This is a genomic window from uncultured Mobiluncus sp., assembly GCF_902488535.1.
GTDB lineage: Bacteria > Actinomycetota > Actinomycetes > Actinomycetales > Actinomycetaceae > Mobiluncus.
The window spans coordinates 1-57,671 of the sequence record NZ_CABTWO010000012.1; the positions used below are offsets into that span (position 1 = coordinate 1).

52 protein-coding genes, 1 tRNA gene and 1 pseudogene (1 of these 54 running past the window's edge) are annotated in these 57,671 nt (G+C 58.5%); 23 read left to right on the forward strand and 31 right to left on the reverse strand.

The genetic code is table 11. From position 1 onward, the window contains the following. The first annotated feature begins 496 nt into the window (after positions 1-496). The 4 genes from RDL66_RS05435 to RDL66_RS05450 are packed head-to-tail and all read left to right on the forward strand — an operon-like array spanning position 497 to position 4,606. On the forward strand, positions 497-1,993 hold the full coding sequence (locus RDL66_RS05435) for a DUF1538 domain-containing protein (RefSeq protein WP_308535765.1): 1,497 nt from the start codon (positions 497-499) through the stop codon (positions 1,991-1,993). Then, positions 1,986-2,663, forward strand: coding sequence for a P-II family nitrogen regulator (locus RDL66_RS05440; RefSeq protein ID WP_308535766.1), 678 nt, complete (start codon positions 1,986-1,988; stop codon positions 2,661-2,663). The genes RDL66_RS05435 and RDL66_RS05440 overlap by 8 nt, the downstream gene beginning before the upstream one ends. Then, positions 2,664-4,298: a DUF1538 domain-containing protein gene (locus tag RDL66_RS05445; protein WP_308535767.1), complete on the forward strand. Its 1,635-nt coding sequence runs from the start codon at positions 2,664-2,666 to the stop codon at positions 4,296-4,298. Beyond that, a complete protein-coding gene (locus tag RDL66_RS05450; protein WP_279105576.1) occupies positions 4,295-4,606 on the forward strand; it encodes a P-II family nitrogen regulator in 312 nt (103 codons plus the stop codon). Before RDL66_RS05445 ends, RDL66_RS05450 begins: the two co-directional genes overlap by 4 nt. Positions 4,607-4,697: 91 nt before the next feature. On the opposite strand, the gene RDL66_RS05455 is transcribed toward RDL66_RS05450, so the two are convergent. Further along, on the reverse strand, positions 4,698-5,180 hold the full coding sequence (locus RDL66_RS05455; protein WP_169756031.1) for a CarD family transcriptional regulator: 483 nt from the start codon (positions 5,178-5,180) through the stop codon (positions 4,698-4,700). Between the two features lie 140 nt (positions 5,181-5,320). Between RDL66_RS05455 and RDL66_RS05460 the strand changes: the two genes are divergently transcribed. Next, positions 5,321-5,554, forward strand: a complete 234-nt coding sequence (locus RDL66_RS05460; protein WP_297723278.1) for a hypothetical protein — start codon at positions 5,321-5,323, stop codon at positions 5,552-5,554. A 244-nt stretch (positions 5,555-5,798) separates the two neighbouring features. Here RDL66_RS05460 and RDL66_RS05465 read toward each other — a convergent pair whose 3' ends face one another. The 14 genes and pseudogenes from RDL66_RS05465 to RDL66_RS05530 all read right to left on the reverse strand — a co-directional run bounded on the left by RDL66_RS05465 (position 5,799) and on the right by RDL66_RS05530 (position 21,193). Then, positions 5,799-6,533, reverse strand: coding sequence for a phosphoglyceromutase (locus RDL66_RS05465; protein ID WP_297723276.1), 735 nt, complete (start codon positions 6,531-6,533; stop codon positions 5,799-5,801). A gap of 81 nt (positions 6,534-6,614) precedes the next feature. Beyond that, positions 6,615-6,938, reverse strand: coding sequence for an AzlD domain-containing protein (locus tag RDL66_RS05470; RefSeq protein WP_308535772.1), 324 nt, complete (start codon positions 6,936-6,938; stop codon positions 6,615-6,617). Beyond that, positions 6,935-7,693: an AzlC family ABC transporter permease gene (locus RDL66_RS05475; RefSeq protein ID WP_308535773.1), complete on the reverse strand. Its 759-nt coding sequence runs from the start codon at positions 7,691-7,693 to the stop codon at positions 6,935-6,937. The genes RDL66_RS05470 and RDL66_RS05475 overlap by 4 nt, the downstream gene beginning before the upstream one ends. A gap of 22 nt (positions 7,694-7,715) precedes the next feature. Beyond that, the gene (gene cysS / locus RDL66_RS05480) at positions 7,716-9,236 is read right to left on the reverse strand and encodes a cysteine--tRNA ligase (RefSeq protein ID WP_308535775.1); all 1,521 of its coding nucleotides are present in this window, start codon (positions 9,234-9,236) and stop codon (positions 7,716-7,718) included. 209 nt (positions 9,237-9,445) lie between these two features. Beyond that, on the reverse strand, positions 9,446-10,423 hold the full coding sequence (gene rlmB / locus RDL66_RS05485) for a 23S rRNA (guanosine(2251)-2'-O)-methyltransferase RlmB (RefSeq protein WP_308535823.1): 978 nt from the start codon (positions 10,421-10,423) through the stop codon (positions 9,446-9,448). Between the two features lie 54 nt (positions 10,424-10,477). After that, complete coding sequence (locus RDL66_RS05490) at positions 10,478-11,032, reverse strand: DUF1003 domain-containing protein (protein WP_308535776.1); 555 nt, start codon at positions 11,030-11,032, stop codon at positions 10,478-10,480. 205 nt (positions 11,033-11,237) lie between these two features. Further along, positions 11,238-12,518 (reverse strand): annotated as a pseudogene (locus RDL66_RS05495) (magnesium transporter MgtE N-terminal domain-containing protein); the annotation flags it as partial. A 41-nt stretch (positions 12,519-12,559) separates the two neighbouring features. Beyond that, a complete protein-coding gene (locus RDL66_RS05500) occupies positions 12,560-13,480 on the reverse strand; it encodes a cytochrome c biogenesis CcdA family protein (protein WP_308535778.1) in 921 nt (306 codons plus the stop codon). Positions 13,481-13,549: 69 nt separating this feature from the next. Beyond that, complete coding sequence (locus RDL66_RS05505; protein WP_308535779.1) at positions 13,550-14,392, reverse strand: thioredoxin domain-containing protein; 843 nt, start codon at positions 14,390-14,392, stop codon at positions 13,550-13,552. 66 nt (positions 14,393-14,458) lie between these two features. Continuing rightward, positions 14,459-16,288 (reverse strand): N-acetylmuramoyl-L-alanine amidase, encoded by a 1,830-nt coding sequence (locus tag RDL66_RS05510; RefSeq protein WP_308535780.1) that lies wholly within the window; start codon positions 16,286-16,288, stop codon positions 14,459-14,461. 20 nt (positions 16,289-16,308) lie between these two features. Next, on the reverse strand, positions 16,309-17,544 hold the full coding sequence (locus RDL66_RS05515) for a hypothetical protein (protein WP_308535781.1): 1,236 nt from the start codon (positions 17,542-17,544) through the stop codon (positions 16,309-16,311). Positions 17,545-17,608: 64 nt separating this feature from the next. After that, positions 17,609-18,415, reverse strand: coding sequence for an anaerobic ribonucleoside-triphosphate reductase activating protein (locus RDL66_RS05520; RefSeq protein WP_308535782.1), 807 nt, complete (start codon positions 18,413-18,415; stop codon positions 17,609-17,611). A 70-nt stretch (positions 18,416-18,485) separates the two neighbouring features. Beyond that, a complete protein-coding gene (locus RDL66_RS05525; RefSeq protein ID WP_282922586.1) occupies positions 18,486-19,103 on the reverse strand; it encodes a hypothetical protein in 618 nt (205 codons plus the stop codon). 194 nt (positions 19,104-19,297) lie between these two features. Continuing rightward, the gene (locus tag RDL66_RS05530; protein WP_308535783.1) at positions 19,298-21,193 is read right to left on the reverse strand and encodes a ribonucleoside triphosphate reductase; all 1,896 of its coding nucleotides are present in this window, start codon (positions 21,191-21,193) and stop codon (positions 19,298-19,300) included. Between the two features lie 182 nt (positions 21,194-21,375). Here RDL66_RS05530 and RDL66_RS05535 point away from each other — a divergent pair, with 182 nt between their 5' ends. After that, the gene (locus tag RDL66_RS05535; protein ID WP_308535784.1) at positions 21,376-22,524 is read left to right on the forward strand and encodes a pyridoxal phosphate-dependent aminotransferase; all 1,149 of its coding nucleotides are present in this window, start codon (positions 21,376-21,378) and stop codon (positions 22,522-22,524) included. A gap of 30 nt (positions 22,525-22,554) precedes the next feature. Here the strand turns inward: RDL66_RS05535 and RDL66_RS05540 are convergent, their stop codons facing one another. From RDL66_RS05540 to RDL66_RS05570, 7 genes are all read right to left on the reverse strand, one after another. Beyond that, entirely contained in the window at positions 22,555-23,991 is a 1,437-nt protein-coding gene (locus RDL66_RS05540; protein ID WP_308535785.1) for an ATP-binding protein, read from the reverse strand. Next, positions 23,984-26,545, reverse strand: coding sequence for a hypothetical protein (locus RDL66_RS05545; RefSeq protein WP_308535786.1), 2,562 nt, complete (start codon positions 26,543-26,545; stop codon positions 23,984-23,986). The genes RDL66_RS05540 and RDL66_RS05545 overlap by 8 nt, the downstream gene beginning before the upstream one ends. Before the next feature lie 11 nt (positions 26,546-26,556). Further along, on the reverse strand, positions 26,557-27,186 hold the full coding sequence (locus tag RDL66_RS05550) for a response regulator transcription factor (protein WP_308535787.1): 630 nt from the start codon (positions 27,184-27,186) through the stop codon (positions 26,557-26,559). A gap of 169 nt (positions 27,187-27,355) precedes the next feature. Beyond that, positions 27,356-28,819 carry a cell wall-binding repeat-containing protein gene (locus tag RDL66_RS05555; protein ID WP_308535788.1) on the reverse strand — a complete coding sequence of 488 codons (1,464 nt, stop codon included), beginning with the start codon at positions 28,817-28,819 and terminating at the stop codon, positions 27,356-27,358. 90 nt (positions 28,820-28,909) lie between these two features. Beyond that, positions 28,910-29,767, reverse strand: coding sequence for a phosphatase PAP2 family protein (locus tag RDL66_RS05560; RefSeq protein ID WP_308535789.1), 858 nt, complete (start codon positions 29,765-29,767; stop codon positions 28,910-28,912). A gap of 165 nt (positions 29,768-29,932) precedes the next feature. Beyond that, positions 29,933-30,976: a TPM domain-containing protein gene (locus RDL66_RS05565; RefSeq protein ID WP_308535790.1), complete on the reverse strand. Its 1,044-nt coding sequence runs from the start codon at positions 30,974-30,976 to the stop codon at positions 29,933-29,935. Positions 30,977-30,986: 10 nt separating this feature from the next. Next, positions 30,987-32,195 carry an ATP-binding protein gene (locus RDL66_RS05570; protein WP_308535791.1) on the reverse strand — a complete coding sequence of 403 codons (1,209 nt, stop codon included), beginning with the start codon at positions 32,193-32,195 and terminating at the stop codon, positions 30,987-30,989. Between the two features lie 36 nt (positions 32,196-32,231). Here RDL66_RS05570 and ispF point away from each other — a divergent pair, with 36 nt between their 5' ends. Beyond that, a complete protein-coding gene (gene ispF, locus RDL66_RS05575; protein ID WP_308535792.1) occupies positions 32,232-32,819 on the forward strand; it encodes a 2-C-methyl-D-erythritol 2,4-cyclodiphosphate synthase in 588 nt (195 codons plus the stop codon). 67 nt (positions 32,820-32,886) lie between these two features. Here ispF and RDL66_RS05580 read toward each other — a convergent pair whose 3' ends face one another. The 5 genes from RDL66_RS05580 to tmk all read right to left on the reverse strand — a co-directional run bounded on the left by RDL66_RS05580 (position 32,887) and on the right by tmk (position 37,761). After that, positions 32,887-33,225 (reverse strand): Lsr2 family protein, encoded by a 339-nt coding sequence (locus RDL66_RS05580; protein ID WP_308535793.1) that lies wholly within the window; start codon positions 33,223-33,225, stop codon positions 32,887-32,889. A gap of 718 nt (positions 33,226-33,943) precedes the next feature. Continuing rightward, positions 33,944-34,019: transfer RNA gene (locus tag RDL66_RS05585), tRNA-Thr, on the reverse strand. A gap of 101 nt (positions 34,020-34,120) precedes the next feature. Further along, positions 34,121-35,689: an alpha/beta hydrolase gene (locus RDL66_RS05590; protein WP_308535794.1), complete on the reverse strand. Its 1,569-nt coding sequence runs from the start codon at positions 35,687-35,689 to the stop codon at positions 34,121-34,123. Between the two features lie 3 nt (positions 35,690-35,692). Continuing rightward, complete coding sequence (locus RDL66_RS05595) at positions 35,693-37,045, reverse strand: DNA polymerase III subunit delta' (protein WP_299294662.1); 1,353 nt, start codon at positions 37,043-37,045, stop codon at positions 35,693-35,695. Continuing rightward, positions 37,042-37,761, reverse strand: coding sequence for a dTMP kinase (gene tmk, locus RDL66_RS05600; protein ID WP_299294664.1), 720 nt, complete (start codon positions 37,759-37,761; stop codon positions 37,042-37,044). Before tmk ends, RDL66_RS05595 begins: the two co-directional genes overlap by 4 nt. Before the next feature lie 81 nt (positions 37,762-37,842). Here tmk and purD point away from each other — a divergent pair, with 81 nt between their 5' ends. Continuing rightward, positions 37,843-39,105 carry a phosphoribosylamine--glycine ligase gene (gene purD / locus RDL66_RS05605; protein ID WP_308535795.1) on the forward strand — a complete coding sequence of 421 codons (1,263 nt, stop codon included), beginning with the start codon at positions 37,843-37,845 and terminating at the stop codon, positions 39,103-39,105. A gap of 68 nt (positions 39,106-39,173) precedes the next feature. On the opposite strand, the gene fliW is transcribed toward purD, so the two are convergent. The 4 genes from fliW to RDL66_RS05625 form a co-directional block, all read right to left on the reverse strand. Next, positions 39,174-39,626 carry a flagellar assembly protein FliW gene (gene fliW / locus RDL66_RS05610; RefSeq protein WP_297723213.1) on the reverse strand — a complete coding sequence of 151 codons (453 nt, stop codon included), beginning with the start codon at positions 39,624-39,626 and terminating at the stop codon, positions 39,174-39,176. Then, positions 39,623-40,606 carry a flagellin gene (locus RDL66_RS05615; protein WP_308535796.1) on the reverse strand — a complete coding sequence of 328 codons (984 nt, stop codon included), beginning with the start codon at positions 40,604-40,606 and terminating at the stop codon, positions 39,623-39,625. Before RDL66_RS05615 ends, fliW begins: the two co-directional genes overlap by 4 nt. Before the next feature lie 5 nt (positions 40,607-40,611). Further along, a complete protein-coding gene (locus RDL66_RS05620; RefSeq protein ID WP_308535797.1) occupies positions 40,612-42,573 on the reverse strand; it encodes a flagellar basal body rod C-terminal domain-containing protein in 1,962 nt (653 codons plus the stop codon). A 127-nt stretch (positions 42,574-42,700) separates the two neighbouring features. Next, a complete protein-coding gene (locus RDL66_RS05625) occupies positions 42,701-43,186 on the reverse strand; it encodes a flagellar protein FlgN (RefSeq protein ID WP_308535798.1) in 486 nt (161 codons plus the stop codon). 179 nt (positions 43,187-43,365) lie between these two features. Between RDL66_RS05625 and RDL66_RS05630 the strand changes: the two genes are divergently transcribed. The 15 genes from RDL66_RS05630 to RDL66_RS05700 form a co-directional block, all read left to right on the forward strand. Further along, on the forward strand, positions 43,366-44,667 hold the full coding sequence (locus RDL66_RS05630) for a sigma-70 family RNA polymerase sigma factor (protein WP_308535799.1): 1,302 nt from the start codon (positions 43,366-43,368) through the stop codon (positions 44,665-44,667). 133 nt (positions 44,668-44,800) lie between these two features. Then, entirely contained in the window at positions 44,801-46,366 is a 1,566-nt protein-coding gene (gene fliD, locus RDL66_RS05635) for a flagellar filament capping protein FliD (RefSeq protein ID WP_308535800.1), read from the forward strand. A gap of 118 nt (positions 46,367-46,484) precedes the next feature. Continuing rightward, entirely contained in the window at positions 46,485-46,934 is a 450-nt protein-coding gene (gene fliS / locus RDL66_RS05640) for a flagellar export chaperone FliS (protein WP_308535801.1), read from the forward strand. Beyond that, complete coding sequence (locus RDL66_RS05645; protein WP_308535802.1) at positions 46,924-47,232, forward strand: hypothetical protein; 309 nt, start codon at positions 46,924-46,926, stop codon at positions 47,230-47,232. The genes fliS and RDL66_RS05645 overlap by 11 nt, the downstream gene beginning before the upstream one ends. A gap of 777 nt (positions 47,233-48,009) precedes the next feature. Beyond that, on the forward strand, positions 48,010-48,357 hold the full coding sequence (gene flgB / locus RDL66_RS05650; RefSeq protein ID WP_297723197.1) for a flagellar basal body rod protein FlgB: 348 nt from the start codon (positions 48,010-48,012) through the stop codon (positions 48,355-48,357). Next, positions 48,354-48,752 (forward strand): flagellar basal body rod protein FlgC, encoded by a 399-nt coding sequence (flgC, locus tag RDL66_RS05655; RefSeq protein WP_308535803.1) that lies wholly within the window; start codon positions 48,354-48,356, stop codon positions 48,750-48,752. Before flgB ends, flgC begins: the two co-directional genes overlap by 4 nt. A gap of 7 nt (positions 48,753-48,759) precedes the next feature. Further along, the gene (locus RDL66_RS05660; protein ID WP_308535804.1) at positions 48,760-49,191 is read left to right on the forward strand and encodes a flagellar hook-basal body complex protein FliE; all 432 of its coding nucleotides are present in this window, start codon (positions 48,760-48,762) and stop codon (positions 49,189-49,191) included. Then, on the forward strand, positions 49,191-50,801 hold the full coding sequence (gene fliF / locus RDL66_RS05665) for a flagellar basal-body MS-ring/collar protein FliF (RefSeq protein WP_308535805.1): 1,611 nt from the start codon (positions 49,191-49,193) through the stop codon (positions 50,799-50,801). Before RDL66_RS05660 ends, fliF begins: the two co-directional genes overlap by 1 nt. Before the next feature lie 2 nt (positions 50,802-50,803). Further along, positions 50,804-51,829: a flagellar motor switch protein FliG gene (gene fliG / locus RDL66_RS05670; RefSeq protein WP_308535806.1), complete on the forward strand. Its 1,026-nt coding sequence runs from the start codon at positions 50,804-50,806 to the stop codon at positions 51,827-51,829. Beyond that, positions 51,819-52,523: a FliH/SctL family protein gene (locus RDL66_RS05675; protein WP_299294690.1), complete on the forward strand. Its 705-nt coding sequence runs from the start codon at positions 51,819-51,821 to the stop codon at positions 52,521-52,523. The genes fliG and RDL66_RS05675 overlap by 11 nt, the downstream gene beginning before the upstream one ends. Beyond that, positions 52,520-53,854, forward strand: coding sequence for a FliI/YscN family ATPase (locus tag RDL66_RS05680; protein WP_308535807.1), 1,335 nt, complete (start codon positions 52,520-52,522; stop codon positions 53,852-53,854). Before RDL66_RS05675 ends, RDL66_RS05680 begins: the two co-directional genes overlap by 4 nt. Before the next feature lie 12 nt (positions 53,855-53,866). Next, on the forward strand, positions 53,867-54,406 hold the full coding sequence (locus RDL66_RS05685) for a flagellar export protein FliJ (protein WP_297723187.1): 540 nt from the start codon (positions 53,867-53,869) through the stop codon (positions 54,404-54,406). Positions 54,407-54,447: 41 nt separating this feature from the next. Next, the gene (locus RDL66_RS05690) at positions 54,448-55,584 is read left to right on the forward strand and encodes a C40 family peptidase (RefSeq protein ID WP_308535808.1); all 1,137 of its coding nucleotides are present in this window, start codon (positions 54,448-54,450) and stop codon (positions 55,582-55,584) included. Between the two features lies 1 nt (position 55,585). Beyond that, positions 55,586-57,151 (forward strand): flagellar hook-length control protein FliK, encoded by a 1,566-nt coding sequence (locus tag RDL66_RS05695; protein WP_308535809.1) that lies wholly within the window; start codon positions 55,586-55,588, stop codon positions 57,149-57,151. A gap of 16 nt (positions 57,152-57,167) precedes the next feature. Continuing rightward, on the forward strand, positions 57,168-57,671 hold the 5' portion of the coding sequence (locus RDL66_RS05700; protein ID WP_308535810.1) for a flagellar hook capping FlgD N-terminal domain-containing protein. The gene runs 264 nt beyond the window's last position; only the first 504 of its 768 coding nucleotides appear in the window; its start codon is at positions 57,168-57,170; its stop codon lies off the right edge, out of view.

A 57,671-nucleotide genomic window follows, 5' to 3' on the forward strand; every position in this document is an offset into this window, starting at 1 on the left:
GGAGTACCCCCTCGCGTTTTGCGCGACTATTGTCGCAAAACGCTCACCCCCCAGCCTCTCGCTGAGTCGCCCCCAACGCTTCCCGCCCCCCAACCGGCCTAAATTCCTGTGTTTATAACCTGGTTTCAGCGCTATTCAGGCGTGAAACTCCCTTGGTTTCAGAGTGTGCGTGGATTATATTATCCGCAACCAAGCTAGTAGCCCAGTACCCTCTCGCCCGTCTATCCCTAGATTGTGCCGGCGTTCACTTGCTCGCTCGGATACGCGAGGGCGGTGGTGAAGGGGGGACCTCGAGGGAGCATATGGGTGTTCGTAGTTTTTCTTAGCGGCTTGCCCGCTTAGAAAAACAGAACGGGACCCCATTTCTGCGACTGAGAGGCATCCCCCCGAACGCCGCCAGACCTCGCGGCCGGGCTCACTCGCGCAACCGGCGCGGTACTTTCTGGCTCGACAACTTGATAAACTGGCATGAAACCGCCCCTATCGAGGAGCCAAGTTGCTTGCTGATTTTTCTGCACCGCTGCGAAAGCTAAAAGAGACGCTGTTCTCTGTGGCGCCAATCGTGGGGATTGTCGTGGTTTTGGCACTCACTTTGGTCCCCCTGGACGGTTCACTGCCGGCACGTTTTGCCTGGGGCACTCTGGCCATTATCGTTGGCCTGGCGATCTTCCTGCTGGGAGTAGACATTGGCCTGACCCCCATCGGGCAGCTGCTGGGGCACGCCATCGCCCGTTCCGGAAGGCTCGCGGTCGTGATATCGGCAACCTTTGTGCTGGGCCTGTTCATCTCGGTAGCGGAGCCTGACCTGCATATTTACGGCGGTCAAGTGGAGGAAATCACCGACGGAATGCTGGGTAAGCTCTTTTTGGTGTTGGTGGTGAGCCTGGGTATAGCGGTGCTCCTGACCATCGGAATGGTGCGCATCATCCGTTCTATCCCCCTGAAATTTATCCTCCTGGGCGCCTATGTTTTGGTGGCGGTTCTGGGATTCTTTGCCCCCACCGAGTACCTCGCGATTTCTTTCGATGCTTCGGGAGCCACCACCGGAGCGCTGACCGTGCCATTCATTTTGGCGATGGCGGCGGGGGTGTCCGCGATGAAAAAGTACTCCCGCAGCGGTGAGGCCGATGCGTTTGGGCTGGTGGGGATTGCTTCCGCGGGAGCAATTTTGGCGGTGCTGGTTACCGCCGTCATTTTTCAGTTGGGCGAGATTCCGCGTGATATTCCTGCCCCGGAAGTGCTGGATCTCAGCCCCGTGGCGGCGCTGACGCAAGAAGCTCCCCGCCAGGTTCGCGATGTGGCACTCGGATTAGCTCCCATCCTCACTGCCTTTGTGGTGGGCGCCCTGGCAAAGTTTTTCCCCCTGACCGCGGACAAACTGCGCCGTATCATCTTGGGGCTGGCATTTTCCTATGTCGGACTGGTCATTTTCCTCACCGGAGTCAACGCGGGCTTCATGGACGTGGGTCGCGCCATCGGCGAAACGCTGGCCGCAAACCAACCCCCCGCCCTGCTGCTGGCAGTGGCGTTCCTGTTGGGGGTCGTGACGATCCTGGCTGAACCGGCAGTCTATGTACTGATGGATCAGGTCGAGGACGTTACAGCCGGGGCAGTACACCGCAAAGCGGTGATGTTTTCGCTGGCACTAGGGGTGGGCGTGGCGGTCGTGCTGTCTACCGCGCGAGTCCTTGTGCCCGCACTGGAGCTGTGGCACATCCTGCTGCCGGGATACGTAATGGCTGTCATCATGATGCGTTTTGCTCCGCCGCTGTTTACCGGTATCGCGTTCGATTCCGGCGGGGTGGCTTCCGGACCGATGACCGCCACTTTCGTGCTGGCTTTTGCCCAAGGCGCGGCGGCCGGGACGCCGGGAGCAAACGTGGTGGTGGACGGACTGGGGGTAATCGCGACGGTAGCTATGACACCGCTAATTGCCATCCAAATTCTCGGACTAATATATTCTTCTAAGACAAGGAAGGTTTCCCATGCTTGAGAAAGACTGGCACAAGGACGCCGTGCTGCTTTACGTAGTGGTCAACGACCAGATGGCCTCCAAAGTCATTGCCGAAGCGAAAAAACACGGGATTCGTGGTGCGACAGTGATGCTGGGACGCGGCACCATCAAAAACAAGTGGCTCAACGCTATCGGCGTGATAGATTCCCGCAAAGAAGTCCTCATCATGGGGGCGGACACCGCCACCGCGAAAACGGCGATGGACGCCTTGGCAAAACGTTTCCACTTCGAGAAACCTAACCGGGGTATCGCTTTTGCGGTTGAGATGGAGGGTATCGCGGGAACGTCCGCCATCGAGCACTGGCCCGAACCCCCCGCTGACCACGCTGCACAACCGGCACAGTGGCAGCTCATCACCACCATCGTGGAACACGGTCGGGCCGAGGACGTGGTCGAAGCCGCGCAAAGTGTCGGGGCTCGCGGCGGCACCATCATCGCCGGGCGCGGCTCGGGGGTAGCCCAAACCGAGCTGGTGCTGGGCATGGAAATCGAACCGGAAAAAGACATTGTGTTTATGCTGGCTCCGGCCCAGAATGCCCCCCAAATAGAGGACGCCATCGATCAGCGACTCGACTTGAATAAACCCAACCACGGCATTCTTTTCACCCAAAACGTGGTCGCCGTCAGTGGACTTTACCAGGGAGCTTAGATGAATACCCTAACCGCAAAGCTCTGGGAAACGACCAAGTCGGTCCTTCCCATAGCTGCTGTTGTGGTGCTGATGCATCTCACGGTGGTTCCTCTGCCGGGCGTGCTGTTGCCGCGTTTCGGGTTGGGCGCTATCGCGGTTATCGCCGGACTGTCGCTGTTCCTGCTGGGGGTCGAGGTCGGTATCGCCCCTATCGGACGAATTATGTCCTCCACCGTGGTGAAGTCCGGACGGATTACGGTGGTCATGACAGTCACGTTCGTGCTGGGTTTCCTGTTGACCATGGCGGAACCGGATATTCTCATCTATGCCGAGCAGGTCAACACGCTGACTCGCGGGATAGTGTCCTCGATTCTGTTGATTATGGTGGTTTCAGCAGGGTTGGCGGTGTTGCTGTGCCTGGGCATGGTGCGGATTTTGCGCGGCTGGAAACTGCGCTGGGTGCTGCTGGGGTCTTATGGCCTGGTGGCGCTGTTGGCGCTGGTGGCGCCCATGCAGTATCTGGCGATTGCTTTCGATGCGTCTGGTGCCACCACCGGACCGCTGACGGTGCCGGTCGTGCTGGCTTTCGCTACCGGGGTGGCGTCTTTGAAACGCGACTCGGCGCGCAGCGAAGCGGACTCGTTCGGGCTGGTGGCGATTGCTTGCGTGGGGGCGGTTTTGGCTCTGCAAATTACGTCTATCCTGCTGCACTTGGGCGCCCTGCCGACCACCGGACCGACCCTGACCCCGGACACGACCCACCTCTTTGAACCGCTGGTGCGGCATTTCCCGATGGAAGCCCGCAGCGTTAGCCTCGCCCTCGCCCCGCTGCTGGCGTTGTTCCTGATTGGGAATTTCACGGTTTTCAAACTGCACAAGTCCGTGCGCCGCAGTGTCATTGCGGGTATCGTCATGGCGTTTTTGGGTCTGACTTTTTTCCTGACCGGCGCAAACGGCGGGTTCATGGACGTGGGACGCACGATCGGGGTGAGCTTGGCGCTGCGCGGCAGCGCGCCGCTGCTGCTGGGTATCGCTTTTGCGCTGGGGTTCCTGGCGGTTTTGGCGGAACCGGCGGTACACGTCCTGACCGAGCAGGTCCAGGAGGTCACTTCCGGTTCGGTGCGGGCTTCAGCGGTGATGGCGGCGATGGCACTAGGGGTGGGCTCGGCAGTTCTGTTGTCTACGTTGCGCCTGGTGATACCCGGTTTAGAGCTGTGGCATATGCTGTTGCCGGGATACCTGGTGGCGGTCGGGTTGACGTTCGTGTCCTCCGAACTGTTCGGCGGGCTAGCTTTTGACGGCGGCGGGGTCGCTCCCGGTCCGATGCTGACTACGTTTGTGCTGGCTTTTGCTCAAGGTGCGGCTGCTGGCACGCCTACTGCGGACGTGGTGGAGGACGGTTTGGGACTGATTACGATGGTGGCGTTGATGCCCCCGATTGTGTTGCAGCTGCTCGGTATCGTGTTCCAGGCTCGCGCCCGGCGCCGCACCAACCTGCACAACAAAGACCCGTGGGCCGGCCCCACCCCGACTGGTGAAACCAAACCCAACCTGACCCACTCTGCTGGTGAAAAAACCACCACCCGCGCTGCTGCCGCCTCGGCAGGGCACCAACTGGCTGGAACCAGCCATCAAAAGAAGGAAAACTCATGATTCAGGTGATATTGACCGTCGTGGAAAAAGGCCACGCCGAAGAGGTTATCGACGCGGCGGTGCAGGCTGGCTCGCACGGTGGAACGATTATTAATGCGCGTGGCTCTGGGGTTCACGAGACTGCCACCCTGTTCGGTTTGGGCATTGAACCGGAAAAAGAGCTGGTGATAATCCTGGCCGACCAGGCGAATACTCCGCAAATAGTGGAGACGATTTACGAAACTTTGGATTTGCACCAGCCCGGAAACGGCATTGTTTTCGTGCAAAACACGGCCCGCGTGCGCGGACTTTACCAACCGACCGAGTAGGGCGGGCCAAAGCGTACAAAACGGGCAAAGCGGGCAAAAAATAATAGTTGGAGGAAAACCTCCAACTATTATTTGTAAAAGTTACGGTGTTTTAGGAAGCCAAGACTTCATCCAAGCGCAGCGAAGCGTCCTCTTCGTTGGTTTTTTCAGCCAAGGCCAGTTCGGAAACCAGAATCTGACGTGCCTTGGTCAGCATCCGCTTTTCACCAGCGGACAGTCCGCGGTTCGAGTCACGGCGGGACAGGTCACGCACAACTTCGGCTACCTTGACGACGTCGCCGGTAGCGATTTTTTCCACGTTGGCCTTGTAACGGCGCGACCAGTTGGAGGGCTCATCGGTTTTCTTGGCACGCAACACCTCAAAGACGTGCTCCAGCCCGGCTTCATCAACGACATCGCGTACCCCGACCATCTCTACGTTCTCAGAGGGAATCTGGATGGTGAGGTCGCCTTGGGCGACACGTAGCTTGAGATATTCGCGTTCCACACCTCCTATGACTCGGGTCGTAATCTCTTCGATTGTGGCGGCCCCATGATGGGGATAAACAACGGTTTCGCCAACATTAAATGTCATATTGAAAATCTCCCGTTTTTGAGGTGGATATACTTATGTTATCACGATTTTGTGGTAAAGAGCAATTAAAGGTGTGCCCCCTTTTGGCGCAATGGCGCGAAAAAATGCCTCCTGTAGCACGAACTTTTACCGAGGTAACAATGATTGAACCGAAAAGAAAAAAGAAGTCCGGACGTAAAAAGAAACAGGGTATTGACCTAACAAACGCTCCGGTAAAACGGAAAGCAGTCAAGGCGGCGCGCCGGGTAATGGCTTCACAAGCCGGGGATGTGGCGGCTTTGCACGGGGCCGAAGCGGAACTGCTTGACCCTCCGGTCTATGAAGTGGCGCGGCGCGGGATTTTGGCGGAGCCTTCGCGCAGCACTGAGTTTTAGACTCCGCGACACGCCGGAACATTCGCGCAAACCCGGCGACACGCCCGGTGTGTCTGGTGTGCCGGACCCAACCGAAAACAACCCCCACCGGCCTGGAGAGGCAACCTGACAACCCCACCGACCTGATGCGTCACTGCTGGAGCTGGTGGACCTGGCAAAACTGCCTGCTCTGCAAACCCCACCCGGCCGACAACTACTTGGGGCGCCTCGATATACCGAAGCGCCCCAAACAGTTAGAGATGAACTATTTGCCTTGGTTAGCCACCGCTTTGATGGCGTCGGCAGCTGCGTCTGGATCCAGGTAGCGGCCGTGGGCGACAGGCTTGAAATCCTCGCCCAGCTCGTAGTACAGGGGAATCCCGGTGGGGATGTTCAGACCGGAAATCTCGGCATCGCTGATGGAATCCAGGTGCTTCACAATGGCACGCAGCGAGTTGCCGTGAGCCGCCACCATGACGGTCTTGCCAGTCTTAAGGTCGGGGATGACCGCATCCTTCCAGTAGGGCAACGCGCGTTCCAGCACGTCCTTGAGACATTCCGAACGCGGAATCGGCTCACCGGCGTAACGCGGATCGGCGTCCTGGCTGAACTCGGAACCGAGCTCAATCTGGGGCGGCGGCACGTCATAGGACCGGCGCCACTGCATAAACAGATCCTCGCCGTATTCGTCGCGGATAGCCTTTTTGTTCAAGCCCTGCAAGGCGCCGTAGTGCCGTTCGTTCAGCCTCCACGAGCGGTGCACCGGAATCCAGTGCCGGTCGCACGCGTCCAACGCCAGGTTGGCGGTCATAATCGCGCGGCGCAGCAGGGAGGTGTGCAAGACATCAGGCAGGATACCTTCCTTCTTTAGCAGCTCACCGCCGTGGGTAGCTTCGGCGCGGCCCTTTTCGCTCAAAGGTACGTCAACCCAGCCGGTGAACAGGTTTTTCGCATTCCATTCGCTCTCGCCGTGGCGGAGCAGCACAAGTTTGTATGTCATGGTTTCATTCTTCCACAGGCATTTGCCCGTCATAGGGCTTTTGGTTTCGGTTTTCTGCTGTGCCACGCCTTTGGTGAGCATTCACGAAAGGGCGGGTAGGAACCCTTGTGCGACCTCACAAACCCACACCGTGAGCGCCGCGGCGACAGCCACAACAAACAGCGACTGACCTCGCCACGACAGCACCAGGGCGACCCCAATCCCCAACACTGCGGAAATCAGGGAACCGGTCGAGAGGAACGCGGCGGGAATAATCATCGCGGCCAGCACCGCCCACGGCACGTAGTACAGGAAAGAATTGATCCAAGGAGACTTGATATCCCGACGCAACACCAGCAGCGGTAAGACGCGCAAAGCGTAGGTGACCAGCGCGGTCACCAGGATAGCCGTGGCCAGGTAGCTCATAGCTCACCTGCTTTCCCCGCCTCGCCGCCGGACAGTTCCGGGTCGGCGGCAGTCTCTCGGTGCGGAAAGAACGTGGCCCCGAGTCCCGCGGCCACCAGGGTGGCGATAATGATGCGCCAGCCGGAGGACAGCTGGGACACGACCGGGGCAAAAGCGAGGGCGACCGAAGTCCCCGCCGCGATAGCCACCACTATTTTTACTTGCGAGGACTGTTTAAACGGGGGCATGACGATGGCGATAAACATGGCGTAAAGCAAAATTCCCGCCGCGTTTTCCACCGCTTTGGGCAGCGCTTCGCCCACATACGCCCCGACCAGGGTGCCTGACACCCAGCCCACAATCGGCAGAATCATCGAACCGAGATAATGTGCGAAACCCACTTGGGTGCGCCCGATGTTGATGGCGTAAATTTCGTCGGTGACCCCCAGTGCCATCACCATTCGTTTGAGACTGCCGACCGGACGGGGATTGGTGCTGGTCAAGCGTTGGGACAGGGAGGTGCTCATCAGCAGGTAACGCAGGTTCACCAGCGCCGTGGTTACGGCCAGCTCCACCAGACCGCCCCGGGCCGCAATGATGGTGATACCGGCAAACTGGCCGGTAGAGGAGATGCTAGTGAGGGAAAATACAGCCGAGGACAGGGGCGGCAGTTTGCCTTGCGCCCAATACATACCGATGGCGATAGAAACCGCGAAATAGCCTAGCCCGATGGGAAGTCCTGCCTTGATTCCCGCGGTAAAGTCCTGTGTTTTCAACAGTCTGACCTGCTTTACGGGGCTAACCGAGCGTGACCGGGCCGCACTGGGCGCCAGCGGGGGTGTCCACCACCGGGGCGACGTGGGTTTGCAACAGGTCGCGAATCGCGTCGGCACGATCCCAATCCCGTTGCGCCTTCGCGTCAGCACGCTGCTGCAAAAGGGCAGTGACCAGCGCTTCCAGTGTTTCGTTTGGGGCCTCCGTGGTGTCGGGGGCGGCACTGGCCGCCTGTGTCGCGGGCGCTGGCGTAGCCCAAGCCGGGTCGGCCGGATCCAAACCGAACACGTCCAGCATGGCACGCAATTGCAGGGCTGCCTGCTGGGCCGCAGGCGTGTCCCCGCTGGCCAAGGCTGTTTTGCCGGATTTGAGGGTGCGGTGCAGTGCCGGGAGGGCACCGGGAACATTCAAGTCGTCGTCCAAAGCCGCCACGAAGTCATCGGGTAACTCGACTGCGGCGAGTTCGCGTTGCCGGACGAGGTCTGGCTCGACGTCGCCATAGATATTGCAAACCTCCGGAGCCACCTGCCCCGCCGGGGCGGACCGAGGAACTTGTTGGAGAAAACTGGTGAATTTGTCCCACAGCAAAGCCGCTTGTTTCAAGGAATCTTCGGAGTATTCCAGATTTGTCCGATAGTGCGTGGTGACCACGGACATCCGCACCACCGCCGGATCCCAATCCTCCAGCAGGCGGCGCACCCCGACCACGTTGCCGACCGACTTCGACATTTTTTCGCCCTTCAGCGTCAGCCAGGCGTTATGCATCCAGTATCGGGCAAATCCCCAGCCCGCCCCGTGAGACTGCGCCATCTCGTTTTCATGGTGGGGAAAGCGCAGGTCCAGCCCGCCGCCGTGAATGTCGAATGTGTCGCCCAGGTAGGCCTGGCTCATGGCGGAGCATTCCAGGTGCCAGCCGGGACGTCCGCGTCCCCAGGGCGCGTCCCAAGCCGCATCGGCGGGTTCGTCATCTTTTGCGGCTTTCCACAGGGCAAAGTCGCGAGGGTCGCGTTTGCCCGCCTCGGTGGCGGTGTCGATCTGGGACTCGTCCTCGGTGGAAGCGAGTTCGCTGACCGGCTGGTTCGTCAGCGCGCCATAGTCCGGCAGGGACATCACCGAGAAATACACGTTACCGTTCGTGTCGCTGTAGGCGTGACCCCGTTCAAGCAGGCGCTCAATCAGCGCAATCTGTTGGGGAATATGCGCGGTGGCGTGCGGGGTCACGGTCGGGGGCACGGTGTTCAAAGCCCGGTAGGCAAAGTCGAATTCTCGCTCGAAATGGGCCGCCAGCTCCCACCACGGCACGCCGGCAGCGGCTGATTTAGCCAAAATTTTGTCGTCAATATCGGTGACGTTGCGCACGTAAGTCACCGCGTATCCCTGCCGACGCAGCCAGCGCACCAGCACGTCAAAGTTCAGTGCGGCGCGCAGATGCCCTAGGTGAGGCGCTCCCTGCACCGTCGGCCCGCACAGATAGAGTCCTACCTTTCCCGGTGTGACCGGCTCAAAGTCGCGGACTTCATGCGTGGCGGAATCAAAAATCTTCATGAGCTAAGTCTAATGGCTTGGTCCGGCTTGGGGCAGTAATCGTGCAAATGCACGAGTGACCGATTGTAAAAGAGATTTTTGGTTTTTCCGGGCACCTGGGATGCAAAACCGCAGGTAAATCCGATTTTAATTTGAGGCGGTCGTCTCGAACCGCAGTGAAATCGGTCATTCGTGCCAGGCAAACCCCACCCTCGGGGCAGTCGGCTCGCCTAGCCGCGCAGAGCGGCGATTTGGTACAGGGCGATGCCGGTGGCGACAGCGGCATTCAGGGATTCCATGCGTTTATCAATCGGGATGGACACGATCTGGTCGCAGGTTTCGCGCACCAGCCGGGAAATCCCTTTGCCTTCCGAGCCGGTTACGACCACCAGGGGCTGATCCGCCAGTGTCAAAGCGGGCAAATCCACTTCTCCCCCTCCGTCCAAGCCGATAGCGAACGCCCCCTCCGCCTGCAGCTGCTGCAAGGCATGAGTCAAGTTCCGCGCTTTTGCGACCGGCACAATCGCCGCCGCCCCCGCCGAAACTTTCCACACGGCCGCGGTGACCGAAGCCGAACGATGCTCGCCAATGATGACCCCGTCTGCTCCGAACGCCGCCGCGGAACGCAGCGTCGCCCCGAGATTATGCGGGTCGGTTACCTGGTCTAACACAATGAACAGGGGCGGACGTTTCGGCTCAGATTTGGCTCGAGCGACCGCCTGGTCCCACAAATCCATGACTTCGGCATATTCGTAAGCCGCGATTTCCGCCGCAATGCCCTGATGAGTTCCTCCCGCGGTGATGCGATCCAGGTCGGCGGGGGAGCATTCTTGCAGTTCTGCTCCCGAAGCGGCCCCGCGTTGCACCACTTTGGACAGGCGCTCGTCTTTCATGAGCGTGGCGGAAACGAACAGCCGTTTCAGCGGTACCCCGGCCGCGGCGGCTTCAACTACCGGGTTGCGTCCGAAAATGATTTCGCTGTCCGCAGCGGTGGTGGGCCGGTACTTGTCTTTCGCGGCAGCCCGCTGGGTTACTCCCGAGGTGTGGGTGGCTTTGCGTTCCGCCTCCAGACGGTCGCGATAGGCCTGGTGGTAAGGGCGATTGACGGCTTTCGGAGTCGGCCCTTTGCCTTTCAAGCGGTGCCGACGTACCCCGCCGCTACCTTTCGGGGCGTGCGAAGTTGATTTCTTTGGACTCATGCCGACCATTTTACCCAACGTGTTTTCGCCGGGCGCAAACTCGCGGCGGCCCGGGGCAGGTCGTTAGTGCTGGTTAGAATCCGTGCCGGGGAAGGTGTCGTTCGATTCGTCGGACGAGTCGGCGGCGCGCTGTTCCAAATCGTCGAGTAAGTCACGGATTTCCGACCGTACAAAATCGCGGGTCGCGAGCTCTGACACCGCCAAACGCAAGGCGGCAATTTCCCTGGTCAAATATTCGGTATCGGCCAAGGTCCGGGCGGCCTGCTGGCGGTCTTGTTCCGCAATGACGCGGTCGCGGTCGTCCTGCCGGTTTTGCGCAAACATAATGAGCGGCGCGGCATACGAGGCTTGGGTGGAAAACATCAGGTTCAGCAGGATAAACGGGTAGGGGTCCCAGGGGTTATCCCCTAGGGATTGGGTCAAAATCAGGTTCGCGGCAATCCAGACCGCCACGAAAACCGTCATCCACAAAATGAACTTGGAAGTACCCATGAACCGGGCGGTGCTTTCCGCCACCCTGGTAAACAGCGAGCGATCTTGGGCGCCCATCTGGGAGCGGCGCCGACGCCCGAACACTCCGCGGCGTCCTTCGGTGGGGGTCTCCAATCCCTTAGACATCGGGGTTGACCTCCTTACCAGTCTCTCTACCAGCCTCTCTACCTGTTTGCTGACGTGTCTGTTTGCGGCGAACTTTATCCGCCAAGATGGTGCTCACCGTGGGGCTCGATACGGGGGCATCGTCCTCATCGTTGGGAGCGCCTTCCGCATCGTCCGAGGCCAAGGCCGAAGCGGTGTCTTCTTCCGTTTCCTCGTCACCGGCGGCGGCTTCGGCTTCCGCAATGGCGGCTTGTTCGGCTTCGGCGCGGTCCTCCCACCGCCAGTCATCGGGCAGGAGGTGGTCCAAGACGTCGTCCACCGAGACAGCTCCCAGCAGGGAACCGGAGTTTGGCCCCACGACTGGGATAGCGGTCAGGTTGTAGGTTGCCAGGGTACGCGTCAGGTAGTCTACCGACCGATCCGGGGTCACGGCCTCCAGGTCAGTGTCGACAATGTTTCCCAACATGACATTGGGCGGTTCCCGCAAAGCTCGCTGCAGGTGCACCACTCCGATAAATTTTCCGGTGGGGGTCTCGAGGGGCGGGCGAGCAATCATCGCGATAGCGGCCAGAGCGGGGGGAATGTCTCGGCGTTGCGCGTGCGCGAGCATGGTGGCGACCGTGTCTTCCGGCGCCAGCACCACCGGTTCGGTGGTCATCAGGCCGCCAGCGGTTTCCTCGTCGTAAGCCAGCAAACGCCGCACGTCTTTCGCCTCTTCTGGCTCCATCAGTTCCAGCAGGTTTGCCGCGACTTCCCGCGGAAGTTCAGCCACCAGGTCGGCGGCGTCGTCAGGCTGCATGACGTCCAAAACATCGGCGGCTCGCGCCGGGTCCAGCGAGGAAACAATCTTAACCTGATCGTCTTCCTCCAACTCTTCCAGTACGTCAGCCAGGCGGCTATCGGGCAGCTGGGACGCGATGGAAAGCATCCGCGAGTCGGACAAATCGTGCAGGGCGTCAGCCATATCAGCGGGTTTCATGTCGCCCAACGTGGCCAGCAGGGAATCTGCCGCTTGATCGGCGCTTCCGACGGTCAAACCGGTGACTTCCTCGACCCCCACATGCAAGGTTTCTCCAAGCTTGGTACGGAAAGCCCCCCGGCGCGCCCGCGCTACGTAAAGTTCCGTAACAGCCCAGGTCCGGTCCTTTTGCCGCTCGATACCCAAGTCGAGAATCTGAGCCTGACCCGAACCGTCCTTTAGCGTCACGACCCGATCCAGTACGTCTTGGATCGCGCAGGTTTCCAAAGGCCGGGCCTGGAAACGGCGCAGGTTCACCAGTCCGGTCGTAATGACGGCACCGGACTTGATGGCGGTGACCCGGGTGATGGGCACGAAAACTCGGTGGGCGCGTGTCACCTCCACCACTAGACCTACGGCAACGGGCGGTCGACGGTGCAGCAAAACGACCACGTCATACACTTTTCCGACCGGATCTCCAATGGGATCAAAAACGGCGGTTCCCCCCAGGCGTCCCACGAAGACGCGTTCAATTTCGTCTCTGCTCACGTGTAAATCCTACCTGTTTGTGCCGGTGGGGGTGGGAAACTTCACGAGGCGGGGTGGGGTGGGGTGTCCTCAGAAGGGTGGGGGCGGCGCTTTCCCCACAGGTAGACCGCCGTGAAAGCCACCAGCAGCGCCGCCAGCAGCCAAAACAGCCAGTTGGGAATGCCGGACAGGGCGCGTTGCACCGCGAACTCCAGATTGGACTGGGCGCTGGCGGACAGCAGGGAAGTGGCGAGCCCGCCTGGACCCGTCAGCATCAGTACCAACCCCAACAAGGTAATCAACAGTCCGGAAACCAGGTTTCCCACGGTGGAGTCCCGACCCAAAATCTTGAGGGGACGCGGGCGCAGCACCCGATTTGGAATCAGGTTCCACAAGAATGACAGCACGGCGACCGGGGTAAACATACCTAGGCCGAACGCAAACATGGTAAAAAACCCGGTTACGGGGGAGCCACCGCTGACACTGAAAGCGAGGATGGAACCCAAAATCGGGGCTTGACAGCCGGTCGCGGCGACCCCGTAGGCGAGGCCCATCAGGAAAATCGCTTCCGGAGCGGTGCGTTCGACCGGGGCGTTCCCGCCCTGCGGGGAGCTGCCCGAAACCGGGGTTCGCCGCGCGGAACGCCGCCGTTTCCACACTTGGAACCGGCTTTTTAGGCTGCCAAAGTTCGGCACCGGCAACGCCAGAGCTTGCCACACCCCGAACAGGACGATGATCAGTCCCGCCCACACGGTCAGACCGCGCAGTTTCGCGTTCAGCACCGCACCGAGGGCTCCGAAAGCGGCCCCGGTGGGCAGCAATCCCGCCATGAGTCCCAGGAAAAACACGGCCGTGCGGGACGCCAGCTTGGTCTTTGATGAAAAAGCGTATGAAAAGAAAGACGGAATCAGCAGGGCCGAACAGGGCGAAAACAGGGTCAGGATCCCTCCGGCATACGCCACCGCGAAGGTTACTGAGTCCATTCCGCATCCTTCCTCGCGGGTCTGCCACCCTCAGCGAGCTCGAGAACTGACGTGCCTGGTGGTCAGGACTTATTTGGTGGCCAAGAATTTTTGGTACTCGATAGAGTGTTCAAAGTACTCAATCGGGTAGGCTCCCGAAATCGTGGAATCACCCAGCACGAAGAACGGGGTGCCGTTGACGCCAACCGAATGGCCCGATTCGGTTTCTTGGGAGACGGTGGATTGGGTTTCCGGGGCGTTCATGTCGGACTTGAACCGCCCCAGGTCGGCGATGCCAACGGATTGGGCAATCTGGATGACCTTGTTTTCGTCATAAGTGGGGTGCTCTCCCTCGGGTGCGCTCCCGTAGGCAGCCCGCACAAAATCCCACAGTTTGCCCTGTTTCATCGCCGCGATCGAAGCCTTGGCAGCGATATCGGACCGGTACTGGTCAGCGAAAATGACCATATTGTGCCACTGAATCTTCAGGGTGCCGTCATCGACATATTTCTGCAGTTTCGGCAACGTATCGTTGCCCCAACTGGTACACATCGGGCAAGAAAAATCGCTCAAAACTGTCAGTGTCACCGGGGCGTCGGGTTTCCCCAAGGTGCGTTCGGGCTCGTCGGCGCCGTCGTGCAGGATTTTCATGGCTTTCAGTCCGCCTTCGTTTGTGACCGAGGAGGCGAAGTCTTGACCGGGGACCAGGCCCGTTTGGGCCACAAAGTCCGCCACGGCCTTCTGACTGCCGGCGTTGCCGGTGGATGAACCGGAACCGGCAGGGGAGGCCGCCGGAGGGTTCGCTGTCGGCGCGGTGGCGCGCCCCACAAAAAAAGCGATGACTAAAAGCACCACGATGGCCAGGAGGCCAATAATTTTCAAAGCCCACAAGTTGGCGGCGCTGCGTTCTTCAGGTTTGTTCTTATCGCTCATTTTCCCTCATATTTCAAATACTTCCTTAAGTAAAGCATAGCGGAAGCGCGGTTTGCCGCCGGGCGGCTACTGTCCGCCCCCGTTTGCGGCCGGGGAGGTTGACTCTGCGGCGGGTGACTGGGTCGCTGCCGATGCAGCCGCATCAGAAGCCGCGGGGCTGGCAGCCGGTCGGTTCGCCTCCGCCCAGGCTTTCAGACCGTCGAACAAGGATTGGGCGTAGCGTTCCTGGCCCGTATCCGACTTCATGAGGGCGGCATCAGCGGGGTTGCGCATCTCGCCGAGCTCCACCACCGCGGCGGGCACTTCAGAAAAATTCAACGTCGCCAAATCGGAGCGTTTCCACACCCCGCTGCTGATGGACCCGCCGGACTGGGGCACGAATCCCCCCTCCTGCAGAGCCTTGACCATTTTGGCAGCCAAATCGGAGGAGGGCTGCTTTTGGGCCTCGTTCAGTGGCGGCTCGGAAATCATCACGAAGAATCCGTGCTGAGCCGTGTCCGTGGTGCCGTTGGCGTGGAGGGAAACCATCACGTCAGCCCCGACCTTTTGCGCAAACTGGCCGCGGGCATCCACACACGGCCCTACCCCCGCGTCCGAGTCGCGCGTCAGGAACACGGTAGCGCCTTCGGCCTCCAACTTGGTCTTTAGTGCGTTCGCAATCTTCCAATTGAACTCGTGTTCGGTGTAGCCGTCAGCGGTAGCGGTGCCGGTCGTGTTGCAGGGTTTTTGCCCCCCGCGCCCGTCGGGAACATTCGTCCCGATTTGCTGCCAAGCTGCGGCGTTACCGCCATTGTGTCCCGGATCGAGAGCGACTTTCAGCCCTTTCAGTCCCCCGGCCGCGCCGGCATCGGGGTTCTCAGACGGTCCCGCGTTTCCGATGGAATCAGGATTGTTCGGGTTCGGTTTGGCAAAGTCGCTGGGGGTAGCCGTGACGGTCACGGTAGGATGCGGCGCCAGGTTCATTCCCGCGCTGACCCCGATGCCGACGCTGACCAAGGACAGGATAATCCCCCCAGCCAGCAGCACCAGCGGCGAAATCCCTTCGTTAGGCCGCGGCTCGGGGGTTCCCGTCCCCACCCGGCGCAGCCGTAACTTAGAGGGCCCCTCCGGCGTCTGGGCCGTGAGAGACTTCCACCGCGGCTCGGACAAATCCGCTCGTGTACGTGGGGTACCCGAGGCCCTTTGCGGGGTTCGCGGGGATACTGCTTTCAGGTGTTCCCAATCCGTATCCGGGTGTGCCGCGGCACGTTTGGAAGTCCGCTGCGGCGCGCTGCTGAGAGAATCTGTGCCGGTCCCCAGGGCATCCGCTCTGGGTGGTGTCGCGGCTGCGGCACTGGTCTCGTCCAGGTCGTCCCATCCGGACACCAAAGATTTCCACCCTTCAGAACGGATCGGTTCGGGTCGGCGCTGCGCGGTTTTGCGCCCGGTTCGGGCTGGTGGCGCGGTGGGTGCGGCCGGTTCCCCCGGAGCCAGGTGGGTGTCGAAATCCTCGCGCATCGCGTCAGGGATTTCCGCGGCTGAAAGATCCGGAGTATCCGCGGCATCAGACCGGGAAAAGGGCGGATCTTGGTGCTGCGGACCGTCCGCGTTCAACATATTTTGGGCATTGGCTAATAAGGCGGCAATACCCGGATTGTCCCCGTAAGGAAGTTGGGGCAGCTGGCTGGCGCTAGCGGCGCCAGCCGCTTCGGCGGCGGCGGAAAATTCTTCAAAAAAGCTGGCAGCTTTAGCGTCCGCGGGTTTGTGTTCCGGGTTACGTTCGGAGTCACGGGCGGAATCCGGAGCCGCGGGGAAACGACGGTCCGGGGGCTTGCCCAGTGAGGAGGAACGTGCTGGAGGCGCAGTCGGGTAATCCTGGGTCGGTTCCCAGGTATCGAATTCCTCCCAGTTGGGCATATTGCTCCTGTTACTGTGTTTTATTGCCCGGTGGCGTCTTGTTGATGGTAGTCCTGTTTGGCAAAGAAAAATCCTTTGCCCGTGACGGTGTTCCAGCATTGGGTGCCGTTATAGGTCGATTCGCAGGCAAAATCGCCGTAGGTCATGGCTGTCTCGTGTGGAATCACGCCTCCGCTGGGGGAGTAATCCTGGTTGGGCTGACAAGTGGTGGAAGGGTCGCCGTCCCGCATACTGATGACCAAAGAATCCAGATTCGGCTCGCAGCCGGCTACTGAGCTGACAAGGTTGCGGACCTGACAACTAAGTTCATCGCCGTCTACCCGACAGGTGGAGTCTCCGGTTTCGGTGACGAAAGACTGCATATTTTGGGCACCGGCCGGTGCCGGAGCCACGGTCTGGCTCGGGGATTCGCTGGCGGGAGTTTTTTCTTTGGCTGTGGGAGTTTCGCCCGCGCTATCGCCGGCGGGGTTCGAGGAATCCGTGTCAGGTTGGTCGTAGCCGCCCCCAATAACCCCGGTCATCACCAAAACTATCGCGACAACCATGCCGATTACGGCAACGAGCAAAACCGAAAAAATGACCCACAAAACGGTATTGGATTTTTGTTTCGTAGCTGTCGGTATATAGGGGGCTGGGGTCGGACTCGTCACCGGGATATTGCCGGTGACGGGAGCCATGTACTGGGTTTGTGCCGTAGCTGGGGGCACTGCGCTATAGAATCCCGCTCCTTCATTCGGATTTGACACGGAGTTGGGCGGATAGGACGGAGGCAGACCGGAGGTCGGTACCGGGGCGGACACGGGGGTGCTCTGCGGGGGCAGTACGGTGGTTTCTGTCGGGTTTTGTCCCAGTATGGAAGTTCGGTTGGGGCTCACGGACGGGGTTTCCCCGGTGGCGGGGGTTGTCGCCGAGTCAGGCGTCACCAGGGTTTCCGGTTGCGATGCGGCGGTTTCTGTGGGGATGACTGCCGCGGGAGTTGCGGGGGTTGCCGGCTCGCTGGGGGTCGGCGCTGCTGACAGACCGGGAAGGGGAAGGGTAGGCATGGGCATCATCTGGCCAGCCTCAAAAGCGGCTTGGCGCTCCCGCAGGGCGGCGAGGACTTCGGGCTCATTTTTATTCACGAGCCAGTCGAGCAGTCCGGTATAGGCCGCGGGGTTTTTCGCGATTAACGGACGCAGCTCCGCATTGGTCGCCAGCTGTTGTAAATCCAAGCTGGGAGTAGACGGGTCACTAGCCTGGGCACGCAGTTCATCCATACGGTCATTATTCCACAAAATTGCGTCTTTCCACCTGTAACTTAGGGCTTTGCGGGGTGTAGGGTCAGCCGGCGGAACCGCGAAACACGAAATGCGCAAACATTCCTGTGAGCTCCTCGGCTTGGCGAGCCAAGTCAGCCGCGAAGGATTTGGCTTGAGTTTGGGCACAAAGTTCATGAAATTCTGGGCGCGTACCGTCGGGTCGGGCCTGTTGCAACGCCAGGCGTTCCACCCCACGCTCGTGCAGGGCTCGTGCCAAAGCGGGGAGGGCCGACGGGTTCGTGTCGCCCGCTTCAGTGCCGGGATAGGCGGTGACGCGTACCTCGTAATCCGGCAGTGTTCCGGCCCGGTGCGCCGCCAACACGAGGTCCAGCGCCCGCCAAGCGTCCGTGCCAGCTTGACGGGCTTGTGCACGGCCCACCACTTGGGGATAGTTTTGGGCCAGGCCTTTCACGTCCAAGCCGACCCAGTCGAGCAACCCGGCCTCCAACAGCTGCACCAGACGTTGCGGATAGGCTCCCCCGGTGTGCAACCCCACCAAAAAACCGAGGTCGCGCACCCGCTGCGCGGCGGGCACCAGCGCCGCCTGGCGGGTCGGCTCCCCGCCAGAAAACACGACCCCGTCGAGCAGGCCGCGCCGCCGGCTCAACAGCTCCCATAGGTCCGCCTCTTCGTAACCGGCGGGCGCCCGCGGGTCAATGATGGCAAAATTTTGGCAATATCCGCAGTTCCAGGGGCAGCCTTGGAGGAACACGCTGGCGACCAGTTTCCCCGGCCAATCCACCGTGGAAAACGGCGTCACCCCGGCGATAACCAAACCCGTGAGCGGGCAATCGGTTTCATTCTGGTCATCAATGCAGCCTGTGTTCACGATGGGTCTTTCTAATCGTTGCTAAAAATGCCCGGGAAGCCCCGAGATGGGCTTCCCGGAAGCTATAAACTTAGATTCTTTCGTAGTCGGTAATCATGAAACCTTCAATCGGGACTTGATATTGCACGAACATCAGGTTAGATGAATCCGCTGGCAAGGTGTATTCCCAAGTGGCTTCGGCTGGGCTGTCCACACCGCAAGCGACTTCGCTGAGTTGACCTGGTTGATCGTCGCCTGCGTCCTCAATCTGCGGAGCAATCCACACTTTGATATTCGCGGGTTTAACAGTCTGACAATAGAAAGTGACCTTGACCTTGTCTCCGGTCTTCCAATCGTCATTAGCGTTTAGGTACAGTCGGTAGCTAGAGATTTTGTCTTTATCGAAATTGGCAAAAGTTGGCGAAACGTGGGAACTGGTGTTCTCGATTCCCTTTCCTTCCGCGAACGCTTCGCCTTCCGCTTCCCACTTGTCTTCCAATGCGTCCGCATCGTTGACTTTTTCCTCAGCTTCTTCTTGGTCAGGTATGGCCACGTCCTCGGTGGTGGAAATCAGGCCGGGTTTCTGATCAGCAGCGGGCGCCTCGGACGGAGCTTTAGCGTCCGCAGTGGGTTTCTCGTCCCCACCGCCGCAAGCCGATAGACTCAGAGCCAGGGCGAACGCACCCGTCAACGCAAGTAACTTTTTCATGAGTATTCCTTCCATTTGTCAGGCTGAAGGGGCTGGTTGCCCCGGATTGATAAACAGCCTAAGCAAACGGATAAGGCTTGTAATCACCCAAAAGTACGGAAAATCTCGGTCCGCGGGTGGCGTCCGAAAACTGTCACCCGCGAACCCGACCGACCCACGACCCTTGTGAAACCACGAGGGTGGTGAATCTGGCCCTAAACCAAGGCCGCTTCCGCCAAGCGCGAGTGCAGCTCACCGTGGGAGGCAGCCGCCGACTCGTTGAAGTACTGCCGCTCAGCGAACTCGCCTTTCTTGCCGATGTTAAAGGACTGGACGGGACGGAAGTAGCCCATGACGCGGGTCCACACCTCGCAATCTTGGTGCCGCCCCTTCGCCTCGCATTGCGGACAGGTGAAGTGTTCGCCGGAAATGTAGCCGTGCGTCGGGCAGATACTGAACGTTGGCGTGATGGTGATGTAAGGGGTGCGCCAAGTGGTCAGCGAGCGGCGCACCAGCTGCTTGCAGGCCTCCGCGCTGGACACGGCCTCGCCCATGTACAGGTGCAGCACGGTGCCGCCGGTGTACTTGGTCTGCAGTTCCTCCTGCAGTTCCTCGGCGAGGAATGGGTCGTTGGTAAACCCGACCGGCAGCTGCGAAGAGTTCGTGTAGTAGGGGTTTTCGGTCGTGCCGGCCTGCAGGATTTTGTCCCCGAAACGTTTGCGGTCAGCTTTCGCCAAGCGGTACGTGGTGCCCTCGGCCGGGGTCGCCTCCAGGTTGTACATATGTCCGGTAGATTCCTGCAGCTCCACCATCTGGTCGCGCATCCCGTCCAGGATACGGGCCGCCAGGGCGTGTCCGCGCGGGTCGGTGATGTCATAAGCGTCGTCGGTGAAGTTGCGGATCAGCTCGTTCATGCCGTTGACCCCGATGGTCGAGAAGTGGTTGTCCAGATTCCCCAGATAGCGTTTCGTGTAGGGGAACAGGCCGTGGTCCATGTGGTACTGGATGGTGATGCGCTTACGTTCCAAAGTCACCGAAGCCAACTCAATGAGTTCACGCAAGCGGGCGCGTAAACCGTCCTCGTCGCCCTTGTGCAGATAACCCAGACGTGCCAAGTTGATGGTCACCACCCCGATGGACCCGGTTTGCTCCGCCGAACCGAACAGCCCGTTACCGCGCTTGACCAGTTCCCGCAGGTCGAGCTGCAACCGGCAGCACATAGAGCGAATCTGGCCGGGGTCGAGTTCCGAGTTGATGAAGTTCTGGAAATAGGGCAGCCCATACTTTGCCGTCATCTCAAACAGCAGGTTGGCGTTGGGGGAATCCCAATCGAAATCCTTGGTCATGTTGTAGGTCGGAATGGGGAAGGTGAACACGCGTCCGTCCGCGTCTCCCTCGGTCATAACCTCCATGTAGGCGCGGTTGATGATGTCCATCTCGGCCTGCAGATCCCCGTAAGCAAAGTCGCACAGTTCCTCGCCGATGAGCGGCACCTCGTCGCGCAGGTCGGGCGGGCAGGTCCAGTCAAAAGTGAGGTTCGTGAACGGACATTGACTGCCCCAGCGGCTGGGGACGTTCAGGTTGTAGATGAGTTCCTGCATGCACTGCTTGACCTCGGCATACGTCATGTCGTCCAGGCGGACGAAAGGCGCCATATAGGTGTCGAAGCTAGAGAACGCCTGGGCACCGGCCCACTCGTTTTGCAGCGTGCCCAGGAAGTTCACGATTTGTCCGCAGGCCGAGCTGAAATGCCGCGGCGGATTGGAGGCAATGGCCCCGCTGACCCCGTTGAAACCCTGCTGCAGCAGTTGTTTTAGTGACCAGCCGGCACAGTACCCGGCAAACATATCCAGGTCGTGAATGTGGAAGTCGCCGTCGCGGTGGGCAGCACCGGCCGCGGCGGGGTAAATCTTGTCCAGCCAGTAGTTGGCCACCATCTTGCCAGCAGCGTTCAGAATCAGCCCGCCGACCGAGTAGCCCTGGTTGGCGTTGGCGTTCACTCGCCAGTCAGCCTGGCTCAGGTATTCGTCCACTGTCTCTATGGGGTCAACCACGTGGTGGCGCGGATTCGTTTCAAAAACGGGGGTCGTCTCTTGCTTCATTGCAGTCATCTTTTTCCTTTCATCTCCTCATCTCCCAATGCGGAGGACACAAGAATTTACTCTATGGAGGAATTTGGGCAAATCAACTACATATAGTGCGTGTCGCCCAATTTTACCCCTACATATTGTGTTTGCCCAGGTCTGTAGGTTAGGGGAATTCGTCGTTGTGCGTGTCGCGGTATCGTAGGAGGGTGAAATTTTCTCACCGGGTGGAACTGAACGAACCGAACGCCGTGACTGTCGCCCAGCGCGCGGCCCGACGCGACGGCACGTTGAAAATAAATCTGGCGGATTCCAATCCGACCCGCTGGGGGTTGGGTGCACCGGGCTTGCTGCCCTACGAACCTGACCCGCGGGGGCCTCGGGCGGCTCGCGAGGCGCTGGCTGCCTGGCTGGGGGAGCGTGACGAACGCACCGTGAACCCCGACCATCTCTACCTGCTAAGTTCTACTTCCCAGGGCTATGCGTGGTTGACGAAGTTGACGTGTGACCCGGGCGAACGGCTCGCTGCCCCGACCCCGGGATACCCCTTGGTAGAAACGATTGCGGGGCTTGAAAACGTGGGGGTCGATTTCTATCCCCTGACCTGGGTGGGGTCCCGCTGGGAGCTGGGCGACCTCAATCCGGCGGCGGTGAGCGCCGTGGTGGCTATCAATCCAAACAATCCCACCGGCTCTTATGTACACGGGGAGGATCGTCAGCGGCTCCTCAACTACTGTGCGGACCACGAGGTAGCGCTCATCGCTGATGAAGTGTTCTTTGACTTCGACCTGCCCGGAGCGCCCACCCGACCCGCCGATCGCCAGCGCCTGGCTGGAACCTCGGAAGTGCTGACTTTCGCCCTGGACGGCATGAGTAAAAACTTGAGCGCCCCGGGGCTGAAAATAGCGTGGCTGGAAGTGTCCGGGCCGGAGCCCGACGTGGCGGCGGCCTGCGCCCGCCTGGACGTCATCGCGGACGCCTACCTGCCGTTTTCCGATGTTTTGGCCCAGCGCTTGGGGCAATACCTGGCCGCTGTGCCTGCCGCAACCCACGCCACCCGACAACGCTGCCGCGAGAACCTTGCCACCTTGAGGGACCTTGTGCGCAGGGAGCCTAGCGGAACCGTGAGCCTGCTGGAACCCGAAGGCGGCTGGAACGCGCTGCTGCGATTTCCCGCCCACGTGGACGAGGACGCGCTCATCACCGGGCTGATTGCCCAGTGGGGCATCACCGTGCAGCCGGGATATTTTTTCGATATGCCTTTTGCCGGGGTGGTGTCAGTGTCGCTGCTGCTCGATGCCCCGACGTTCCGCCCCGCCCTCGAAGCCCTGCTGGCGGGCATCGCTGACCAGCTCTGATTGCCAGGCCGGTGGGGAGACGATTCCCACTTAGCGCGGCAGGCGGGCGCGCAGGGTGAAACGTGGAGTGGTGAACACGGACAGGGAACCGCCGAGGGTTTCGAGCCGGGATTCCAAGTTGCTCAGGCCGGTGCCGTAGGTCAGCGTGGTCTCCACGGTGCTGGGGTTCGAGACTTCCATCCAGAAACCAGAGGCGTCCTGACCCAGACGCACCTCCATTTCGCTAGAAGTCGTGTGAATCAACACATTCGTGATGGCTTCGCGCAGCACATCCGTAAACATCCGGGCTTTGTTGGCCTGGGGTGGGAGGTCGCCGGAAATATGCAGTTCCAGTTCGGCCGCCGAAGCCAAATCTTGCAGGGTTTCCAGCCAAATTTCGGGGGTGGCGGTGACGCGATCCTGGCTCAGGTCGGAGGGCAAATCCTCCAGCAGACCCTGGAGGCGACGCAGGCGTTCATCGTCTGACACTTCGTCCTCCAAGAACCGGTGAACGAAAGAAATCCGCTGGGAAAGTGTGTCGTGAATGGTGGACCGGGTCGATAAGATGAGCCGACGTGACAGGGCCTCATCGAGCCGCGAAGTCTCACTGACCAGGCGTTTTTGGCGGGCCTGCAGGGCATCAATCTCTGCTGAAAGCCGGTAACTGAGCGTCATGTAGTCACTGACATCGACAGCTAGCAGTTGAATCCAAGACCGCCGGCCGTCTCGAATTCGGCTATGGGTCAACACCCAGGTCCGCCCATTGGGTTCCGTGATTCGCAGCCGGGAGGTTCCGTCGTCATTTTCTTCCCAGCAGTTCGGGGAATCACTGTCGGCCTGACGGTTTTTCGACTCAAATCGGAATTGACATAGTTGGCGTTCCAACGTCCCGATGTTCGTCAACGACGTCAACCCTAGACGCCCCAAAAGCCCCTCCATAGCAGCGTTGGCAAACTTGCTGCGACCCCGAAAGTTCGCGAACGCTACGCCGTGTTCCAGCCGGTCCAAAGCCTCTTTGACGCTGAAAGGACTGAGATCACGGTGCAGCAGCTGCCAATCTCGCCACACCTGAACGCACAGCCAAGAGGTCGTTAGTGCCCCGGAAGTGAGCAGCACCCAAACTCCCCCGGCAGCGACAAAAGGCGGCATTGCCAGGGTCAGCGTCACCAGCAGCGGGGCCTCGGCATAGCGGTAGTTGGTTCCCATTGTCGCCGCCCCCAGCACCAAGCAGACCACCACAAACCACCCGAAGTTATGGTCTTGGAGCGAGAAAATCCCGGTCTGAGAATGGATAAAAACGGTGGCGAACGCCCACATATAGAACGCGAGCAAAAACTCCACACTTAGCAGGAATACCGTGGCTAGACGCCGCCGATGAATGAGCCATTGACCCATCGTGAGCAGGCACGCCGCCAATAAGCCCATACCCATCAGGGCGGTAGCTGCCCCCATTTGGACGGGGGTGAGACTGTAGAGCTGGTCACTCATGCGCTACCTCCGCTGCCAAAGAGCGTTGACCAGCGCCGATAGCCATGTTCAGGTGGCAGGTGTCGTCCTCAACGAACATTTCGACTTGGGCGCGTGGCCAGGTCAAGAGCGGATCGAGCAGAGGGAGGTCCTGCTCGGCCAGATCAATAATCAAGTTTAGCCAGGCTGTGTCACCGTCTGGGGCGACCTCGAAGTTCACGAACACAGCCACCTCTGCAGCCCCAATGAGCTGGTTAAAGGTGCGGTGCAAGCCCTCCAAACACCACAGGGCCACCTGCAGCTGCACAGTGCCGGTGGTCGGACCGTGCAAGCCGGCCACAGCTCCTGCGAAAGAAAAATCGGTACAGGATTGGCTCATAAACGTTGTCAGGGCGTTGACCGAAACGGTCTCTTTCTCGAAGTTCTGCAAAGTCAGCGGACCCGCGCGTTTGGCATAACCCAAGTCCATCTTGATGTTGCGCAAAATATCGGAGCGTTCGCTTTCGTCCAGCGATACGTTGAGCCGAGCGGTGTTGGCTTGAATCCGGCCCAGGGACGCGTTCATCAAGTCATCGAGCCGGTCAAAGAGGACGGGGGCATCGGCCGATTCCTCCATGTTTAACGTGGCTTCGTATTCGGCGCGCAGAATTTCGGTTTGGTGAGTCTCGCGGACGCGCAGTGCCGCCAAAGCCCGCTCCAAATCCTGCACCGCGGTGACGTCCGTTTCCCACAGGACGTGGCCGCCGTCCACGGGACGGGTTTGGCAGTACACGGTTCGGTTCGGCTGTACCGAAGTGTCTGTGACCAGCACCGGTACCTGACAGTCCCGCAGCTGCTGACGAGTGTCTTGGTCCAGGTTGAGGGGCTGGGACGTGCGGTAATGGGGGAGCCAATCCCGGTTGACAATTTCGATGGGAATCTGGGATTTTTCAAAGAACCGCAGATACCCGCGGTTTTGCCCAATCGCCCCGATAAAGAACAGAATCTCCCACGCCAACACAAAAATCACGCAATACATTTGGACGGTTTCGGTGGCGCGAACCAGCGGGATTCGCATCGTGTACGCCACGGAATAGAACAACACCGCGAGGAACAGTATCCCGATTCCCCCCACCAGACGCAGCCAATGTCCCTTCAGTGACCACGAACCCGCGTATATGACTGCCGCGAAAACCAGCAGCGCCGCCGCGTAATACAAGTAGTATCCCGGACCGTAGCTGTAATCCACCCCGGACTGTCCGGTGCCAAAGCGCAGCACCAGGTGGTGCAAATCGTTGGTAAATACCAGCAGAATCAGAGCCGTGCCGACCCCGATAATCGTGGCGCGCAAGAAACGGTAGCCCGGCGGGCGCCCGCGGCTGGAGTGGGACATGACAAAGAACAAAATTGCGCAGGTCGTATAGATGGGGACGTAATAGTAGTACCAGGTGTAACGCTCAAAAACCCCGAGGGAGGCGTGCTTGATAATCCGCGCCATAATCCACAGGGCGAGTATTCCCGCTTGTGCCAGCACTGCCCAGCGCACATAGGTGAAAGTTGCTGTCCAAAACCGCCACCCTGCCCAAAAACTTAGGAAACACAGCAGGGCGATGAATCCTCCCAGTTCGTAGGCTTCGTTGGTGTTTTCCCATCCCCAAGATCCGCCGTAGGTGTCGTTGTAGAGGCTGGCATCCCAGACAAATTTCTCGTAACTGTCCAGGTTAGTTACTGTTTCTGAGTGAATTTGTTCCCGAAAAGACGGGTTTGTTGAGGGGTAGTCTACGGGGTTGAAAAAACCGGGGGGTACCGCCGCCAGTGGCAAAGTTCCGTTGATGCCGTTGGGGTTGCGTTGCCAGATGCCGATTTGGGCAGTGAGCGTGGGGGCGGGGGCGTAGTGGACTGAGCGACCCACGGAGGATTGAGCCGCGAGCCGATCCGTGGTTAAGCAAAACCAGCCGCGACGAAGCGCCTGTTCCAAATCTTGCGGGGAGGTTCCGGTCTGTAGCCTGCCCTGGCGGTTGATGTTATTCAATAGTCGTTTTGCTTGAGCTGCGGAGAAAACTTGCGTTCCCGCGGAGTCGTGACGCAAAGCCAGCGCGTTCATCAGTTCTAGCCGGGAAACTCCTCGATCGAGATAAATAGTTTTCGTGTCATCGGCTAGTTTCTGGAAATCGGTGATGGACTTGACTTTTGTGGCGCGCGAGGCCAGCACAATCGATTCTGGATAAAGTTTCGTGAACCGTCCGTCCGGTTCGGATTTCTGTGCCGAATTAGCCATGACTTCACTGGTGATCACGTAAGCGGGACCCGAACGCAACAGCTTCAGTAGTGACCACTCGCTGTGAGGCTCGACCTTGATTCCATTTCGTTGATAGTAGTCCGTCAGACGTTGGTCAAAACTCGTAGGGACCGCCATGGTGTATTCGGTTTGAAAGGAAATCGTGCGCAGTGGAGCAAAAATCATAACCACCGCAATCAGCCCCAAGGCGAGAGCAACGCCCAAATGCGTCAGCCAGTCGTGTACCCAGGTGGGTCCTACCGAAACGACAGAAGGTGAACTGGGGAACCTATTGCGCGGATAGGGCGAGGCAGACATGCAATCCCGATTCAGCCACAGTCCGCGTCGTTGTCTTGGACCACGATATAACCGCTGGAAACCGCCCACAACGCGAGGCGCGCCACGGAAGAAAAGCCGCTTTTCGCCAGCAGCTGGGTGATGTAGGACTTGATGGTGTTTTCGCTCAAATACATCTTTTTCGCGATTTCCTTGCGCGCATAACCCGCGCACACTAGGCGCAGCACCTGCATCTCGCGCTGGTTCAACTCGTTGGCGCCAAAACTGGGCAGGGCTGTGGCACCGGGGAAACTAGAGTCCCCCTGCATGGTCGAACGCAGCACAGCCAGCAAATCGGGGGTGGAAATGTTTTTGTACACGAAAGAATCGACCCCGGCCTCTTGGGCTTCCTGTACAAAAGCCGCATCTGGCATGGCGGTAAAGATGACGACCTTGAGGTTGGGGTGGTCCCGCTTGAGTTTGGCCGATTCGCTCAGGCCAGAAGAATTTTCCGTCACCACGTCCATCAGCACCAGGTCGACGGGGTGAATCCGCACCGAAGCGTGAATCGCGGCAGCATCGCTGAGTTTGTCGACAACGGTAAAATCGTCCTCGGCAGCAATCGCGGACGCGAGGGAATCCAACAGGATAGTCTGATCCTCCACAATGGTTATCCGAGTCAATTGCCTTTCCCTTTCCGATTTTCCTATCTGTGACCGCGGTGAAGCCCTGCCGCCTGTTGCTTGCAAATTTTATCAGGGCGCCCTGGGGATTTGGTTCGAATTGCCGCGAAAGGTGGTGGGGGAGCCGACACGATTCCCCACCACCAACGCTTTCGCTACAGTGCCAGTTTTAGCTGACCGGCAGCGCAACTTCCGGCTTGCCGCCGATATTATCCGCTACGGAAAGCTGCTTGACTACTTGCCCGTCGGAAAGCAGTTCAAACAGGGGGTAAGAAGATTCTTCCACCACGCGGAAACCCCAGTCTCCATTGCCGCCCCACAGGTAGGACACGTAGGGCTGGCTCGGATTTGCGGGGTTGTAAACCACGAGGAACACCATCGTTCCGTCCACATCGCTGACATAGACGATGGCATCGGGGTAACCGTCAGAGAAATAGTCTCCACGGTGTTGAATGCTGATGTGTGTACCCGTCGGCTTTTGCCAGCAGGCATTTTCAGTGTTCGGCATTTGTTCCATCAGGCCCCGAGATTCCGCCGCGTTCCAACTCGCGGTAGAGCAGGCCTGATCGGTGCCGAGGGGGTACAGCAGCCCCTGGACCAGGGAATTGGTGATTCCAGCAGTTTCACCGCAGGCGGCAATCTGGGCTGCTGCGTCAGAAACGACACCGCGTCCACCGACAACCGTGATGCCGTCCGCGTTCATCATCCGTGCCCATTCATTGATTCCCGAACCATCCGGCGGGGTCAACAGGATGACCCCATCGTTGAAGGCTCCGGCCACCATGGCATCTTTCAAAGCGTGACCGCTGGCCAGATAGACGTGGTGAACCGGGCGGGTTTGCGCCACCCAACTCGCAATGACTCTAGACGTTTCGTAACGATTCATCCCGCTGAGGCGATTCAGCTGTAAGCCTCCGGCCAGGACATTTGCCTCGGCAGCGGACACTACTCCCTCGCCACCGAGAATAACTACGCCCTGACTGGGGTGCATTGCCTGAATCTTCGCGGCCGCGGCTTGCAGGCTCGCGGGATTCGTGAAGGTCAAGATGGGTCCGTCTCTCACCACGGAAGCTGCTACAGCATCGGGTGAACCGGCCCCCGCGTTGCGGGTGACATAGACATGGGTCGGTTGGCCGTGAACTTGTACCCAACGATCGGCAATAGCGGAGGCGGTGGCGTTGCGGTCAGGGCCTTGCAGTCGGGAGCTGGAGATGCCGTGTTCGTCAAAAAATGTTTCTGCCAGTTGCTCGACTGCCCCGTAGCCGCCAAGTATCGTCACATTTTGATATTTTGCCAGAGTCTCGAGGTTCCAGCTCTTTCCATCGGTGAGGAGGATGGGCCCCACGCCCAAGGCGCCGCCGGGCAGCGCGTCCACAGGGTTGCGTGAGGAAGCCACCAGGAAATGGGGTGAACCCGTCGGGTAGGCGCGATTGGCCACCAGGTCGGAAGTCTCTATGGCGTTCGCCCCGCCCAGGCGATCCCAGGCGATACAGCTGTTAGCGGCGTAGGTATCCCCGGTGTCGGCACCTTGCGCCGCGGGCACCAACAAACCGGCGACAGCCAATGCCGCCACCGCGAATCCTGCTCCGGCCCGACTGAACCGAGAGGGGAAACTTGGGAAAGAAATATTCATGGTTACCTCCTGATATAACGGACTCTCACAGGGTATCGGCGCGCCGTGAGCGAGTAACCACCCAAAAGGGTGAAACCGCCCCGGTCGGTTTTAATGGCGGGCTTGCGTGTTGACCATCGCCAGGACCAGGCCGGCTAGGCCGATGATGGTGAGGATGGAGGCGCCCGCGGTCAATAGGCCCAGCGGGGTTAGGGCGGCGGCATGCAGGGCGGCCTCGGAAAGGGGAATGTCTGTAGTCCGCAGCCAAATCACGCCAATTCCGCTGGCCCCGATGAGGGTCGCGACCAGGGAAACCAACAGGGTAACGCGGTGGGTATGTCCGAAACGTCGGTCGGTGGCTTCCCGGGGAGTCAGCACCAAACCCCAGGCGGTGGCAATGAGAATCGCGGTGAGCACATCGGAGAGGCGGTGCCACTGGTTGAGCATCACGGCGATACCGACAAAACTGGTGGTGAGCCAGCCGATAAACACGGCTACGGAACGCCACTTGGGCACGACGACCATGACGATTCCAATCGCCGCCGTCATCGCTACCGTAGTGTGTCCGCTGGGCAGCGAGTTTGCCAAGCCTTGATAGTCCACGCCCAAGGCGGGGCGGTGAATAATCCAGTGTTTCAGGACCTGGGTGGTCAGGTTCGCGCCCGCCACCAAAATCAGGACACGAATTCCCAGTTCACGCCGTTTTCTGGCGGCGGCTATCAGAAATACCACCCCGGTCATGGCGATGAGGGCACCCATAGAAATCGTGTCCAGCGCCGCCGTGTCGGCTCCGAACAGGAACGGCTTGCCACGGCTGACCGCAAATCGGGTCAGGCCGTCGAAGTTTTGCCCCTTGACTGTAGCGAGGGACTGCTGGGCGATGAGCGCGGCGAGGATTGCGCAGACTACCGCCGCAACCAGTCGGAAAAGCTGGTTGCGGGTTAGCCGTGGCGCCGAGACCTCACTCACGTGTCAATCTTAGGTCGGTTATTCAGGGCGTTGCCAGCGCGGTGCGTGTTGTGCCTGTTCACAAGCGGGGTTCGCGCACGGGTACCGCGGTTACCGGTGTGTCGCGGTGTCGCCGAACACGTAACATCGCTGGGTACGCCACGCCACCGGCCTTGGGCCGTGAACTTAGAACTTACCGCCCCCGGAACTAAACGACGTACCCCCGGAACTGAACGAGCCGCCACTGAAATCGGAGCTGTCGCTGCTCTTGGGACGCGCGACTTGGGTTGTGTATTCGTTCACAAAGACATCGTTGGAGCCCGTAATCTGGTCCGAACCAGGCACGACGTAATAGGTCGCTCCCGACTGCAGCTGCGCCGTATCGTGCTTTTTCCTGATCCGGCGCATCACCATGGTGCCGGCACCGCCACCGAGGGCTGCCGCCCCGGCGGCACCGGCAGCGGTGGACTCCAGGGTCATGGGGTGAGGCAGTGGGTGACTCTCGCTGTAGGGTGTCCCGGCTTTCCATTGTTCCAGGTAATCTGCCACTTGGGTCAGGTAGACCTCCATGCCGTCGTCCCAGTGGTCATCGCCCAAGGGCTGTTTGACGTGGTAATAGAGCTTCTCGGTGCCATAAACGGTGAAGGCTTTTTCACCATCCCCGTGACCCAGGAACCACAAATCGCGCGAGGTGGGGTTGATTACCATGAGTACCCCGTTGGCGTCCTTTTCCCCCAAGCCAAGCTGGTTGGCGTTGTAATAGTTCGCTGCCCACTGTTCCGGGGTCTGATAATTGAAATCGTCCACGGTCACGGCATAGGGCGCAATCCCGTACTTCTCAGCCAAAGCCGCCATCTGCTTTTCCCAGCCGGCAATCTTGGATTTACTAAATACCCCGGAATGGTCACGGATGAAAGGCGCCGCGGATTTCACATCCGGCTGTCCGCCCACGTAGGGCACCTGCTCCTTATCGGGGAATTCGATGATGTCGCCTAATTCGGTATGAGTCAGTTCCGCGGAGGTAGCCGGTTCGTCGCTAGTTTCCGGGGCATCGTCCGGATTAGGGGGCGGAGTCTGCGTCGGCAGTACCCCAGGTGACGCAACCGATACAGAAAACGCGGCAGGGCTGACTTCTTCGCCCGCCGCTGCGGGCAGGGCGAAACCAACCGACGGAGCCAGAGCCACCGCTAGCGCGCCCACGGAATAAAGAATCGTCTTACGCATATTCATGATCTTCACCTCAATCAAAAAATATCGGCATCAGGAACGGAATAAAGATGGCGCCAAAAATGATGGCGAGGGGGATGGCGATGCCTAACAGTCCGCCCCAGTACTTGCGCTCGGATACCGGGAACGTGCCCACGAACTTGCCGGTTTGCCCGTTCATCGCATAGTTGTAGTTTTTGCCTTGGAAATCGACATTCATCAGCCACATCGGCAGGAACACGTATTCGAGTTCCCCGAAAGCCGGTTGGATGGAGGTGTTGATTGTCGAGACTGTGTCGTAGCCGCTGATTGAGTTCCGCAGCACTTCCTCGGTGGAGTCTTTCATGCGTTCCAAAGCGCGGGGGTTGGCGTCTTGCGCTTCCACGTCATATTTGTTGGTCATGAAGCCTGTCAGGTAGGCGGGGGAAAACGCGACCGACTTGGTGTAGTCAAAAGGTTCGATGGATTCCGTGAGCTTATCGGTGACTTTCGTGGTGCCCGCCACCGGCACGTCCAGGAAAGCGACGTTGGCGCTGCGATACACCTGATATTCCTGATGTTGGGTGTATTCGTATTCCGAATCGGTCCAGGTGCGGATGTTTTCGCAACTAAAGTTGCCTTCACCGGCGACCGTTGCGTCATACAGCCAGTATGGCACGTAAACGCCTTGGATGTCGTCGACGCTGACCTGCTTAAACTCTCTGGGAATGAGTTTCAGCCCCTTCATGTTGGCTTTGAAAGCCTCCAAGGCCTGTTCTTTGGTCATCGCAAAGGGAATCATCCGGTCGGGGACGCGGGTGCTGGTCAGCTGTCCGGTCGCCACGAAGTTGTTGTTGCACCAGGGGCATCGGGCGCTGACCATGTCGGGCGAACCGATGATTTCCCCACCGCAGGAATTACACTGGAACTGAGCCATTTTCTGTCCGGTCGCTTCGTCCAGATAGGTGGGCGGGGGCTCCACCCAACCGGGTTGACCCTCGGCAGGAGTGGTGGAAATCTGGGTTTCCGGGGTGGCAGCGGCTCCCGCCCCTCCGGCAGCGCCGGAGCCGCCGGCGCCGGAAGTCCCCGCCTGTTGCGCGTGCGCGGCATCGAGTTCCGCGTTGGCTTGGGAGATACCGTTGAACTGGTTGACCTCCTCGACTGTGAATGAAGCCCCGCAAAAGCTGCACTTCATCTTGCCGCTGGGCACATCAAAGTTAATGGGAGCACCGCAGGACGGACATTTTAGCTGCACATCGCTCACGATCGACTGGCCTCCTTAGCTTGTATCCGCTTGGGGATGAGCAAAATTCGCTACAATCCCCAGACTAAAGTGCTGGTCAGGGGAATACACCACCCAAAAGGGTTAAATACCACCAACATTCCAATTAGGATTTTATTCATGGATTTCCGAGTTGGCCAAGGTTTTGACGCGCATCGTTTTGCTGCCGGTGAGCCGGTGGCGGGCCGCCCGCTCAAGGTGGGGACCCTGTCTTTTCCTGCCCATGCGCCGCTGGAGGGGCATTCGGATGGTGACGTGGCTGCCCATGCCTTGACCGACGCCCTGCTCACGGCCGCCGGGTTGGGCGACTTGGGCACCAACTTTGGGGTGTCGCGTCCGGAGTTTGCCGGAGCCGGCGGGGAAGTGTTTTTGAGCGCGGCTATGCAGATGCTGCACGAGGCCGGTTGGGCGGTAATCAATGCCAGCGTGACTGTTATCGGTCAGGAGCCGCGGCTCGGCCCGCGCTACGCTGAAGCTGAGGCGGCGTTGGGGAATATCCTGGGGGCGCCGGTGTCTTTTTCGGCCACGACGACTGATCGCATGGGTTTTACAGGGAATAAGGAAGGACTGGCCGCCCTGGCAATTTGTTTATTGCGTCGAAAATAAAGTTTCGCCGCAATAGGCCGGACGGTCAGTCCTTACGTGTTATGAAGTTTTCGAGGCGAAATAGCCCTTAGTTATTGCCGGTCGCGGCGCGGTATTGGTCGATGAGTTTTTGCGGAACGCGGCCGCGGTCGTTGACCGGAATTCCTTTTTCGCTAGCCCAAGCGCGCACGCGGCGGTTGAGTTCGCGAATCTCACTGTTTGCCGCCGGGGCAGTTCCACGGCGGCGGCGGCCGGAAACTTTACGTCCAGACTTAATCCAGCGTGCCAGGCTGTCGCGCAGTTCCTTAGCGTGGGTTTCGTTTAAATCAATTTCATAGTTGACGTTGTCCAAACCAAAGGTGACCGTCTCGGCTGCGTCCGAGCCGTCAATATCGTCAATCAGAATGGTTTTTACTTTCTTAGCCATGTGGTGCCCTCCATAAGTATGAGTGTATGAATAGTTCTATATTAGACATCGATGAATAATTAATTCAACCCCGGACGGTAACGATTTTCAGAATAAGAGGTTCGATGAATTAAGGTTGTCTGCCACAATTAGGGGCTCAATTAAGGTTTAGTCCCCGGCAACTAGCGTCATTATTATAAAATACAATTCGGTTATTTGGTTTCATTAAGCACGGAAGAGGATTTTCAGACGAGCTTGTTTTATCGGCCTGGAAAGAAGTGAATGCAGAGCTTACAGCCGATTTTGAAATAATTTCTGGCACTGGAATTGCACAGAAATACCTCTAGGGTGTGGAAACTGGGGCCTCCTTGCTGCGAGCATGCGCAAGCTCATAGGCGGTCTGCATATCCAGCCACAGGCGGGCATTACCGATTCCCGCAAATTCCATATCTTCACTCGCGAACCTCTACAAATCATTATCCAAAGATGGCGACCCATCCTTGGCGGAATCGTGGAAGTGATCATGAAACGATTCTGCACGTCAGCGAGGTTTAGAGGGCATTCCGTTGCGGTTCTACAGTACTTGCGCTGCGGTTTTACAACGGTAAGAGGTGCCTCTCTAGGGCAACATTGTGAGGAATACAGCAGCGTTTCTAGGTCTCTTATTGGCTGGGTATTGGCATTTTGATTTTTTCGACTTAATCGAAAGCGGTTTTCATTGAAATATCAACGAAAAACGTGGAGCCGCCTGAGAGAATCGAACTCTCGACCTATTCATTACGAGTGAATCGCTCTGCCGACTGAGCTAAGGCGGCGGTGTGCAAAATGCGCGGGTTTCATTTTAGCCTGAAACAGAGGTCGTTCCAAACTTTGGCAGGCAGACCCCGCTACCGGTACCAGCGTGCCGCGGGCACGCCTAATCCAGCTGGCAGGTGTCGCTGCTCGTACCCGCGATTTTGCCCGAAACCAGGTAAGTGTCAGTGATGGTTTTGACGCAGCCCGGCGCGTAGGAGTTGTAGGCCGTATGGTTCCAGCCTTGCACGGTCAACAGCTTGGAATGGCGCATCATCTGGCGGGTGTGCTGAGCCATTTTCAGCGGTGTGGCGGGGTCCCCGGTGGTCCCAATCAGCAGGATGTCCTCCTCTAACGGGGGATTGATCTCGCGTTTCGCCGTGGTTTTTGCCCTAACTGGCCAGTTTTCCGCTCCGAGGGAACTGTACGAGAAAAATTCCCCGACGGTGGGATAATCCGCCTCTATCTTTGCCGCGTCCGCTTTCCATTGCGCCATGTCGCCGACTGGCTCATAGTCCAGTGAATTGATAACAATGAACGCATCGGAGGAGTTGTTTTGATACGTGCCGTCCGCGTTGCGTTCGTTGTAAAAATCGGCACTATTCAGAAGGCCGGTGCCGTCAGACTCGTTTAGGGCTTGGGACAGGGCGGGCAACAGCTGCTGCCACCAGGAGCCAGTGTTGTACATATTGCCAATCAGCCCAGTAAAGGCTTGGGTGGCGGTCAGTTCGCGGCCTCTCTTGGCGGGCATAGGGTTGGTTTTCAAAGTATCCAGCAGGGATTTGATCTGAGACATTCCCGAATCCACGTCGCCGTGCAGCGGACACTGTTTGGCGTGCTTTTGCTGGCATTGTGCTACGAATTCTCGCAGAGAGGCCTCAAACCCGCTGGCTTGCAGGGTCGAAACCTGGTTCATGTCCATGGACGGGTCAAGCACCCCGTCCAGCACCATGCGTCCCACCCGGGACGGAAAAAGGTCCGCGTAAATCGCACCCAGGTAAGTACCGTAAGAAAATCCCAGGTAGTAAAGCCTTTCATCGCCGAGCGCGGCCCGCATTATATCCATATCGCGGGCGGTGTTTTCCGTGCTGGCAAAACGGGTCATCTGCGGGGAATTCTTTAGGCACTTTTCCCCCAGGGCTTTATAGTCGGCGATATCTGCCGCGCGTCCGGCTTCGGTAGAAAGGTCATAATAGGTCGAGTTGTCCTCATCAAGTTCCTGGTCAGTGCGGCATTTGATGGCAGGCTGCGAAGACCCGACCCCGCGGGGATCAAACCCCAGCACGTCATAGTAGTTTCGCACCGTGTCACTAAAGAAATAGGCCACGTTTTCGGGTTTCATGTTTTCCAGTCCGGAGCCGCCGGGCCCGCCGGGGTTCATAATGAGCGTCCCGATACGTGTTGCTTTGTTGGCGGTATTTAGCCGTTTCATCGCGATTTTGGCGTGTTCGCCCTGGGGGTTGTCATAGTCGAGGGGCACTTCCAGCATGGCGCACTCGAAGTCGCCGCCGCAGTTCTTCCATTGCAGGTCTTGGGCATAATACTCGGCGAGTCTCGGCTGGTCCACAGTTTGGGTGGGGCTGGGCGGTTTGGAGGGCTGCGCCAAGGGTTTTTCCGGGGCGCAGCCAGCCAACCCCGCCAGTGCCAGTCCCACGGCAGCCATAATCCCGAAACCTTTTGTCAGCTTGTTCATTCTCTACCTTCCGTTCACCTTACATTTTGCCCTATTCCGGTCTGCCAGTTCTACACAAAGCGCCTCGATGTCCAGGGTGGTGTTACCGTTTCCCATCAGGCGGCGTCGCGCTCGACGAATCGCCTCCAACCGGGCTGTAGTTTCGGCCAGGGACTGCGATCCGGTCCCGACCCTCGCCACGTACGCATCGACCAGCTCACCGGCTGGTCGCGACAGATTGATACGCGGCTGGGCGGACCCCGCTTGTGCCAGCAAAACATCGCGGTAAAAGCCCGAAATGTCGCCCAAAACCCGGTCCCAAGTATCGAAGCTGGCGCGCCGGGCCCGCCGGTGCGCATCGGTCTCGCTGAGCTTGGCTCCCCGCAGGGCTGACTTCACATCCCGGGGCAGCCGGGAATCGGGTGTGTCGGCCGCCAGACCGAAAGCCTCCAGGACTTTCGCGCGTTCCTCCTGGTCGTTGGCGCCGCGCAGAGCCTCGGCCTGTTTGTCTACGAGCTTCACCAGGGCGGCCGCCGTCCACATCGCCTCAGCGCTGGAGCTCATTTGCGAAATCATCCGCAGCATCCCGACCCGTTCGGCGCGCAGCTGCGGATCATAGGCCAAAGCCCGGGCCCGTCCCACGTGCGATTCGGCGGCGGCGGCGACTTCGGCGGCGAGTTCGGGGCTGATGGAGGCATCTTGACGAACCAGCAGCTCCGCCACCGCGGCGGGGCTGGGCAGGGTGAGTTGCACTAGGCGGGTGCGTGAGCGAACGGTCGAAAGCACGTCGGCGGCGCTGGGGGCGCACAGCACCCACACGGTACGCTCGGGCGGTTCCTCGATGGATTTCAGCAGCAGGTTGGAGCTGTATTCACTCATGCGGTCGTAGTCTTCGATGATGATGATGTTCCACTCTCCACGGACAGGCCGCCGGTAAGCCTGCTGGACCAGGGCTTTCACATCATCAAACTTGATCTCGACCATTTCGGTGGTCATCACGCTGACATCGGCATGGGTGCCTTGGCGCACATCGCGACAGGCGGCGCAGATTCCGCAACCGGGATTGTCCGGATCCTCACATTCCAAGGCGGCCGCGAAGGCTTTGGCGGCGGTGGAGCGCCCCGAGCCGGGCGGCCCGACCACCAGCCAGGAATGTGTCATCGCCGCGAGGTTCGTGCCGGAGTCCGTCTGCGCAGCTGGCGTGGCGTTTTCCGGCGCGGTCATAAGGTCAGCAGGGCGGTTTTGGGCCGCGATAAGGTCCCGGGCGGCTGCGGCCGCTTGGGAGAACTGAGAGATGGCTCGGGTCTGACCTGCTACCTCAGCCCATACACCGCCGCTGGGGTTGATACTCATGTTCACCGCGACTTTCCGGCTCACCACGATTTGATAACCGGCAGCATCTGAGCCAGACGCAGTCGCACCTGAGTGGCGATTTCCTCTACCGGCAGGCTCGCGTCAACGACCAGCCAAGTGTCCTGACCCTCGCTCATCCGCAGAAAATCCTCCCGAACCCGCTTTTGAAAGTCGAGCCCGGCGCGTTCCATCCGATCCGGGCTGCCCAGGGACGCATCGGCAGCCTGGCGAGCTGCTGCTGTCTCGGGGTCCAGGTCTAGCAGTACCGTCAGGTTTGGCACCAATCCCCCCGTAGCCCACATGGACAAAACGCGGATTTCTCGGGCTCCGAGTTCCCGCCCGTGCCCCTGATAGGCGATAGAGGAAGCCAGATAGCGGTCAGTAATCACGACTTTGCCGTCGTTAATAGCGGGAATAATGAGCTTGTGCACGTGCTGGGCACGGTCAGCGGCAAACAGCAGCGCCTCGGCACGAGCCGACACATCCCCAGCGTCCAGCAGCAGTTGGCGCAGAGCCACCCCCAGGTCGGTCCCGCCGGGCTCGCGCGTCTCGATGACGTCCCATCCCTGTTGGCGAACCCACGACGCAGCCCGCGCAATTTGGGTGGTCTTGCCCACCCCGTCGCAGCCTTCAAAAGCCACAAACAGACCCTGGGTGGGGCGAACCTCCACCACTCGGCCAAAGTCAACGTTGGTTTGCGGGCGAAACTCGCCCATCCCGAGCGCTTCTGTAAACGACATACCCACATCCTAACAGCCGCCCCGAAGGCAAAATTTTGCTCCCTATTATTGACAAGTCTAAAAAGCTATTAAACTGAGATTATGAAGGTTTTACTTTTGGGAAGCGGCGGGCGTGAACACGCGCTGGCCAGGGCTATCGCTAAATCAACACTGTTGGACAAGTTTTGGATTGCTCCCGGTAATCCCGGCACCGCCGCTCTCGGGGAAAACGTCAAATGTGCCATTGACGAACCGGCGCAGGTGTTGGAACTGGCACGGTCTTTGCACCCTGATTTGGTGGTGATCGGACCGGAAGCCCCCCTGGTCAAAGGGGTCGCCGATGTCCTGCGTGAGGCGGGGTATAAAGTTTTTGGTCCCGGACGTTTGGCCGCCCGCCTGGAGGGCTCCAAAGCGTTTGCGAAAACGATTATGCGCCAAGCCCGGGTCGCTACCGCCGCTTCGGTAGCCTGCTGTACTCTGGACGAGGCCCGGGATGCTTTGCAGCGTTTCGGGGCTCCTTACGTGGTCAAGCAAGACGGCTTGGCCGCCGGGAAAGGCGTGGTGGTGACGTCTGACTTCGACACCGCCGTGGCCCACGCCGCCGCCTGCATTGAAGCGATGGCGAATCCCCACGAACCCGCGGTCGTCATCGAAGAATTCTTGGACGGGCCAGAAGCCTCGGTGTTCTGCATCTGTGATGGTCACGACGTGGTTGCTCTGCCCGCTGCCCAGGATTACAAACGCGCCTACGACCACAACGAGGGACCCAACACGGGCGGCATGGGCGCCTACTCGCCGCTGCCGTGGGCTCCGGAGGATCTGGCGCGGCGCACTGCCCAGGAAATCGCTGTCCCGGTGTGTAATGTGCTGGCTAACCAGGGCTGCGATTTCATCGGTTTGCTTTATGTGGGTCTGGCTCTGACTTCGCGTGGGCCGCGGGTGGTCGAGTTCAACGTTCGGTTTGGGGATCCGGAAACGCAGTCGGTGCTGGAACGCCTGGATACGGATTTGTTAGCGCTGTTGGCAGCGGCGGCCGATGGTAACCTGGCGGCGGCCCCACAGCTCAAGGTCAGCGATGAGGCCGTGGTGAACGTGGTGCTGGCCGCCTCCGGTTATCCGCAGGCGCCCGTGAAGGGCGGTGTCATCACCGGTCTGGACGCCGCGAGCCAGGTGCCGGGGGTACATATTATTCACGCGGGCACGAAAGTCAACGATGCTGGTCAGTTGATTGCCAACGGGGGACGGGTGCTGTCAGTAGTTGCGCGGGGAAGTGACTTGAGCGAAGCTCGGCAGCGCGCCTACCAAGCCATCCAGAGCATCGCCCTAGAGAACTCGCACTACCGCACGGACATAGCTAAGTTCTAAGAACAACCCTAGCGCCGCGGCTCGTGCCGGGGCGCTGAAAGGTCATCTTGGTACCGAAAAACTGAAATTTAGGATTCCTTGGGGTCTCCGATGGGCGCCTGTAACGGCCAGTCCTGATCCTCTAACACGACCTGCAAGGCATTCATGTTTTCTGGATTAATCACCAGGGGTGCCAGCAGGTTTGCCGTGTGGGGATAGGACCCCGTCGCGGGGTGGACAATGACGAGAATGAAAGGTTCCTCGCCCTTGTTCAAGCCAACGCGATCCCGCGCTGAGGAGGGAATCATCGGGGTGTAGCCGTCAAAGAAGGCAATCGGCGGAACCGCAAAGAGGCGAACGTTGGGGTCAATAACAGACTTCAAAGTCCATAGAACCCCGGTCTCGTCCACTGCGGTCAGGCTGAAATCCAGGTGGCTTTCCAGGCCTGGCATGGGCCGAACCATCCGGATTTTGAGCATCGGAAAATCCTCGCCGTCGCCGGCGGTTTCAGTGTTTTCGGTAACTTCGTCGTTAGTGCTCATCGTAAGTAGTCTAGCAAACTTGGTTGCACGACACGCTGAGTTGAGCTAAGGGAAGCTTGGTAAGCCATATTCGCCAGTGACATTTCAATCGTGGCGGCTTGAATATCGACGTTTTCGACATCTGAAAGCTGTTTTTTGACGGCTTGCAGGTCCCCAACAATGTTGTCTTGAGCCTCGATAACTTGCTTGTGGCGTGCCCCTAACGTAGACATGCCCTCATACAAATCTTGGGCCTTCTTGTCGAGCTGGTTCTGGATAGCCAGAAGTTTGTCGACATTATCGCCTTCCAGGGTTCCGGTGCGCAGAATCTTGGCGGCCTCTGTCAGAAGGTTCATGGCGGAGGGGTTGTTGGAAGTGTCGATGGTGGTGGCTGGGGTGCCGGTCCACTTGATAGTACCGGTGCCAAAAATTTGGTTTCCGTCCATATTCGCCGGCAGTGTCGTGTTGGCGTTGATGCGACGATTTACGGGCTTCGCGGTCACTTCGTCTGTCTCGGTGGGCAGGAAAATCCGGTTTCCCTCAGTGTCCACACCGGGGCGGAAAACGCTGCCTTTGTCGGAGTTTCCGGCGAAAACTGTGCGTCCCAGGTAGGTGGCGTTGGTCTGAGACATGATGGCTTGAGCCTGCTGTTCGAGGTCTGCGGCGAGAGCCCGCAGCGAGGTGGGTCCGTTGGCCGAGTTCACGGAGTGAATCAGGGTGCTCTTGGCCTTACGGTACATATCTGACACGGAAAGCATGGCGGAATCCGCTGTTTGCATCCAGGAAGCGGCGTCGTCAATGTTCCGGCTGTACTGTTCAGTTGCGGACAGCTCCTTGCGCAGGCGCATCGAGGAAACGGACGAGGCTGGGTCATCAGATGCGAACTTCATGCGTTTGCCGGAGGACATCTGTTCGTTGACGTCGGCCAAGCGGGTGAAGTTTCGCTGCACGGATGCCAAAGAGGAACTAGCCATCATCGAGGTTGTCATGCGGGTAATCATGCCACTCACCTACCTAGGTTGATAAGGGTCTCCAGCATCTGGTTAACAGTGCTGGTGATTCTGGCCGCGCCCGCATAGGCGTGCTGGCCGCGAATCAGGTTCATTACTTCTTCGTTCATGTCCACACTGGACTGGCTCTTTTGCTGTTGCTCCGCAATCTGGCGCGTTTGCTCCGCCAAGTTGTATTTGTCGGAGGCTCCCGAGGCGTGTACCCCGATGTCCACGACGGACTTACCCCATTCGTTGAGGGCTGAGGTGGGCGAGTCCTGCTGGCCTCCCAGCCTCAGAGCAACCGAACCGTCATAGATACCACCAACCTCTACACCGGCGGCGATGGCCTGTGGGTCAGTAATCGCGACTTTGAGGCGCATCGCGGCGGGCAGTTTGTTGTCGGTAGCGGCAAACTTAAAGAAGTCCCCACCGTCCTCCTTCACGGTTTCGTAGATGGCGGCATGTCCGGGATTGCCCTTTTCAAGTTCTGCTACCTTGTCTTGCACGGCCCGGTCGAAAAGCTCGTCAGTCTTGTAGTCGCTACGCTTTATGGTTACGTTTGCGTCTACCAGACGGTCCGGATCGTTCGTGTCTTTGCTCAGGTCCGCGAGCTTGAACGTCACTTCTTTAGTCAAAAGGGTCTTTGTGTTGTTTTTCCCGCCATCGTTGGCGTGGATGGCGTTGACTTCCGTGGCGATATTCGTAGCCACGTCGTTATAGAGTTTGCCGGCTTCTGCCCAAGAGCCGCCCTTGCCGATGGTTCCGGACACTCCGGGAATCTCGGCCGGTCGTAAGTTTTGGGCAATACCGCCGATGACTCCTTCTTTAATAGCGATTTCATGTCCGCCAATGTCCCAGGTCAAGCGCACCGGACCTTCATCGCGATGAAAATCGCCCAGAGCAAACTCCTGATCGGTGCCACCGACTTTCTTGCCATTATCCTCCATGTCATAGAAGGCTACGTATTTGTGACCGACTTTCGACGGATCGGGGGCATCCTTATCGGTATATACGCTCACCTTTGCCTGGTATTTCTGGATTTCAACCCCGTTGCGGGTAAATATAGCGTCCAGGCTCTTTCCGCCGGCAGTAAGGGCATCGACAGATTTTTGGTACATCTCGCGCGGAGCCGCATCAATTCCCGGCATGTCATAAGAACCGGAAACCACAAAATGGTTCGCATAGTCCTTGCCGACCAGAGAGTTACCGGACAGCATGATTTCAATCGTGCCGTCTTCGTAAGCAGTCCCAATCATGGACGGATGCGGAGCATTTTCTTTCGTGTAAATCGCTTTCGACTTTCGCACGGTGGCCCCAGTTAGCTCCGAAATATGCAGGGCGAGCTTGTCACGTTCATCAATCAGGTGGTTTACGTTTTGGCCCACCAAGGTTCCTCTACGAATCCGGTCGTTGAGGTTTACCACGGAATCCATAGTGGCATTCAGGTCAGAAACATGGGCTTCCAGTTCGTGCCTGGCGTTCTTCCACTGGTCAGAAATGTGCGTGTACCCGGTCTGAATCTGGGTCACGAGCGCTTGGGCGTTACCAATGGCGGTCGAGCGCGCCCCACGGTTGTCCGAAGAATTGTTGACGTCTCCCCAAGACTTGTAGAATTCGCGTAGTGAGTTGGACACAGACATCTTGCCCAACTCGTCCATAGACGCTTCAATCGCTTTCCAGGATTGGGAAACCTGTTTTGCAGAAGCGGCACGGCCGGTCTCCAAACGGAGTTTCGCGTCGAGAAAGAAGTCGCCCAAACGACTTTCCCCGGTGATCTCTACGCCGCCGCCCTGGGGTACTGATCCAGCCCAGATAGAGGGTTCGGAACCGATGCCAAGAGCTTTTTGGTCGACGCGCTGGCGCGTGTATCCGGGGGTGTTCATGTTGTTTATGTTCTGCCCGGAAACCTCGATGAGACGTTGGGCTGCATAAAGACCGGTCAATCCGGCGTTCAGCGAAGAAAACGTTGAACCCATCGGAGTGTCCTTTCTCTAGCCTGTGTGCTTACTCAATCTTTGTGTCGCCTCTCGCGCCCACGTTTAAGCTCATCGGCTTGAAAAGCTCAGATATAAGAATTTTTTCAAAAACCCCGTGGTCTTGTTCTTACATTGAGGTGTCAAGCATGGTGGATTCACCTGTTCCGGAAGCGTGGATTCCGCCGTCCTCACCGTAAGTTTCTTCCGCTCCTTGCATGCTCATCAGGGTTTCCTGGGTGGCGCGTTGCAGGGAGGCCAGGACTTCCTGGTTTGCCTGGGACATATCGGCGATTTCAGAAGTCAGGGAGATGAGGGCTCCGCGGTGCTGGTTCAGCAGGGTCTTCCACGGTTCGTCGGCTGCCTCGGCGATTTCTTTCAGGGAGGCCTCGGGCGGCAGTCCCAAGTCGACCGCCACGGCTTCAGATTCCATAGAGCGTTCCAGTTCCATCGTTTGGGCCTGCGCAATGACGGCTTCCAGTTCACGAGTGGCGCGCGGCAGCCACCGGGACGAGGCCGTGGAAGTAATCAAACGTTCTTCCTCCAGCTTGAACAGCATGACCTCCAGAGTTTCGCGTTGTTTCCACAGCTGGCGTGATAATGCGTCCAATGACATAGCGTCCTCCTCCTCAGTCAGCACAATCGTCAATGCTTGACCGGTCTTTAGCTAAACTTACACGCAAAATTGTCAATCTCTCAATCCTGCCGATTCCTCAGTAATCTACCGCTAATTAAAGGGTATAAAAGGTAAACTAATTTGAACTGTACCTGCGATTTTTTCTGAGGAGAGACACGGTGGAGGCTTCACTCGGCGAAGTGAACCGCAACGAACTAATTGAAAAAAACCTCCCCTTGGTTGGTTACCAAGTGGCGGAGTTGTTGCGCCGTGTCCCGTCTTTTGTGCAACGCGAGGACCTCGCTTCGGCGGGTTCTTTGGCTCTGGTGCAAGCCGCTAATTCTTACGATCCATCGACCGGGGTGCCCTTTCATCGCTACGCAATCTACCGGATTCGCGGGGCGATGCTGGATGAGCTGCGTTCTATGGACTGGGCGACGCGCGGGGCCCGCCAACGTACCAAGCAACTGGAAGAAATGACCTCTACCCTCACCGCTGCCGCGGGACGCGCCCCCACGAAAGAGGAACTTGCTTCGGCCTTGGGAGTGGACGTAGAGACGGTGGAGTCCGCCCAGCAAGACGCCGCCCGCCGTGTCATCTCGATGGATGCGCCCGCCGGTAAAGACGACGAGCGGACCCTGGAAGTGCCTGATGAAAGCCCCTCCCCGGAGGACACGCTGCTGGACGACGAACGCCTGGTGTATCTGCGCGCGGCGGTGCGGGCTCTGCCCCAGCGCCTGCGCTATGTAGTGGAACAGGTATTTTTCGAGGAACGTCCGATTCAAGATGTCGCCGATGAGCTGGGCGTCACCCAGTCGCGGGTGTCCCAGCTACGTTCAGAGGCGCTCACCCTGATGCGCGAGGGGATGAACCGCCACCTCGATCCCGAAACGGCCGCGGAAGAAAACGAGGAAGTCACCGGCATCGTTAAGAAACGCCGCGAGAACTACTTCCAAAAGATTGAAGATCACGCTGATGAGATGCTGCGCGCAGATTCAGACGTGGACTTAGAGATAGAGGACACGCTGATTCCACCCCCTGACTCTTCGTCAGCGCGAGGTCGCCCGCGGGATTCTTCCGGGGCGACTCGTCCCCGTTCGTCGTCTTTGCGTGATTCGTTGTCACAAGTTTTGTCCGGCGGGTCTGCGGGGTCATCTCGCCGTAAGGAAAAGGAGGGGGAGTCCGCTACTGAGGATTCGCAGGGCACTTCCACCAAGAGTTTCCTGGCTGGTCACGCCCGTGGCACGGCGCAGGCGAAGGCTCGTATCGAAGCTGAGCAGGAAGCCCAGCGCGCCGCCGAAGCAGCCGAGAAACCTAAAAGTAAAGACAAAGTCCGATCTCGTGGTGGGGAACCCGAAGTGGAGCTACCGGCGGAAGAAGAAAAACCACCCACCCCGCCAACCACCTCTTACCTGGGAGGATTGTCGATTCGGCAGCAGAATATGCGAGCGGAAGCGCGTCGGAATCGACGAAAAAAATAATTTCTCCTTAATTCTCAGAGTTAATGGCCGACAATTAAGCGTGAGGTAGTGTCAGCGGGACACCTGTCGGTATCCTGGGCCTCGGCGTTATCTCAGGATGGGATAAAGCCTTTATTCCACGGAAGGAGAAATCATGAGTATGGGTATAAGCGGTATTGGCGGTTTCAATACCGAGGGGATTGTCCAGAAGCTAATGGCTCTGGAATGGCAGGCCGGTAGGGGTCTGCAGACCAAGAAAGTCCAGCTTGAATCCCGCACCAAGGCATTCCGGGATTTGAACACACAGCTGGCAGCCTTGACGAAGAATGCTTGGACGGTTTACGGCAAGGAAAGCAAGTTCGACAAAAGTTTTGATGCTTCGGCCGTCTGGGGTGCAGTGAAGGGCTCTTCCTCCAGCGACATGGTCAGTGTCAGCACCAAGGCTGGCGCAGCCGTGGGTTCGGTGGAGTTTGATGTCAAGTCCCTGGCTCAGTCCAAGCAGGTTACCTTTGACAGCAATCAGCTCACTTCGCTTACCAATGCAATCGGCCAGGGTGGCTCCTTCTCCATTATGGTGGGGAACAAGGTCACGAACATTACTCCGGCTTCCAACTCTATGCAGGATATTGCCCAGGCAATCAACTCCGTGAAAGACTCCGGCGTGGCTGCCACGGTGGTGCGCGTCAGCGACAGTAATGGACAAGCCCAGTATGTCTTGCAGGTCACCGGCAAGGATACTGGTGTCGAGGCTGGGGACTTCAAGATTTTTGCCGGGGACGTGACGAAGGGTCTCTCCGTCACCCCCAAGACCACTACTCCCGACGCGGCTTCTCAATCGGTGTCCTACACCTTTGAGGATGCGGCAGCGTTGCGCTCTGCCGTCTCGGGGGTTACCTCCTATGACGGTACGGAGCGCCGGGCGTCCAGTGATGCGGTTATCTCCCTCTACGGTGAGGACCACCGCTACTCCTCCAACCAGATTGAGTTGATGGATAAGGTCACGGTGGATATTTCTGGTGTGAAGGCGGAAACCAAGGCGGACGGAACCAGTGTCTACCCCGGGTACCTGACCAAGGGCGTCAAGATTGATGTCGTGGCCGACCAGTCCGAGGCAGCTGGCAAGGTGAAGTCCCTCATCGGAGACGTGAACAAGATTCTGGGGACTTTGGCCAAAGGCATGAAGTCAGTGGAGCAAACCCGAACCGACGAAGACGGAAGGAAGTCTACGTGGAAGGCTCCGGGTGTCTTGTCGAACTCGATTGGTCGCCAGGTGCAGTCCGAGCTAGGGGATATGCTCTCCTCTGGAATCACGATTAAGGATGCTGCGGGGAATGCTCAAACCTACTCTGCGGAAGACTTCGGGATTACCCTGAAGAACACCTCGGATGGTTTGACGGTGGAGTTCGATGAATCTAAGTTCCAGGCCATGATGGAGTCTGACCCGACCAGGACGGAAAAGGTTGTGTCTGCTTTTGCCGAAAAACTTGGGGATTTCGGCAGCAACGTTTCCGATTCGAGCACCGGAATGCTGACAAGTGTCATCAAGTCCAACGACGACGAGAAGAGCTACGTAGAGTCTCGAATCAGCGACTTTACGGAGCGTATGGTGCGCAAGGAGGCATCTTTGAAGCAGCAGTATTCTCGGTTGGAGACCTTGCTGGCAGGGTTCAGTCAGCAGCAGGCTTGGCTGACTTCCCAGTTGGCCGGGTTGGCGAGATAGTTTTTGACAGACTGAAGATTCTTCACGCAGATTTTGTGGTATTTCGGCTGGGTTCACTGTATTAGTGACCCAGCCGAAGTATTGTAGTAGTGGGTAGTGATTTTTACGGAGGGAAACTATGCAAACCGCAATTAACCGGTTCCAACAAGACTCTATTGCGACAGCTTCTCCCGCGAGGCTGCTTACGATGCTTTATGACCGACTGCTGCTTGATATTGGGCGGGCTGAGAAAGCCCTGCGCGGTCAGAACCGGGTTGAAGCGCATAAAAATCTCACTCATGCTCAGGACATTATCGCCGAGTTGATGTCTTCCCTGCGGATGGACGTGTGGGACGGTGCCGAGGGTTTGATGGCTCTGTATGTGTATGCCATGAAGGAACTGGTCAACGCCAACGTGCAGGGCGATGCTGATAAAGCCCAAGAGATTCGGGAGCTGTTTGAGCCGCTGGCGGACGCGTGGAAACAGGCGGCTGCACAAATGGAAGCTAACGATGCAAAAACTGCAGGGAATCAGTCGAATTCAGCGGGTGTCAAGCGTAACTCTAAGGGTGATTTGGGTGTCGGATAGTAAAGATGTGGCACAGTGGTCCGCTGAGTTAGAAAAAATCCATCAGCAGGTTCTGGAAGCACGCCGGCAGCTTAGCGCAGGTCAGATTCCGGAAGAAATCGTGTGGCAGCCGCCAACTATGAGTGCTTTGCCGTCGCAACTGCGTAATCAGGCCCTGAAATTGCAAAGCGAGTTGCAGGACATACAGTCACGTATCATGGTTGCAATGGATAATAACCGTGAGGAAAGAGATCGTTTACGCCAACGGTCAAGTCAGAAAACCGATCCGAAACCGGTTTATTTGGATGTTCAGGGTTAGATACTGAACTGCCGTTTGTGTTCACGGGGAACTTCCAGGAAAATGACTTTTCCTGGAAGTTGTCTTAATATTTGGGCAAAAAAGCGGCGAAATTGCTGTATAAATGCGAACAATTCAGATAGTGTGACCAACATCACAAATAGGACATTAGTCCTGCTTAGGTTCGGGAGATGAACGCTAAACAATTATTCTCATGGCATAACCTACACACTAACAATTTCTGCGTACCCTGGAAAGTTTGCTATAACTTCCAGTCAGACTTCAGAAAGTTACCACCTATAAAGTATTCGTGTCTAAAGCTGCTCGTGGGAGAACCTTTTGAATATTCAAGAAAAAGATGAAAATCGGGCAATCGGAGGGAAATTTCAATCAGAAGGCGCCACATCGCAAACTGAGAGAAGCCTGAAAAAAATATTTCTAAGCATTATTTAAAACACTACCGTAATGAACGAAAGTGGCCGGATTGAAAGCTTACAAAGTGGTAAAATTCAGATGCTGGGAATACGGTAAGTTACAGCTGTGTAATCTTCCATAAACCCCTTTTACCAGGCCGTATAGTTAGGGCATTTGTACTAACAAAAACCTACTTAATGTAAAAATCGTGGGGTTCCCAGGAACTTCTCATGAACTCCAAACGCAATAATTAAATCTCCTCGACAAATACTTGGGAACTGCCGATACTGGATATGTCAGCGCAGTAAGCACTGAACCGCAGCAGGAAGTTACGCGGAATAAGGATCGAGGGAATGATCCAGCGAGAAAACATGTGAGGTCGTCATGTTTGATTCTGTTGGTTACGTAGCAATGCGGACCGCGCTGGATGGATTGTCAATGCGTCAGCGAGTCATCGCCGACAACATCGCCAATATTCAGACGCCGGGATTCTTAGCCGGCAAGGTTTCGTTCGAAAATGAACTGGCTCGCGCCGTTGAGTTCGGACACCCTGCCACCACGCATATCGCCACTGCCCGCTCTTTGGAGCCCACTCGTATCGACGGTAACAATGTCAATCTGGACACTGAAACCATCTCGAGTGTGGATACGGTTCTTCGCTTCCAGCTGGCTACCCAAGCAATCAGTGGGGAATATACCAACATTCGCTCGGCCATGAGGACGACATCATGACCACGTTTGGAGCAATCGGTATCGCTGGAACCGGCATGACAGTCAACCGCAAATGGTTGGACTGCATCTCGGACAACATCGCCAACATCAACACCACCAAGCCCATGAACGAAGAGGCCTTCCGGGCTCGCTACGTCGTGGCTCAGGCTGTTGATTATGGGCGTCCAGCAGGAACGATGGTCACGGGCATTGCGCTCGGTGGCACCGATGGACGGATCGTGTACGACCCCCGCGATCCCAACGCGAATGAAGAAGGGTATGTCCGCCACCCTGATATTGACTTGGGATCACAGATGACCCAGTTGATTATGGCGCAAAGGGCTTACCAAGCGAACGCTGCCGTGGTGGACCGTGCAAAGTCCACTTACGAATCAGCATTGCAAATCGGGAGGTAAGTGAGCCATGCCTTACTCTGTAGACGGTATTGGTAGCCACCTGACCAGTTCCTTGACCGGAACCCAGCAGCTGACCAATAACTTCGTACAATCCCTTGGGTTCTCACGTTCCGCAGCCACCCAAGCCGGTCCGTCGCGTCTGGGCACCAATGCCACGCACGTCGCCCCGACTGGCACCGGTCTAACTCCGTTGGGTGCAGACGTCCGCGATGTCGCGGAAACCTCTTTCGGCAATGTCTTTGCCGATGCGGTGTATAACATGCAGCAACGTGAGAGTACCGCCAAGAAGCTGGGTGTGCAGGCCCTAACCGGGCAACTCAATGATGTCCACCAATACACTATTGCAGCCGCAGAATCCCAGCTGACCATGGAACTGACCTCCACCATTCGGAATAAGGCAGTTGATATGTTCAACGAGATTATGAGGATGCAAGCATAATGCCACCGGTCATCGTAAACGCAGTAGATAAAGTCAAAAGCACCGTCGGCCAGTTTTCATTAGGCCAAAAGACCCTGTCAATCATCGGGGTAGCCGTGCTCATCTTGGGCGGCGTGGTGCTTTACTCTTGGGTGGCGAGTCCCGATTACACCACCCTGTACACCGGTTTAACGGATAAAGATCAAGCCGCCGTAACTGAACAGCTTGATTCGCAAGGCATCAAATATCAAGTCGCCGACAATGGTGTGGTGAAGGTGCCGGCCAAAGATGTGCAAAGCGCCCGGATGAGCTTGGCAGCCGCCGACCTGCCCGCCCAGCCCACTTCCGGTTACGCCGTTTTGGACAACTTGGGCGTAGCGGCTTCAGACTTCCAACAGCAGATGGCAAAGAAACGCGCCCTGGAAGGCGAGCTGGCCAAAACGATTGACACGATGGACGAAATCGAAAAGTCCACGGTCGCCCTGGCCATCCCCCAGGAAACCGTGTTTGCCGACCCGAAGAAACCGGTTGCCACCACCGCTTCTGTGACTATCACCCCGAAGAATCGCAAAGACGTTACCAATGACACGGTGCAGGCGATTATTAATATGGTTTCCGCTTCCGTGCCGAACCTGGATAAGTCGGGAGTGACCGTGGTCGATACGCTGGGTAACAGCCTGTCCGACAAGGTAGAAGGCGGTACGGCCGCGGCTTCGGAGATGGAAAAGAGTCTGGTTGCCAAGGCTTTGGCGGTCGTGGAGCCACTGGTTGGGGTGGGCAATGCCCGCGTCTCGGCGCAAGTTGACTTATCGCAAGATAATCAAGTGAAAACGACGCGTATCTATACCGATCCGGAGGGCGGGGTTAAGCAACTGTCCGCCTCAAATGCGGCCGAGCAATACAGCGGCGGCGGGGCCACCGTCGTCGGCGTGCTGGGCCCGGATAACATCGGAAACCCCTACGAGGTGAACGGTAACAACGGGGGCAATTACACCAACACTCAAAACGTGCAGAACAACGCCGTCAACGAAGAAGTGACCCAATCGACTCGTGGACCGGGAGCGGCACTGCGCAAGTCCGTGTCGGTCGTGGTGAATCAAGAGACCGCCCGGCGCTTGGACATGGCTCAGGTGCGTGACATGGTGGCGGCTGCTACCGGTATTGATGCGGCAGCCGGAGACGTTGTGAATATCTCACGGTCCCCGTTCGATGACACGGCAAAGAAAGCGGCCGAAAAGGCGGCGGCGGATGAGGCTGCTGCGGAAGCCGCAGCCAAGACCGCCTCCTTGATTCGTCAGGCGGTTATCGCCGGATTGATTATCCTGCTGTTGATTATTATCGCGGCGGTAGCCAAGAAACGGGCCAAGGCTCGTGAACGCGAGGCTTTGGACCTCGGCGAGTTGGATCAGCTGCCCGATCCTTACACCTTGAGCGCTCCGGAAGATGAAGCTCTCGAGATTGAGGCGGCCACGATTCCGGAACCCGAGCCGGAGCCTGAACCGGAACCTGAGCCCGAACCGGATCCAGTCCTGCTCAAGCTGGAAGCCAAGCGTGAGGAGATTTCCGAACTGGCTCTGGACAAGCCGCAACTGGTTGCTGAGCAGCTGCGTGCCTGGATGGGAGGTCACTAATCATGGTAGTGTCACAAGCCCTTACTCTGAGCGGGCTGCAGAAAGCCGCCTTGCTGCTGATTCAGATTGGCAAGGACCGTGCCGCTCGCGTCATGAGCGAAATGAATGATGATGAAGTCGAGGCTCTGTCAGCTGAGATTTTGCGGATGACCAATGTACCCCGCGAAATCACCGCTGATGTCATTGATGAGTTCTATGAAAACTCCATAGCGTCGGCCAGTTTGCAGCTGGGTCACGGCGGTCTGGACTACGCTCAGAAAGTTTTGGAACAGACCTTCGGCCGGGAAAAGGCCGAGGAAATCATGGAACGCCTGATGCAGGGCATGCAGGGTCAACCTTTCGACTTCTTAAAGACTGCCGACCCGCGTGAAATCGTGACGTTGGTTTCTTCGGAACATCCCCAGACTATTGCCCTGGTGCTGGCGCACCTGCGTCCGGATCATGCCGCGCGCGTCATGGCCGGTTTGGGACCGAAACTCCAAGGCGATGTGGCGGTGCGGATTGCCCAGATGGAACGGGCTAACCCCGAAATGGTGACCTTAGTAGCCGAATCCCTGCAAAAGAAGGCTGAGCAGGTCATTAACTCTGAAGAGATGCAAGCTATCGGCGGTGTCGAACCGCTGGTCGACATCATCAACCGGGCTGATCCGGGCACTGAAAAGATGATTCTGACCGGACTGGAAGAACGTGACGAGGACTTGGCTGATGAAGTCCGTTCCCGCATGTTCGTCTTTGAAGACATCGTTATGCTCGAAGATCGGGGCATTCAGCTGGTGCTGCGTCAGGTCGATGGGGCTCGCTTGGCGATGGCTCTGAAGGGCACGAACGAAGATTTGCGTTCTCGCCTGATGAAGAACCTGTCCGAACGCGCCCGCCAGAATGTTATGGAAGAAATCGACATGCTGGGCAGCGTGCGCATGAGCCAGGTGCAGGAGGCTCGCTCCGAAATTGTCCAGCTGATCCGCAAGATGGAGGAATCCGGCCAGATTGTCATCCGCCGCGAGGAGGAAGACGAATATGTGGCTTGATCAGGACCTCTTGGAGGTCAAGGAAAATCAGCGACGCGGCGGCGCGCCCAACCCGGTGGCTTTGTCCACTGCTTCCGGGTCGGCCGCGGCGGGCGCGTTCCGTTTGGCGGGTGCTTCCAATCAAGCCAAGGGCGACGACAAATCCACCCAGGCTTTCGGATACGCCAAAGGGTTTTCCTCCGGATGGGCGGCCGGTCAAAAACGGGCGACTCGTGAAGCTGAACAGGAACGCAACATCATAAACGAGGACGCACGTCTGGCTGAGGAAGCCCGCACCGAAGCTTATGTCGACGCAATGGATGAAATTCAGGCTATCGCCGATGCGGTTTCCTCCCGGGACGCCCTGGTCATCGAAGAGATGAAAGCTGCGCTGATGGAAGCGGCTGTCGATTTGGCTGAAGCCCTGATAGGGGCGGAACTGTCTGACGAACCGACTCGCGCCAAGGCGGCGTTAAAGCGGGCTTTGTCGATGAATGATCCGAAAGACATTGTGAAAGTGAATATGAACCCACAGGATGTGGCTACGCTGACCAGCTTGGGCGTGGATTGCCCGGTGGAGCTGGTTCCCGATTCTGAACTGGATCCGGGCGACGCGGTGGCTTACATGCCGGAGGGTTTGCTGGATGCCCGGCTGACTTCGGCTGTGCGGCGTGCTCGAGAGGCTCTGGTGTCCGCCCAAGCAGCCGAGGAGTGAGCATCTTGGAGCTGGCCACTTTACCATCTTTTGTGAGTTTGCTGAACGCCTCACGCCCCCAACGGGTCGGTGAGGTGGAATCCGTTGTGGGCCTGTCTGTGCAGGTTCGCGGCTTGCAATGCTCTGTTGGTGAAGTCGTGCTGGTCGGTGACGATCCGGGAGTGCCGGCCGAAGTGGTGGCGCTGGACGCGGGTATTGCCTCGTGTATGCCTCTGGACAATCTGGACGGTTTGCGGATTGGTTCTCCGGTTCGCGGTACCGGTTTACCGGCCACAGTTCCGGTCGGCCCGGCTCTGCTGGGTCGGGTTATTGATGCGGCGGGCCGTCCGCTTGACGGCAAAGGCCCTATCTATGCGGCTGACCGGGTGCCGATTCACGGGTCGGCTCCCAACGCTTTGGAACGTGCCCGGATTGATATGCCCGTCGCGATGGGGGTGCGGGTTTTGGACACGCTGGTGACTTTGGGACGAGGCCAGCGCATTGGTTTGTTTGCCGGTTCCGGGGTCGGTAAATCGACCTTGATGTCGATGATTGCGCGCGGCACGAACGCAGAAGTTTGTGTCATTGCCCTGGTGGGTGAGCGCGGGCGTGAGGTTCGTGAGTTTTTGGAAGATGACTTGGGCGAGGAGGGTCTGTCCCGCTCGGTCGTGGTGGTGGCGACGTCGGATGAGTCCCCGATGCTGCGTAAACGCGCTGCTTTTACCGCCACCCGGGTCGCCGAGTACTACCGAGACGCGGGCCGTCACGTCCTTCTGATGATGGATTCTCTGACTCGGACCTGCATGGCGCAGCGCGAAATCGGTCTGTCTGTAGGCGAACCGCCCGCCACGCGCGGCTACCCGCCCTCGACTTTCTCGATGATGGCGCAATTGCTGGAACGGGCCGGTTCCGGTGCGGTCGGGTCCGTGACCGGCATCTACACGGTGCTGGTGGATGGCGACGACCACAACGAACCCATTGCTGACCAGGCACGTTCTATCCTGGATGGACACGTGGTGCTGGATCGTAAACTGGCGGTGGCCGGTCACTATCCGGCTATCGACGCCCTGGGTTCCATTTCCCGGGTGGCTTCCAAAGTGACGACGCGGGAACAAAAGGAGGCTGCTACCGCTCTGCGGCAGATTATGGGGGCAAAACGTTCGGTCCAGGACCTGCTGGACGTAGGGGCTTATCAGGCCGGCACGAACCCCGAAGTGGATACGGCTGTGAAATACGATGCCGACATCGAGGCGTTCCTAACCCAAAAGACCGATGAAAAGGTCGAATTCGACGCGGCTTGGTCACAACTGTTTGATCTCTATCAGGCTTTCAAGTCTGAGGAAGCGGCGTAGGGGGTGGAGTAAATGGTAGATCGCGCGTTTCGTCTTCAGGGTTTACTCAATTTACGCCAGCTTCAAGAGGATCAGGCGGCCGGTCGTCTGGCCTCGGCTCACGCGGACTTAAACCACGCTGACCAACAGCTGTCTTCGGCCCGGGCCCGGCTCGGTTCCATGCAGACTTCCGGGGCTACAAACCTGGCTGTAGCTGCGGCGATGCGTAACGCGGCGATGATGCAGATTCAAGAGGGTATTGCTCGAAAAGAATACGCGCAAGCGGTGGTGGATCAGCGTCAAGACGAATGGCAGGGGGCTCGGCGCCTCACCGCAACCTTAGAAAAGCTTGAAAATCGTCATGCGGAAGAAGTTATTGCCGATGATTTGCATAAGGAACAGGTTGTTCTTGATGAGCTCGCGTCTCACATGGGCAACACTGGCAGTGCCACGGAAGGCAAAACCGGTGCGGAACCGCGTGTTCGCACGAAGAGGGAAACGCTCCCGAGTGAGTCTGTGACGGGCTCAACCGGTCAGCGAAACCCGGCTTTTGCCAAGGGAGGTCAATTGTGAGCCTGGCTAGTGTCCAGTCGAGAATTAGTGCAATTCAAGACATGATTAACGCGTTGAATAATCACGGCCGTCCTCCGGTCTCTGTGACCGAGAGCGGGGCCGCAAATTCTGCGTCTAAAACTTCCGGGACCTCCGCAGACTTCAGCACCAAGCTGGCCAGTCAAATTTCTGCGGCCAACAAGGCCACTCCCACCCGAACCTCCGGCAAGGGGGAAGTCCAAGGAGTCCCGGGGACTGCTGAAGCCTTTGTGGAAAAGGTCCGGTCCTATATCGGGGTGCCTTACGTGTGGGGCGGCACCAACCCTAAGACCGGTTTGGACTGTTCCGGATTGGTCCAGACTGCCGCACGGGAAGTCGGGGTGACGCTGCCGCGAGTCACTTATGATCAGCAGCACTCCGGGGTGGAAGTGGACGGCATTAAGAATGCCAAACCCGGCGATTTGTTGATTCTTCGCAACTCCGGGCATGTGGCGGTTTATGTCGGCAACGGCAAGGCGATTCACGCTCCGCGTCCGGGCAAGACCGTGACGGAAGCCAATGTTTCTGACTTAGGTCCGATTGTGACCATTCGCCGCGTCATGCGCTCCGCGGGGGATGTTCCGGGGGCGTCCGTTCCCGCGGTAAACACCTTCCCCACCGCTAATGCTGCCGTAAAAGCAGCGTCTCGGGTGACGCCGGCAGCCTCAGGTGCTGCCAGGCCCGCGGCCGTTAATGCGGTGCGTGAAAATCCGGCGGCCCAAAACCACGGCAGCGCGGTGGCGCCTTCGGCTGACGCGGTGGGGGCAGGCTTGGTGAGTTTGCTGGGAGCCTTGGGTAATGCGGCTTTGACTCAGAATAATGCCGTGCCAGGCGCAGCGAACCGGGGCGCGGCAAATCCGGGCAATCCGTCCGCAGACCTGGCTGCCGCCCTGGTGGGAGCCCTGTCAGGAGCGGGGGCGGGCACTGCGGGTACGAATCCGCTGGCGTCCCTGATGGGAACCGCCAACTCGAATAACTCTTACAGCTCGACGCTGCTCAGCCAGTTCCTGGGCGGCTCCTCCCTGTATGGCTCCAATGCGGCTGGCGGCTTGGGGGCTTTGGCAGGTAACCAAGGCACGATGGGAGCCAACGCGAGCTTGAGCAATACGGCTTCGTCTTTGAGCGCGTTGGGCGCTTTACGTTCATCTTTGGGGGTGTGACATGATTGATATTAAGAACACGAACGCGGCGGCGATAGCCGCGCAAATGGCTTCGCAGGGCGCGAAAGCAGCCGACACCACCGCTTTTGAGTCGCTCATGAGTGCGTTGGCAACCGAGGCTCGCACTCCCGCCGAAGGCGCGGCGCGTGGAGGGGAAAACTACCCCGACCCGGCTCGTGATTACCGCCCTTCTGCACCAAAGCCGTCTCGCGTCGGGGCTCCCGAACCGGGGGTATCGGCGCGTCCGTCCAGTACCCGTCGTGATGCCGCTGGTCAACCGGACAATGTTCGGGCCGACAAGCCCGAAAGGTCGGCAGGCCCCAAGCGTTCGGAACGTCCGGAGCGTCCCGAAAAAGTCGAGGCAAAGGATCAGAGCCCGGCAAAAGACCGTGCCGATAATGCGAAAACCGCAGATAAACCGGCTAATGATGTCGCGAACTCGGCTGAGGTCAAACAAACTTCGCAAACCTCCACCGACACCGACGCCGCCGCGAATGCCGTGATTGCGCAGGAAACCGAGACGGATGTTGGCGCGCAGATTGTGGAAACGCTGGCGGAAACCGCTGAAACGACGCCGGAAGTTATCCCGGAGGAATCATCCCCTCAGGTTGACTCTGTGCTAGCTTCGGCACAAACCGTGGAAACGGGAGAAGCGGCGCCTGAGGCCGGGGAACCGGCTTTAGTCCAGCCCGAGACCGCCCCGGATACCCCGGAGACCGCCCCGGACGCCTCGGAGCTTCACGTTGCCCCGGGTGAGACTCAGCAGGCAGAAAAACCCATAGACGGGGCAGATATCGCCGCCCAGCTGAAATCCGGGAAAGCCCCGTCGCTCATGGTGGCGAAACCGGAGGCCACAGCTCCGGTGAAACCCGAAGCGACCGAGACGCCAGCGATTTTGGCCGAAGCTGTGGCGGCGGCTGGGCAAACGGCTGGGACCAGCGCGAATGCCACTGCTACGGGAGCGTCCAACGTGGGTAGTTCCGCGGTGAGCGGCGTGTCCGGCACTTCTGCCCAGACCACTCCCGTGGCTTCTGCCGCGCCGGCGGCGGCTCCCGCTGTTTCCACCCCGAACCCGGTGGCTCAGGCCGCGCCAACTTATGCCCCGAACCTGAGTCAACAGCTCTTTGATCAGATGCAACACCAGCTGTCGCGGTTGAAAGTTCTGGGTCAGGGCCAGCATCAGTTGAAGTTAGCTATCAACCCCGAGACGTTCGGTCCGGTGCGGGTGGCGGCGAACTTCCACGCTGATGGAACTGTGCATCTGCAGCTGTTGGGAGCCTCGGAGGCGGCGCGCGAGCAGCTGCGCCAAGCCCTGAGTGACTTGCGTCGCGACCTGGCATCCACCGGGTTGCAGGCGGATTTGGATTTGGCGGAAAACGCTCAGGAGTTTGCCCAGTTCACGGGCGCGGGGACCGGTTCTTCCGAAAGGGAAACCGGTCAGGCTGGCCAGGCAGGTGCAGCCAGAACGGATGGATCCGAAACTGAACCAGAAGACGTCGTGACCCAGCCGAAAGTGGGTGACGTCCTGAAGGACGGCACTGACGGTTCGGTGGATATGTTCGCGTGATTGTGAGGAGAAGATAATGCCAGTTGATGCAGTAAGCGCCGGCGCCAATCCGATTGTGGATAACTACACAATCGGGGCGAACGCCAAGGCAAAAGAGGAAGCAAAAACCCTCGCCACCACCAAGGAAATGACTGAGGCCGAAAAAGAAGCCCTGTTCCTTAAGAAAATGAACCAGGGACAGAAAACTGACAAAGCGGCTGAAACGAAGGAAAACCCCGGCAAGCTGGGCAAGGACGACTTCATGAAGCTGTTGTTGGCGACGTTGAAGTACCAGGACCCGACCGAGCCGATGGATACCGCGAAGCTGCTGGAACAGACCTCGACCATGACGAACATGGAACAGATGATTCAGATGACCGAGGCCTCCAAGAAGTCTTTTGAGGCTCAGCAGCGCGCCCAAGGCACGACCATGGTCGGCAAGACCGCCGTGTATGACGCGGTTGATGCCGAAGGTAACGCCGTGACCACCGCCGGCAAGATTGAAGCTGTTGAGTTCCTCGCGGACGGCAAGGTGCTGGCC

Bases quoted from the DNA above. Each gene is read 5' to 3' on its own strand.
- purD (WP_308535795.1), top strand. From the start codon at position 37,843: ATGAAGGTTTTACTTTTGGGAAGCGGCGGGCGTGAACACGCGCTGGCC.
- RDL66_RS05590 (WP_308535794.1), bottom strand. From the start codon at position 35,689: ATGAACAAGCTGACAAAAGGTTTCGGGATTATGGCTGCCGTGGGACTG.
- RDL66_RS05625 (WP_308535798.1), bottom strand. From the start codon at position 43,186: ATGTCATTGGACGCATTATCACGCCAGCTGTGGAAACAACGCGAAACT.
- RDL66_RS05695 (WP_308535809.1), top strand. From the start codon at position 55,586: ATGATTGATATTAAGAACACGAACGCGGCGGCGATAGCCGCGCAAATG.
- RDL66_RS05450 (WP_279105576.1), top strand. From the start codon at position 4,295: ATGATTCAGGTGATATTGACCGTCGTGGAAAAAGGCCACGCCGAAGAG.
- RDL66_RS05580 (WP_308535793.1), bottom strand. From the start codon at position 33,225: ATGGCTAAGAAAGTAAAAACCATTCTGATTGACGATATTGACGGCTCG.
- RDL66_RS05470 (WP_308535772.1), bottom strand. From the start codon at position 6,938: ATGAGCTACCTGGCCACGGCTATCCTGGTGACCGCGCTGGTCACCTAC.
- RDL66_RS05565 (WP_308535790.1), bottom strand. From the start codon at position 30,976: ATGAATATGCGTAAGACGATTCTTTATTCCGTGGGCGCGCTAGCGGTG.
- ispF (WP_308535792.1), top strand. From the start codon at position 32,232: ATGAGCAAAATTCGCTACAATCCCCAGACTAAAGTGCTGGTCAGGGGA.
- RDL66_RS05510 (WP_308535780.1), bottom strand. From the start codon at position 16,288: ATGCCCAACTGGGAGGAATTCGATACCTGGGAACCGACCCAGGATTAC.
- RDL66_RS05440 (WP_308535766.1), top strand. From the start codon at position 1,986: ATGCTTGAGAAAGACTGGCACAAGGACGCCGTGCTGCTTTACGTAGTG.
- RDL66_RS05455 (WP_169756031.1), bottom strand. From the start codon at position 5,180: ATGACATTTAATGTTGGCGAAACCGTTGTTTATCCCCATCATGGGGCC.
- RDL66_RS05445 (WP_308535767.1), top strand. From the start codon at position 2,664: ATGAATACCCTAACCGCAAAGCTCTGGGAAACGACCAAGTCGGTCCTT.
- RDL66_RS05555 (WP_308535788.1), bottom strand. From the start codon at position 28,819: ATGAATATTTCTTTCCCAAGTTTCCCCTCTCGGTTCAGTCGGGCCGGA.
- RDL66_RS05460 (WP_297723278.1), top strand. From the start codon at position 5,321: ATGATTGAACCGAAAAGAAAAAAGAAGTCCGGACGTAAAAAGAAACAG.
- fliD (WP_308535800.1), top strand. From the start codon at position 44,801: ATGAGTATGGGTATAAGCGGTATTGGCGGTTTCAATACCGAGGGGATT.
- RDL66_RS05675 (WP_299294690.1), top strand. From the start codon at position 51,819: ATGTGGCTTGATCAGGACCTCTTGGAGGTCAAGGAAAATCAGCGACGC.
- flgB (WP_297723197.1), top strand. From the start codon at position 48,010: ATGTTTGATTCTGTTGGTTACGTAGCAATGCGGACCGCGCTGGATGGA.
- RDL66_RS05515 (WP_308535781.1), bottom strand. From the start codon at position 17,544: ATGGATGAACTGCGTGCCCAGGCTAGTGACCCGTCTACTCCCAGCTTG.
- RDL66_RS05530 (WP_308535783.1), bottom strand. From the start codon at position 21,193: ATGACTGCAATGAAGCAAGAGACGACCCCCGTTTTTGAAACGAATCCG.
- fliS (WP_308535801.1), top strand. From the start codon at position 46,485: ATGCAAACCGCAATTAACCGGTTCCAACAAGACTCTATTGCGACAGCT.
- RDL66_RS05465 (WP_297723276.1), bottom strand. From the start codon at position 6,533: ATGACATACAAACTTGTGCTGCTCCGCCACGGCGAGAGCGAATGGAAT.
- RDL66_RS05500 (WP_308535778.1), bottom strand. From the start codon at position 13,480: ATGGACTCAGTAACCTTCGCGGTGGCGTATGCCGGAGGGATCCTGACC.
- RDL66_RS05540 (WP_308535785.1), bottom strand. From the start codon at position 23,991: ATGAGTGACCAGCTCTACAGTCTCACCCCCGTCCAAATGGGGGCAGCT.
- fliF (WP_308535805.1), top strand. From the start codon at position 49,191: ATGCCACCGGTCATCGTAAACGCAGTAGATAAAGTCAAAAGCACCGTC.
- tmk (WP_299294664.1), bottom strand. From the start codon at position 37,761: ATGTCGTTTACAGAAGCGCTCGGGATGGGCGAGTTTCGCCCGCAAACC.
- RDL66_RS05615 (WP_308535796.1), bottom strand. From the start codon at position 40,606: ATGATTACCCGCATGACAACCTCGATGATGGCTAGTTCCTCTTTGGCA.
- RDL66_RS05620 (WP_308535797.1), bottom strand. From the start codon at position 42,573: ATGGGTTCAACGTTTTCTTCGCTGAACGCCGGATTGACCGGTCTTTAT.
- RDL66_RS05690 (WP_308535808.1), top strand. From the start codon at position 54,448: ATGATTAACGCGTTGAATAATCACGGCCGTCCTCCGGTCTCTGTGACC.
- RDL66_RS05505 (WP_308535779.1), bottom strand. From the start codon at position 14,392: ATGAGCGATAAGAACAAACCTGAAGAACGCAGCGCCGCCAACTTGTGG.
- RDL66_RS05525 (WP_282922586.1), bottom strand. From the start codon at position 19,103: ATGAAAAAGTTACTTGCGTTGACGGGTGCGTTCGCCCTGGCTCTGAGT.
- fliG (WP_308535806.1), top strand. From the start codon at position 50,804: ATGGTAGTGTCACAAGCCCTTACTCTGAGCGGGCTGCAGAAAGCCGCC.
- RDL66_RS05660 (WP_308535804.1), top strand. From the start codon at position 48,760: ATGCCTTACTCTGTAGACGGTATTGGTAGCCACCTGACCAGTTCCTTG.
- RDL66_RS05490 (WP_308535776.1), bottom strand. From the start codon at position 11,032: ATGTCTAAGGGATTGGAGACCCCCACCGAAGGACGCCGCGGAGTGTTC.
- RDL66_RS05545 (WP_308535786.1), bottom strand. From the start codon at position 26,545: ATGTCTGCCTCGCCCTATCCGCGCAATAGGTTCCCCAGTTCACCTTCT.
- RDL66_RS05685 (WP_297723187.1), top strand. From the start codon at position 53,867: ATGGTAGATCGCGCGTTTCGTCTTCAGGGTTTACTCAATTTACGCCAG.
- rlmB (WP_308535823.1), bottom strand. From the start codon at position 10,423: ATGGTCGGCATGAGTCCAAAGAAATCAACTTCGCACGCCCCGAAAGGT.
- cysS (WP_308535775.1), bottom strand. From the start codon at position 9,236: ATGAAGATTTTTGATTCCGCCACGCATGAAGTCCGCGACTTTGAGCCG.
- fliW (WP_297723213.1), bottom strand. From the start codon at position 39,626: ATGAGCACTAACGACGAAGTTACCGAAAACACTGAAACCGCCGGCGAC.
- flgC (WP_308535803.1), top strand. From the start codon at position 48,354: ATGACCACGTTTGGAGCAATCGGTATCGCTGGAACCGGCATGACAGTC.